Source organism: Candidatus Limnocylindria bacterium (assembly GCA_036523395.1).
GTDB lineage: Bacteria > Chloroflexota > Limnocylindria > P2-11E > P2-11E > CF-39.
On record DATDEH010000060.1, the window covers coordinates 1 to 56,955 of the forward strand.

The 56,955-nt window shown below is 68.2% G+C and carries 61 protein-coding genes (1 of these 61 only partly in view); 43 read left to right on the top strand and 18 right to left on the bottom strand.

Going from position 1 to position 56,955, the window contains the following annotated elements:
• The 3 genes from VI056_08170 to VI056_08180 form a co-directional block, all read left to right on the top strand.
• Positions 1-252, top strand: a 252-nt coding sequence (locus VI056_08170) for a hypothetical protein (GenBank protein HEY6203005.1), incomplete at its 5' end; no start/stop codon positions are given.
• Positions 249-1,196 (top strand): D-2-hydroxyacid dehydrogenase, encoded by a 948-nt coding sequence (locus VI056_08175; GenBank protein HEY6203006.1) that lies wholly within the window; start codon positions 249-251, stop codon positions 1,194-1,196. The genes VI056_08170 and VI056_08175, both read left to right, overlap by 4 nt.
• Positions 1,196-2,380 carry an aminotransferase class I/II-fold pyridoxal phosphate-dependent enzyme gene (locus VI056_08180; GenBank protein HEY6203007.1) on the top strand — a complete coding sequence of 395 codons (1,185 nt, stop codon included), beginning with the start codon at positions 1,196-1,198 and terminating at the stop codon, positions 2,378-2,380. The genes VI056_08175 and VI056_08180 overlap by 1 nt, the downstream gene beginning before the upstream one ends.
• A gap of 3 nt (positions 2,381-2,383) precedes the next feature.
• Here the strand turns inward: VI056_08180 and VI056_08185 are convergent, their stop codons facing one another.
• Genes VI056_08185 through VI056_08195 form a run of 3 tightly spaced genes read right to left on the bottom strand, consistent with a single transcriptional unit; the run spans position 2,384 to position 6,111 of the window.
• A complete protein-coding gene (locus tag VI056_08185) occupies positions 2,384-4,234 on the bottom strand; it encodes an endonuclease/exonuclease/phosphatase family protein (GenBank protein ID HEY6203008.1) in 1,851 nt (616 codons plus the stop codon).
• Between the two features lie 45 nt (positions 4,235-4,279).
• Positions 4,280-5,011, bottom strand: coding sequence for an MBL fold metallo-hydrolase (locus VI056_08190; protein ID HEY6203009.1), 732 nt, complete (start codon positions 5,009-5,011; stop codon positions 4,280-4,282).
• Positions 5,008-6,111: a C39 family peptidase gene (locus tag VI056_08195; GenBank protein ID HEY6203010.1), complete on the bottom strand. Its 1,104-nt coding sequence runs from the start codon at positions 6,109-6,111 to the stop codon at positions 5,008-5,010. Before VI056_08195 ends, VI056_08190 begins: the two co-directional genes overlap by 4 nt.
• 73 nt (positions 6,112-6,184) lie before the next feature.
• Here VI056_08195 and VI056_08200 point away from each other — a divergent pair, with 73 nt between their 5' ends.
• A complete protein-coding gene (locus VI056_08200; protein HEY6203011.1) occupies positions 6,185-7,135 on the top strand; it encodes a hypothetical protein in 951 nt (316 codons plus the stop codon).
• The gene (locus tag VI056_08205; protein ID HEY6203012.1) at positions 7,132-7,977 is read left to right on the top strand and encodes a CAP domain-containing protein; all 846 of its coding nucleotides are present in this window, start codon (positions 7,132-7,134) and stop codon (positions 7,975-7,977) included. Before VI056_08200 ends, VI056_08205 begins: the two co-directional genes overlap by 4 nt.
• Here VI056_08205 and VI056_08210 read toward each other — a convergent pair.
• Complete coding sequence (locus tag VI056_08210) at positions 7,974-8,213, bottom strand: hypothetical protein (protein HEY6203013.1); 240 nt, start codon at positions 8,211-8,213, stop codon at positions 7,974-7,976. The genes VI056_08205 and VI056_08210 overlap by 4 nt on opposite strands.
• A gap of 44 nt (positions 8,214-8,257) precedes the next feature.
• Here VI056_08210 and VI056_08215 point away from each other — a divergent pair, with 44 nt between their 5' ends.
• Genes VI056_08215 through VI056_08235 form a run of 5 tightly spaced genes read left to right on the top strand, consistent with a single transcriptional unit; the run spans position 8,258 to position 11,029 of the window.
• The gene (locus VI056_08215) at positions 8,258-9,547 is read left to right on the top strand and encodes a pitrilysin family protein (GenBank protein ID HEY6203014.1); all 1,290 of its coding nucleotides are present in this window, start codon (positions 8,258-8,260) and stop codon (positions 9,545-9,547) included.
• An 11-nt stretch (positions 9,548-9,558) separates the two neighbouring features.
• Positions 9,559-10,017 carry a nucleoside-diphosphate kinase gene (gene ndk / locus VI056_08220; protein HEY6203015.1) on the top strand — a complete coding sequence of 153 codons (459 nt, stop codon included), beginning with the start codon at positions 9,559-9,561 and terminating at the stop codon, positions 10,015-10,017.
• A 59-nt stretch (positions 10,018-10,076) separates the two neighbouring features.
• On the top strand, positions 10,077-10,511 hold the full coding sequence (locus VI056_08225; protein HEY6203016.1) for a pyridoxamine 5'-phosphate oxidase family protein: 435 nt from the start codon (positions 10,077-10,079) through the stop codon (positions 10,509-10,511).
• 26 nt (positions 10,512-10,537) lie between these two features.
• Entirely contained in the window at positions 10,538-10,765 is a 228-nt protein-coding gene (locus VI056_08230; protein ID HEY6203017.1) for a hypothetical protein, read from the top strand.
• A 54-nt stretch (positions 10,766-10,819) separates the two neighbouring features.
• Positions 10,820-11,029: a M23 family metallopeptidase gene (locus VI056_08235; GenBank protein ID HEY6203018.1), complete on the top strand. Its 210-nt coding sequence runs from the start codon at positions 10,820-10,822 to the stop codon at positions 11,027-11,029.
• An 18-nt stretch (positions 11,030-11,047) separates the two neighbouring features.
• On the opposite strand, the gene VI056_08240 is transcribed toward VI056_08235, so the two are convergent.
• The 3 genes from VI056_08240 to VI056_08250 are packed head-to-tail and all read right to left on the bottom strand — an operon-like array spanning position 11,048 to position 14,759.
• A complete protein-coding gene (locus VI056_08240; protein ID HEY6203019.1) occupies positions 11,048-12,400 on the bottom strand; it encodes a proton-conducting transporter membrane subunit in 1,353 nt (450 codons plus the stop codon).
• Positions 12,397-12,984 (bottom strand): hypothetical protein, encoded by a 588-nt coding sequence (locus VI056_08245; protein ID HEY6203020.1) that lies wholly within the window; start codon positions 12,982-12,984, stop codon positions 12,397-12,399. Before VI056_08245 ends, VI056_08240 begins: the two co-directional genes overlap by 4 nt.
• Entirely contained in the window at positions 12,984-14,759 is a 1,776-nt protein-coding gene (locus VI056_08250; protein HEY6203021.1) for a hypothetical protein, read from the bottom strand. The genes VI056_08245 and VI056_08250 overlap by 1 nt, the downstream gene beginning before the upstream one ends.
• Positions 14,760-14,792: 33 nt before the next feature.
• On the opposite strand from VI056_08250, the gene rpoN reads away from it, so the two are divergent.
• Positions 14,793-16,220: an RNA polymerase factor sigma-54 gene (gene rpoN, locus VI056_08255; GenBank protein ID HEY6203022.1), complete on the top strand. Its 1,428-nt coding sequence runs from the start codon at positions 14,793-14,795 to the stop codon at positions 16,218-16,220.
• An 11-nt stretch (positions 16,221-16,231) separates the two neighbouring features.
• Here rpoN and VI056_08260 read toward each other — a convergent pair whose 3' ends face one another.
• A complete protein-coding gene (locus tag VI056_08260) occupies positions 16,232-16,510 on the bottom strand; it encodes a hypothetical protein (protein HEY6203023.1) in 279 nt (92 codons plus the stop codon).
• A 132-nt stretch (positions 16,511-16,642) separates the two neighbouring features.
• On the opposite strand from VI056_08260, the gene VI056_08265 reads away from it, so the two are divergent.
• Positions 16,643-18,772, top strand: a complete 2,130-nt coding sequence (locus VI056_08265; GenBank protein HEY6203024.1) for a sodium-translocating pyrophosphatase — start codon at positions 16,643-16,645, stop codon at positions 18,770-18,772.
• A gap of 32 nt (positions 18,773-18,804) precedes the next feature.
• Positions 18,805-19,488: a hypothetical protein gene (locus VI056_08270; protein ID HEY6203025.1), complete on the top strand. Its 684-nt coding sequence runs from the start codon at positions 18,805-18,807 to the stop codon at positions 19,486-19,488.
• Here VI056_08270 and VI056_08275 read toward each other — a convergent pair.
• Complete coding sequence (locus tag VI056_08275) at positions 19,485-20,084, bottom strand: CHRD domain-containing protein (protein ID HEY6203026.1); 600 nt, start codon at positions 20,082-20,084, stop codon at positions 19,485-19,487. The two genes, VI056_08270 and VI056_08275, sit on opposite strands and share 4 nt — an antisense overlap.
• An 81-nt stretch (positions 20,085-20,165) precedes the next feature.
• On the opposite strand from VI056_08275, the gene pxpA reads away from it, so the two are divergent.
• Genes pxpA through VI056_08290 form a run of 3 tightly spaced genes read left to right on the top strand, consistent with a single transcriptional unit; the run spans position 20,166 to position 22,464 of the window.
• Positions 20,166-20,924 carry a 5-oxoprolinase subunit PxpA gene (gene pxpA / locus VI056_08280; protein HEY6203027.1) on the top strand — a complete coding sequence of 253 codons (759 nt, stop codon included), beginning with the start codon at positions 20,166-20,168 and terminating at the stop codon, positions 20,922-20,924.
• On the top strand, positions 20,921-21,562 hold the full coding sequence (pxpB, locus tag VI056_08285) for a 5-oxoprolinase subunit PxpB (protein ID HEY6203028.1): 642 nt from the start codon (positions 20,921-20,923) through the stop codon (positions 21,560-21,562). The genes pxpA and pxpB overlap by 4 nt, the downstream gene beginning before the upstream one ends.
• Positions 21,559-22,464, top strand: coding sequence for a biotin-dependent carboxyltransferase family protein (locus tag VI056_08290; GenBank protein HEY6203029.1), 906 nt, complete (start codon positions 21,559-21,561; stop codon positions 22,462-22,464). The genes pxpB and VI056_08290 overlap by 4 nt, the downstream gene beginning before the upstream one ends.
• On the opposite strand, the gene ribH is transcribed toward VI056_08290, so the two are convergent.
• Positions 22,383-22,919 carry a 6,7-dimethyl-8-ribityllumazine synthase gene (gene ribH, locus VI056_08295; GenBank protein HEY6203030.1) on the bottom strand — a complete coding sequence of 179 codons (537 nt, stop codon included), beginning with the start codon at positions 22,917-22,919 and terminating at the stop codon, positions 22,383-22,385. The two genes, VI056_08290 and ribH, sit on opposite strands and share 82 nt — an antisense overlap.
• A 60-nt stretch (positions 22,920-22,979) precedes the next feature.
• Between ribH and VI056_08300 the strand changes: the two genes are divergently transcribed.
• Positions 22,980-24,992 carry a hypothetical protein gene (locus VI056_08300; protein ID HEY6203031.1) on the top strand — a complete coding sequence of 671 codons (2,013 nt, stop codon included), beginning with the start codon at positions 22,980-22,982 and terminating at the stop codon, positions 24,990-24,992.
• 12 nt (positions 24,993-25,004) lie between these two features.
• Here VI056_08300 and VI056_08305 read toward each other — a convergent pair whose 3' ends face one another.
• The 4 genes from VI056_08305 to ribD all read right to left on the bottom strand — a co-directional run bounded on the left by VI056_08305 (position 25,005) and on the right by ribD (position 28,537).
• The gene (locus tag VI056_08305; protein ID HEY6203032.1) at positions 25,005-25,520 is read right to left on the bottom strand and encodes a hypothetical protein; all 516 of its coding nucleotides are present in this window, start codon (positions 25,518-25,520) and stop codon (positions 25,005-25,007) included.
• A 65-nt stretch (positions 25,521-25,585) separates the two neighbouring features.
• Positions 25,586-26,866 carry a bifunctional 3,4-dihydroxy-2-butanone-4-phosphate synthase/GTP cyclohydrolase II gene (locus VI056_08310; GenBank protein ID HEY6203033.1) on the bottom strand — a complete coding sequence of 427 codons (1,281 nt, stop codon included), beginning with the start codon at positions 26,864-26,866 and terminating at the stop codon, positions 25,586-25,588.
• A 14-nt stretch (positions 26,867-26,880) separates the two neighbouring features.
• The gene (locus tag VI056_08315) at positions 26,881-27,471 is read right to left on the bottom strand and encodes a riboflavin synthase (GenBank protein HEY6203034.1); all 591 of its coding nucleotides are present in this window, start codon (positions 27,469-27,471) and stop codon (positions 26,881-26,883) included.
• A gap of 1 nt (position 27,472) precedes the next feature.
• The gene (gene ribD / locus VI056_08320) at positions 27,473-28,537 is read right to left on the bottom strand and encodes a bifunctional diaminohydroxyphosphoribosylaminopyrimidine deaminase/5-amino-6-(5-phosphoribosylamino)uracil reductase RibD (GenBank protein ID HEY6203035.1); all 1,065 of its coding nucleotides are present in this window, start codon (positions 28,535-28,537) and stop codon (positions 27,473-27,475) included.
• A gap of 20 nt (positions 28,538-28,557) precedes the next feature.
• On the opposite strand from ribD, the gene VI056_08325 reads away from it, so the two are divergent.
• The 11 genes from VI056_08325 to VI056_08375 all read left to right on the top strand — a co-directional run bounded on the left by VI056_08325 (position 28,558) and on the right by VI056_08375 (position 38,785).
• Entirely contained in the window at positions 28,558-29,571 is a 1,014-nt protein-coding gene (locus VI056_08325; GenBank protein HEY6203036.1) for a GNAT family N-acetyltransferase, read from the top strand.
• Complete coding sequence (locus VI056_08330) at positions 29,568-30,848, top strand: Glu/Leu/Phe/Val dehydrogenase (protein ID HEY6203037.1); 1,281 nt, start codon at positions 29,568-29,570, stop codon at positions 30,846-30,848. Before VI056_08325 ends, VI056_08330 begins: the two co-directional genes overlap by 4 nt.
• Positions 30,849-30,851: 3 nt before the next feature.
• Entirely contained in the window at positions 30,852-31,223 is a 372-nt protein-coding gene (locus VI056_08335; protein HEY6203038.1) for an FKBP-type peptidyl-prolyl cis-trans isomerase, read from the top strand.
• Between the two features lie 104 nt (positions 31,224-31,327).
• Positions 31,328-32,080: an SIMPL domain-containing protein gene (locus VI056_08340; protein HEY6203039.1), complete on the top strand. Its 753-nt coding sequence runs from the start codon at positions 31,328-31,330 to the stop codon at positions 32,078-32,080.
• A gap of 51 nt (positions 32,081-32,131) precedes the next feature.
• Positions 32,132-33,154: an N-acetyl-gamma-glutamyl-phosphate reductase gene (gene argC, locus VI056_08345; protein HEY6203040.1), complete on the top strand. Its 1,023-nt coding sequence runs from the start codon at positions 32,132-32,134 to the stop codon at positions 33,152-33,154.
• Positions 33,151-34,341 (top strand): bifunctional glutamate N-acetyltransferase/amino-acid acetyltransferase ArgJ, encoded by a 1,191-nt coding sequence (gene argJ, locus VI056_08350; GenBank protein ID HEY6203041.1) that lies wholly within the window; start codon positions 33,151-33,153, stop codon positions 34,339-34,341. Before argC ends, argJ begins: the two co-directional genes overlap by 4 nt.
• On the top strand, positions 34,338-35,111 hold the full coding sequence (gene argB, locus VI056_08355; GenBank protein ID HEY6203042.1) for an acetylglutamate kinase: 774 nt from the start codon (positions 34,338-34,340) through the stop codon (positions 35,109-35,111). Before argJ ends, argB begins: the two co-directional genes overlap by 4 nt.
• Positions 35,108-35,590 (top strand): arginine repressor, encoded by a 483-nt coding sequence (locus VI056_08360; GenBank protein HEY6203043.1) that lies wholly within the window; start codon positions 35,108-35,110, stop codon positions 35,588-35,590. Before argB ends, VI056_08360 begins: the two co-directional genes overlap by 4 nt.
• The gene (locus tag VI056_08365) at positions 35,587-36,879 is read left to right on the top strand and encodes an argininosuccinate synthase (GenBank protein ID HEY6203044.1); all 1,293 of its coding nucleotides are present in this window, start codon (positions 35,587-35,589) and stop codon (positions 36,877-36,879) included. Before VI056_08360 ends, VI056_08365 begins: the two co-directional genes overlap by 4 nt.
• Complete coding sequence (gene argH, locus VI056_08370; GenBank protein HEY6203045.1) at positions 36,876-38,252, top strand: argininosuccinate lyase; 1,377 nt, start codon at positions 36,876-36,878, stop codon at positions 38,250-38,252. Before VI056_08365 ends, argH begins: the two co-directional genes overlap by 4 nt.
• Complete coding sequence (locus VI056_08375) at positions 38,249-38,785, top strand: N-acetyltransferase (protein HEY6203046.1); 537 nt, start codon at positions 38,249-38,251, stop codon at positions 38,783-38,785. The genes argH and VI056_08375 overlap by 4 nt, the downstream gene beginning before the upstream one ends.
• A gap of 2 nt (positions 38,786-38,787) precedes the next feature.
• Here the strand turns inward: VI056_08375 and VI056_08380 are convergent, their stop codons facing one another.
• Positions 38,788-39,870: a hypothetical protein gene (locus tag VI056_08380; GenBank protein HEY6203047.1), complete on the bottom strand. Its 1,083-nt coding sequence runs from the start codon at positions 39,868-39,870 to the stop codon at positions 38,788-38,790.
• 82 nt (positions 39,871-39,952) lie between these two features.
• Between VI056_08380 and VI056_08385 the strand changes: the two genes are divergently transcribed.
• The 9 genes from VI056_08385 (at position 39,953) to VI056_08425 (ending at position 48,449) form a co-directional block, all read left to right on the top strand.
• Positions 39,953-40,342: a nitroreductase/quinone reductase family protein gene (locus VI056_08385; protein HEY6203048.1), complete on the top strand. Its 390-nt coding sequence runs from the start codon at positions 39,953-39,955 to the stop codon at positions 40,340-40,342.
• A gap of 18 nt (positions 40,343-40,360) precedes the next feature.
• The gene (locus VI056_08390) at positions 40,361-40,732 is read left to right on the top strand and encodes a hypothetical protein (protein HEY6203049.1); all 372 of its coding nucleotides are present in this window, start codon (positions 40,361-40,363) and stop codon (positions 40,730-40,732) included.
• Positions 40,733-40,758: 26 nt separating this feature from the next.
• Entirely contained in the window at positions 40,759-42,324 is a 1,566-nt protein-coding gene (ggt, locus tag VI056_08395) for a gamma-glutamyltransferase (protein ID HEY6203050.1), read from the top strand.
• A gap of 3 nt (positions 42,325-42,327) precedes the next feature.
• Positions 42,328-44,433, top strand: a complete 2,106-nt coding sequence (locus tag VI056_08400; GenBank protein HEY6203051.1) for a penicillin-binding transpeptidase domain-containing protein — start codon at positions 42,328-42,330, stop codon at positions 44,431-44,433.
• Complete coding sequence (locus VI056_08405; GenBank protein HEY6203052.1) at positions 44,430-45,032, top strand: hypothetical protein; 603 nt, start codon at positions 44,430-44,432, stop codon at positions 45,030-45,032. Before VI056_08400 ends, VI056_08405 begins: the two co-directional genes overlap by 4 nt.
• Complete coding sequence (locus VI056_08410; protein ID HEY6203053.1) at positions 45,033-45,488, top strand: SRPBCC family protein; 456 nt, start codon at positions 45,033-45,035, stop codon at positions 45,486-45,488.
• A gap of 74 nt (positions 45,489-45,562) precedes the next feature.
• Positions 45,563-46,801: a pitrilysin family protein gene (locus VI056_08415; GenBank protein ID HEY6203054.1), complete on the top strand. Its 1,239-nt coding sequence runs from the start codon at positions 45,563-45,565 to the stop codon at positions 46,799-46,801.
• Positions 46,798-48,060, top strand: coding sequence for a pitrilysin family protein (locus VI056_08420; GenBank protein ID HEY6203055.1), 1,263 nt, complete (start codon positions 46,798-46,800; stop codon positions 48,058-48,060). Before VI056_08415 ends, VI056_08420 begins: the two co-directional genes overlap by 4 nt.
• Entirely contained in the window at positions 48,060-48,449 is a 390-nt protein-coding gene (locus VI056_08425; GenBank protein ID HEY6203056.1) for a DUF2255 family protein, read from the top strand. The genes VI056_08420 and VI056_08425 overlap by 1 nt, the downstream gene beginning before the upstream one ends.
• On the opposite strand, the gene VI056_08430 is transcribed toward VI056_08425, so the two are convergent.
• Entirely contained in the window at positions 48,446-49,285 is an 840-nt protein-coding gene (locus VI056_08430; GenBank protein ID HEY6203057.1) for an A/G-specific adenine glycosylase, read from the bottom strand. The genes VI056_08425 and VI056_08430 overlap by 4 nt on opposite strands.
• 109 nt (positions 49,286-49,394) lie before the next feature.
• Between VI056_08430 and greA the strand changes: the two genes are divergently transcribed.
• The 5 genes from greA to VI056_08455 are packed head-to-tail and all read left to right on the top strand — an operon-like array spanning position 49,395 to position 53,971.
• Positions 49,395-49,865 (top strand): transcription elongation factor GreA, encoded by a 471-nt coding sequence (gene greA / locus VI056_08435; GenBank protein HEY6203058.1) that lies wholly within the window; start codon positions 49,395-49,397, stop codon positions 49,863-49,865.
• Positions 49,862-51,493 (top strand): lysine--tRNA ligase, encoded by a 1,632-nt coding sequence (gene lysS / locus VI056_08440; protein ID HEY6203059.1) that lies wholly within the window; start codon positions 49,862-49,864, stop codon positions 51,491-51,493. Before greA ends, lysS begins: the two co-directional genes overlap by 4 nt.
• Positions 51,490-53,172 carry a glycoside hydrolase family 57 protein gene (locus VI056_08445; GenBank protein ID HEY6203060.1) on the top strand — a complete coding sequence of 561 codons (1,683 nt, stop codon included), beginning with the start codon at positions 51,490-51,492 and terminating at the stop codon, positions 53,170-53,172. Before lysS ends, VI056_08445 begins: the two co-directional genes overlap by 4 nt.
• A gap of 25 nt (positions 53,173-53,197) precedes the next feature.
• Complete coding sequence (locus VI056_08450) at positions 53,198-53,539, top strand: class I SAM-dependent methyltransferase (GenBank protein ID HEY6203061.1); 342 nt, start codon at positions 53,198-53,200, stop codon at positions 53,537-53,539.
• Positions 53,540-53,557: 18 nt separating this feature from the next.
• On the top strand, positions 53,558-53,971 hold the full coding sequence (locus VI056_08455; protein ID HEY6203062.1) for a hypothetical protein: 414 nt from the start codon (positions 53,558-53,560) through the stop codon (positions 53,969-53,971).
• On the opposite strand, the gene VI056_08460 is transcribed toward VI056_08455, so the two are convergent.
• Complete coding sequence (locus VI056_08460; protein HEY6203063.1) at positions 53,968-55,245, bottom strand: glycosyltransferase family 4 protein; 1,278 nt, start codon at positions 55,243-55,245, stop codon at positions 53,968-53,970. The two genes, VI056_08455 and VI056_08460, sit on opposite strands and share 4 nt — an antisense overlap.
• On the opposite strand from VI056_08460, the gene serS reads away from it, so the two are divergent.
• Positions 55,244-56,506, top strand: a complete 1,263-nt coding sequence (gene serS / locus VI056_08465) for a serine--tRNA ligase (GenBank protein ID HEY6203064.1) — start codon at positions 55,244-55,246, stop codon at positions 56,504-56,506. The genes VI056_08460 and serS overlap by 2 nt on opposite strands.
• Here the strand turns inward: serS and VI056_08470 are convergent.
• Positions 56,503-56,955, bottom strand: partial view of a hypothetical protein gene (locus VI056_08470; GenBank protein ID HEY6203065.1) — the 3' end only. The gene runs 714 nt beyond the window's last position; only the last 453 of its 1,167 coding nucleotides appear in the window; the start codon falls outside the window, past its right edge; its stop codon occupies positions 56,503-56,505. The two genes, serS and VI056_08470, sit on opposite strands and share 4 nt — an antisense overlap.

A 56,955-nucleotide genomic window follows, 5' to 3' on the forward strand; every position in this document is an offset into this window, starting at 1 on the left:
ACGGGATTCCACGCCGAGCTCGAGCGGCTCATCGGCGTCTACGACAACAAGAGCCTTGGGGGGATCTCGCCGTACCAGTTCTACATCTGCTGCTTCCGCGCGCGGATCACCGGCGGCGATGCGACACCGTCGGTCGAGACACCTGAGGTCGCGCTCACCGACCCTGCGTCGTTGCCGGAGGACATGTCGCTGCTACAGCGCACGATGCTGGCCGACTCGCTGAAGCGCGACGCGCCCGCGGTGTACCAGTGACCAAGATCGTGGTCTGGTCAGGCTTCGGCGGCATGGCCAACGAGCTTCCGAAGCTGCTAACGGAGGACGACGTCGCGGTCCCGAAGGATGAGTCGGAGCTCGCGACCGCGGCCGAAGCGGAGGTCGGCATCGGCACGAACAACGGCTCGCGCGTTCGAAAGCTCTTCGACGCGGCGCCCAAGCTGAAGTGGTACCACTCGGTCGGCGCGGGCGTCGAGGACCTCGTGGGCGTTCCGGAGTTCCGCGCGCGAGGCATCACGCTCACGAACAACAGCGGCTCGTACGACATCCAGATCGCCGAGCACGCGATGGCCTTCATTCTCGCCGGCGCGAAGCGGTTGCATGTCTACCGCGATCAACAGTCGCGACGCAACTGGAAGGACCACCGGCAGGACGAGATCCGCGGTGCGACGCTCGTGGTGTACGGCCTGGGCAGCATCGGGGCGGAGATCGCCCGGCTCGGGGCAGCGTTCGGCATGCGCGTCATCGGCGTGCGCCGCCGCGTCGAGCCGGCTCCCGGCGTCGAACGCATCGTGCCGCCGGAGATGCTCGCGGAGGTGGCAGCCGAGGCCGACTACCTCGCGGTGGCCGCGCCGCTTACCGCCGCGACGCGCGGCGCGGTGTCACGCGACGTCATCGGCGGGATGAAGAAGACCGCGTGGATCGTGAACATCGCGCGCGGTGCGATCGTGGACGAGGCCGCGCTCGTCGACGCATTGCAGCAAGGGAAGCTCGGCGGCGCGGGTATCGACGCGTTCAGCACCGAGCCGCTGCCCGTGGATCATCCACTGTGGGCGCTCGAGAACGTGATCATCAGCCCGCATTCGTCGAACTCGTCGCCTCACGTGCGCGAGCGCACCGTCGCGCTCTTCGTCGAGAACCTGCGGCGCTTCAAAGCGAACGAGCCGCTGCTCAACCGCGTCGACCTCGAGGCGGGGTACTGATGCGCACCGCGCGCGTGAAGCTCGCGGCGCGCACGGCGGGGTTCACCGAGTCCGTCATCCGCGAGATGACGCGGCTCAACGCCGTCCACGGCGGCATCAATCTCGCGCAGGGCTTCCCCAACTTCGCCGCGCCGCAGGCGCTCAAAGACGCCGCGAAGCGCGCGATCGACGCGGACATCAACCAGTACGCGATCACCTGGGGCGCCAAGTCCCTGCGCGACGCGCTGTCGCGGACCTACGCCGATCTTTATGGGATGGCCGTGGACCCCGAGACGATGCTCACCGTGACCTGCGGGGCGACCGAGGCGATGATCTCGACCCTTCTCGCGCTCGTCGATCCCGGCGACGAGGTCATCGTGCTCGAGCCGTTCTACGAGAACTACGGCCCAGACGCCGACATCGCCGGCGCGCGCCCGGTGTACGTCGCGCTGCGGCCGCCTGAGAACGTGTTCGATCGCGACGAGCTGCGCAAGGCGTTCGGTCCCCGCACGAAGGCGATCATCGTGAACACGCCGAACAATCCCACCGGCCGCGTGTTCACGCGCGACGAGCTCACCTTCATCGCATCGCTCTGCATCGAGCACGACGTCGTCGCCGTGACCGACGAGATCTACGAGCACATCCGCTACGAGGGCGAGCACTTCCCGATGGCGACGCTGCCCGGCATGGCCGAGCGCACGGTGACGATCTCGGGCGCGAGCAAGACGTTCTCGGTCACGGGCTGGCGCGTCGGCTGGATCGTCGCGCCGCCGGAGCTCACCGCGGGGATCCGCAAGGTGCACGACTTCGTGACCGTCGGGGCACCGGCACCGCTGCAGGAAGCGGTCGCGGCCGGCCTCGCGCTGGGTCGTCCGTACTATGCCTCGCTCAGCGCCGAATATCGCAAGCGCCGCGATCTCCTCGTGCCTGCGCTCGAATCGGCGGGGTTCGCTCCCCGCAAGCCGGAGGGCGCGTACTACGTCCTCTGCGACATCACGCCGTTCGGCTTCGACGACGACACCGAGTTCGCGCACTGGCTCGTGTCAGAGGTCGGCGTCGCCGGCGTGCCGGGCTCCTCCTTCTATTCGGAGCCTGCGCTTGGGAAACACCTCATCCGCTTTACGTTCTGCAAGACGCACGACGTGCTCGCCGCCGCGGCCGAGCGCCTGATGCGGACACGGGAGCTCGCGGCGAAGCGGCGCTAGCCGTCAGCGGAAGCGCACCCGCACGACGAGCGGGCGGTGGTCCGACGTCGTCACTTGAAGGATCTGCGCGCTCAACACCTCGATGTCCTTCGTCACGAAGATGTAGTCGAGCTGCTCCTCGCCGGGCGGATCGAACGGGCTCCCCGATGACGTGAAGGTCATCGCTGCCCCAAGTCCTTGACCGGCCAGCGCGTCGATCAGGCCAGCGGCGACCATCGTCGTCACCGCGGGTTTGCTGCGATCGTCGTTGTAGTCGCCGGCGTGGATCGCGCGCCCGCGGCCGTAGTTGGTCGCGAAGGCGGTGATGGCGGCGGCTTGCTCGCCCCGCTCTCGTATCTCCTGGCCGCGGTCGTACGGGGTCAGGTGCGTCGCGGTCACGAACACGTCGCCGGCCGGAGCGGCGATCAGCGCCCACGCGAAGCCACGAGGAATACCGCTCGCCGCGATGGGAAAGTGCACCGTGCCTGAGTTGGCGATGCGGTAGCGGCTGAAGATCGCGTTGCCGAAGTGCACGCCGTTCATCGCTCCGAACACGCTCTGGTATCCGCCGAACCGCCATCGCAGCCACGAGTAGCTGTCGACGCCGCCCGCCAGATCCCAGACGCGATTCACTTCCTGGAGCGTGATGACGTCGGGATTGCTCGCCGCGATCACATCGGCGACGCGCGGCAACGCGGGCAGGCCGTGCAGGTCGAAGCCCTGGTGGATGTTGTAGTCGAACACGGTGAGCTCGCCCGACGCCGGCGCGACCGCGACCTGCGCCGTGTTCGATGGCACGAAGCTCAGCAGAACGCCCACGAGACCGACAACGCCTGCCGCTATGGGTGACCTCCTTGTGCGTACCCTCGCCGCGCCCGATGCCCCGAGCGCCAGAAGGGCGACCGCGACCACCGCAACGGGCCACACGAACGTCGCGGTCCGGTTCGCGTAGTCGGCGTAGGCCGCGAAGGTGAAGACGAAGAAGAGCATCGCTCCTGCGTACGACGCAAGGTACGTGCGCCGCCCGCCCGATTCGCTGAGCGCGCCGGTGAGCACGACGACGAGGCCGGCCTGCGCGGGCACGACCGCGAACGTCGCGATGCCGCCGAGCGGCACGGCGAGCACGCAGAGCAGCGTCACCGCGCCTACGACCGCCATCGGCACCCGACCCGGGATCCACATGAGCGCGAGAGCGGCGGCGACGAGCGACAGCTCGATCACCAGACCCGCGATCGCAAGCTCCCAGCCGCCGAGCGCTTCGATGAACCCGATATTCGCCAGGAGCGTGAGCTGCAGGAACAGGAACGGACCGATCGCGATCGCGCCCCACGATGTGCCGGCCGGCGGGCAGTCAGCCTCCTGCGCCGCCACGCGGGTGACGAGGATGAACAGCGCCGCGAGCACGATGGCGGCGACCCAGCCTCCGGCACCGACGAGGTACGGCACGTCCAGGCCGTGCAGCGCGAGCTGTCCCGCGACCTGCGCGGCGATCCCGAGGACCGCCGCGAGCGCGACGAGTCTCGATGCGCCGTGTCGCGCGGCTTCGTTGACATACGCGGGGAGCCACCAGAGCCAGACGATCACGCCTGCGAACGCGAGGGCCGCGGTCGCCGCTTCGTCGCTCACGACCTGGCGCACGACGATGAGGACCCCGAGCAGCGCGGCCCACCGGTACACCGGACGCGGGCCGCCCGCGATGCGTGCTGCCACCCAGCCCAGGAGCCCGACCGACCAGACGGCGAGCGCGACGAGCCCGACGATCGTCGGAAGCTGATCCTCCGCGACGTTCCACACGACCATCGCGAAGAAGAAGCGGAGCGTCTGGATGCCGAGCCAGAAACCGATGGCGCCGGCGATTACGAGTGCGGTCTGCAAGCGCCGCGATTATCGGTACGCGCTGGCCTGGCCGCCAGCCGCGACTCAGATTTCGATCTCGGTGCCGTCGGCGGCGAGTGGCCACGCGAGCTTGTCGTGCCGCGCGAGTGTCTCCGCCCCGGCGTGCGTCAGCACGATCCGCCTGGCCCGCAGGTCGCTGCGATGTGCAAGCAAATCCGCGTGCGACAGGTGTTGCGGGATGCGCTTCTCAAAGGAGTACGCCTCGGCGATGAAGAGGTCGGCGGCGTCGGCAAGCCTGGGTAAGGCGCCGCACCACTCCGTATCGCCCGTGTACGCGACGACGCGGCCGTCGACGCGCGCACGGAGTCCGTGAGGCACCGTCTCGGGCAGGTGCGCGACCGGCATCGCGACGACCTCGAGCGGACCGATCCGCGTTGCCTTCTCGCCGAGCTCGACGTATGTGACGCCGAAGCGCTGCTCCGTTCGTGATGACGTCGGCAGCGCCGCCTCGAACACGGCCGTCATCCGTTCGCGCACGCCGGGTGGACCCGCGACGGCGAGCGGCCGCTCGCGCTTCGTGAACTGGCCGTCGAGGATCAGGTACGGAACACCGCCGCAGTGGTCACCGTGGAAGTGCGTGAGCAAAACGGCATCGATGGAGCCAGGGTCGACGCCGGCTCGCTTCAGCGCGACGAGCGATGTCGCGCCACAGTCGATGAGAGAACGGTAGCCATCGGCGTCGACGAGGATGCACGTCTGGAAGCGCCCGCCGCTGGCGAACGAGTCGCCGCTTCCGATGAAGCGGACGCGCGTCACTCGGTCGGGATCTGCTCGAACGGAGTGATGCGCAGCATCGCGAGATACAGCGCGTACGGATCCGGCGGAGCGACAACTCCGGACGACGGAACTGTGCTGACGTTGCTCAGCTGCTGCGCTGCCCGCTCGGCGTCCTGCTGCCGCCCGAGCGCGCGCAGCGCCTGCGGGTAGGAGTTGCGTAGACCGAAGACACCGCTCGCCGACCCCATCGAGAGACCCTTCTCGAACGCGGCGACCGCCTCCTCGAACATCCCGAACGAGTACGCGGCCTCGCCGTATGCGAGCCACGAGAAGTTCGTGTTCTGCGTCAGCGCTTCCTTTTTCGCGCGCTCGTACAGGTCGCGCCGCATGACCACGTCGCTCACCTGCGGACCCATGATCGCCCTCAGGAGCTCCTCGTCCTGAGGCCGGTAGATGACCATGTAGCGATAGCTGAACGACTGCCAGTTGCGTCCGAACCACTCGTATGGGAGCGACACCATGTTGCCGAGCATCGAGTCGTTCACGTACACGACGCTCGTCGCGTCGTCATAGCCGCGTACCGTGCGCCAGTGCGCGATGCGCGAGACCCAGGGATCCTGCATCCACTGCGTGACCATGGGAGCGAAGCCGTTCGCGACGAGTGCCTTGATCGTGTCGATCGTGCCGCCGTTGCGCCACGTCGAGCGAAGATCGAAGTTGTCCTTCACCCACGGGCCGACACCCTGCGGACCCATCCCGCGGCGCACGTCGGTCCCCCGCAGGGCGAGGCGCGCGGTCTCCTGGTTCGCGTCGACGCCGAGCGTCGAGAGCGCCATCACGACCGCGGCCGGTCCGCAGTTGTTGAGCGACTGCCACACGTGCTTCATCTCGGGGAACACCGCGCGCGCGGGAGCCGCGACCGGCGTGGGGAGGACCTCGTCGACGATCACCGGAACGGGGGCGCTCACCGCGACCATGGGCTCGGTAACGGTGACGCTCGCCGCGAGATCCTCGGTCGGTGTCGTATCAACGATGGCCGCGCTCTCCGCCGCTTCGACGGGCCGCAGGGCCACGCCCGCCGCGAGAACAACGGCGATGGTCAGGGCAGAGACGGCAGCGGAAGCACCCCGACCTCTCATATGTGTCCATAGGGTAGCCCTCCGGCCGGTCACCGACGAGTCCGGCCGCGTCCCAGACACGTACCATCCGGCGATGAGCCCGACCACGCTGGTCCGCGGCCGGCTGCGCGACCACCCGCTGTGGTCCCGCGCACTCGGCGCGCCCGAGATCGTGGGGCGCCTCATCCAACCGGTCATCGTTTCCGCGCGCGTCGAGGACCGCGAGCGCGTTCCTGATGTGCCGTTCCTCGAGCGCCTCTCCTTAACGGAGCTCGTGCGCGACGCGCGCGAAGCCTCCTCAGCGGGCCTCGCGGGTTTCCTCATCTTCGCCGCGTCGGATCGCAAGGACGAACACGCACTTCTTGCGAGCGAGCGCGACCAGATCGTCGCCCGAGCCATCCACGCGGTGAAAGATGCAGCGCCTGACCTCGCGGTCGCGACCGATGTTTGCGTCTGCGCGTATACGCCGCACGGCCAGTGCGTCCTCTTCGCGGACGGTCAGGCGAACGTCGCCGGAACCCTCGATCGGCTCGCCGAGATCGCCGCGGTGCATGCTGACGCCGGCGCCGACCTGCTCATACCTTCGGGGATGCTCGAGGGCAGCGTGCGCGCGCTTCGCGCGGCGGTCTCCTCCGCGGGACGGCCCGAGCTGCCGATCGCCGCGATGGTCAAGCTCCAGAGCGTTCTGTACGAAGCCCATCGCGTCGCGGTGGAGGCGGTCCCGGTGACCGAGCGCGCCGTGCCGCTGATCGCGGTCGACGATCGCGACGGAGCGCGCACGAGAGCCGCTCGCGAGGTCGCGGCGGGCGCGGACGCGATCGTCCTGAAACCAGGGCTCGTCACGCTCGACCTCGTGACGCGCGTGTCCGAGACCGTCGACCGACCGGTGATCTCGTTCTTCACGGCCGACGAGCACGCGTTCTTCGTCACGCCCGATGACTCGCAAGATCGCACGGACGCCGAGCGCGAGACCTTCGCTGCCGCGCGGCGCGCGGGGGCAGACCTGCTCGTCAGCTACGGCGCACTGAGCGCAGCGGCCGAGTGATCCGCGCCAGCACGTTCGACACGACGCTTCGGTCCCTCGCGATAGCCGTCGCCCTCGTGGTGCAGATCGTCGCCATCGCCGTGATCGGCGATGTGTTCCACGACGTGTTCGCATCCAAGCCATCTGTGGATGCCGCGGCAGCGCCGACGAGTGAGACCGTCGCACGTGTCGCACTGGCCGCACGGGGCGACCGCCTCATGACCATCAACCTCGCGCTGGATGTGGCCGCGGTCGATCTAGCGGCGACCGCGCCGGTACGTGACGCGGAGCTCGTCAGCGACGCCAGCGGCGCGCTACCTGAGCCCGTGGCGGATACCGCCGTCGCGCCGGCGGATGGGGCACCCGAAGCGGCGCCGCCGCTGGTCGCGGAGACGACGCCGCAGCCGCGGCCCGATCCGACGGCCGCGCCGCGACCGATAGCCGCGGCTCCGGCGATCACGACCTCCCCGACGACCGTCGAAGCCGAGCTACGGATGCTCTACCTGATGAACACGTCTCGGATGCAGGCGGGCCTTGTCCCGCTCGCGCTCGACACCGGCGTGTCCGATGTCGCGCGTAAGCACAGCGCCGCCGAGGCGCAGGTCCGCTACGTCTATCACGACGGCCCTGACGGCACGGCGCATTCGCGCTACGTGCCCGCGTGCGGGACCGGCTGGTACGGCGAGAACACCGGCAAGGTGTGGAGCGGCGGCGTGGAAGTTCTGCATCGAGAGTTCATGGCCGAGCCGTGGGAGCCGATCAACCACCGCACGAACATCATGGATCCGAACTTCCGTCGCGTCGGCATCGGCGCGGTCCAGGGACCGGACGCGGTCTACATCACGATGGCGTTCTGCCGCTAGGTCTTCTGACCTCGGCGCTGGGCGAGCTGCTGCGCGACATCGCCCCGCGTGATCCCTCCGGTGGGCTCCCACGCGTGCTGCTCCGCCCGCACATTCATGGCGCAAAACGCCCAGCGGCCATCCACGACCGTGATGTGGTCGCTCTCGAGTTGCGGGTCGCGGAGGTGCTCCGGGAGCACGCACAGGAAGTGGATGAGGGCATCGGAACGGCCAGTCAGAGCTGAGTCCCTCCTCACGCTCGCGTCACGGTTGACCTCTCGCAATGCTAGCGTTCGGCACGGTGGAGTACCTGAAGCGCACCCTACCGAACGGCGTGCGGATCCTCGTCTCGGAGATGCCGGAGACGCGCTCGGCGTCGCTGGCGGTGTTCGTCGGCGCGGGCTCGCGCATGGAGAGCCGCAAGGATGCAGGGACGAGCCATTTCCTCGAGCACATGGTGTTCAAAGGAACGGCGAAACGTCCGACCGCCGCCGACATCAGCATGGAGATCGAGAGCCGCGGCGGCGTCGTAAATGCCGCGACGGACAAAGAGGTCACCGTCTTCTGGACGCGCGTGCCGGCACGGCACTGGCGCATCGCGCTCGATGTCGTCGCGGACATGGTCCTCGCGCCGCTGCTGCGCGAGTCGGACGTCGAGTCTGAGAAGAAGGTCATCGTCGAAGAGCTTCGGATGTACCGCGATCAACCACAGGACCGCGTCCACACGCTTGTCGACGAGCTCCTGTATCCGAACCATCCGCTCGGCTGGGAGGTCGCGGGCCGCGAGCAGGTCGTGCTCGGAATGAAGGCCGACCAGATCCGCGACTTCATGGACCGCGGTTACGCGCCGAAGAAGATCGTCATCGCGCTCGCCGGCAAGGTGGACGCGAACGAGGTGTCGGATGCGATCGCGGAGCTGTTCGCGCCGATCGCCGACCGCAAGCCGCCGCGCCTCAAGCCCGCGCCAAAGCCCTCGAAGACGCGCGTGAAGCTCCTCGGCAAGCGGACGGAGCAGGCGCACGTGTGCATCGGCTGGCGCGGCGTCCCGCAGGTGCATTCTGACAAGTACACGCTCGACATGCTCAACGCGATCCTCGGTGAGGGCATGTCGAGCCGGCTCTTCCTGGAGCTTCGCGAGAAGCGCGCGCTCGCATACGACGTGCATTCGTTCTCGTCGAACTACCTCGACGCGGGCCACGAGGTCATCTACGCGGGCATCGCGCCCGATCGGATCGGCGAGGTGGTCGACGCCGCGCTCGCGCAGGTCGCGCGCCTCCGCGACGAGATCGTGCCGCCCGACGAGCTCGAACGTGTGCGCGACTTCAACAAGGGACGTCTCGAGTTGCGCCTCGAGGACACGCGGGGTGTGTCGAACTGGCTGGCGGGGCAGGAGCTGTTCCTCGACCGCGTGCGGACCGTCGAAGAGGTGTGCGACATCATCGACAGCGTCAGCGCCGAGGACATCCAACGAGCGGCGCAGCAGTACCTGCGACCTGACCTCGCATACGTCTCCGCGGTCGGCCCCCGCGCCGCGGTCGCCACGGTCCGCGCGCCTGAGGGCGCCGAGGTCGTGATGGAGATCGCCTCCTGAGCCCCGAGCAGATCGTCGAGCGCACCCTCGTCGTGCTGAAGCCCGATGCGGTGCAGCGCGGTATCTCGGGTGAGATCCTGACGCGCTTCGAGCGCCGCGGTCTGCGCATCGCGGCTCTCCGTTTGCTTCGCGTCGACCGCGCGATGGCCGAGAAGCATTACGCGGTCCACAAGGGGAAGTTCTTCTACGACGACCTCGTGAAGGTGATCAGCTCGTCGCCGGTGGTCGCGATGGTGCTCGAGGGGCCGAACGCGATCGCCGTTGTCCGCGCGATGGTCGGGGCGACCCGGCCCCACGAGGCCGCGCCGGGCACGATCCGTGGCGATTACGCGCTCGTCGGGCTGCGCAACCTCGTCCATGCGAGCGACGCGCCAGAGACCGCGAAAAGCGAGATCGCGCTGTGGTTCTCCGACGGCGTCGTCGACTACACGCGCGACGTGGAGCGCTGGATGACCGAGGACAAGGCCTGACTCCCAAGCGCGACCGCCCGAGTATCCCGAAGGGCTACATCACGCGTGGCCCGAAAGGCATGCTCGCGTGGACCGATGTCGAGAAGATCCTTCACAACGGCCGTTACTACTGGATCTCGACGACCGACGCCGATGGTCGCCCGCATCTCGTGCAGCAGTGGGCCGCCTGGGTCGACGATCACCTGTACTTCGAGGGCAGCGAGCGCACGCACTGGGCCCTGAACCTCGCACGAGATCCGCGCGTCGCGTTCGGGACACAGACCGGAACGCGAGCGCTCTTCGGACAGGGCACCGTCGAGGTGGTGCGTGGCGCGGCGCCAGCCGTCGCGAAGAAGATCGCTGGCCAGTACGCCAGGAAATACGGGCGGGCCTTCGATTACCGGCCTAAACCCGAGCAGTACGAGAAAGGTCACGTCTTCCGCGCTAAACCCTCGAAGATCATCGCCTTCGATGTGAAACACTTCACCGCGTCTGGGACCCGCTTCACGTTCTAGCGGCTGTGGGTAGGGGGTAGGGGAGCATGGCGACGTTACTTCGCGCGTCACTTCTGCTGCGTGTCGGCCATGGCGAAAGACAGCTCGTCGTACGCGAGCTTCGTTCCGACCAGCGTGTCATGCAGCGGATCAATCCCGGCACGCCGGTCGACGACAAGCCCTGGACCGAGATCGGGCGCTACAAGGATCTCGAGAAAGAGCGCGAGCGGCTGCGGGTCGATGGCTGGGAGATCGAGGAACCGAGCCTCCGCTAGCGACGCGCTCGTCCGTCGGGTGGACTTGCGTCCGGTGTATGAGCGCTCTCGATCATCGCGCATGCCGGCGGCCTCGTTTCCGTCTACGCGCATCTCGACGACACGTTCGCGCGTCCGCCGGTGCGTATCGGGGATGCGGTCCGGGCAGGTCAGGTGATCGGCTTCGTCGGACTCACCGGCATCACGACCGGCCCGCACCTTCACTTCGCCGTGCTGCGTGCCGGTCAGCCGATCGATCCGCTCCCGCTGCTTACCTCGCGTTAGCGCGGGGGACCCGCACGCCTAGAGCGGATGCAGCGCGCGAAGGAATTCGTCCGCGAACGCCGCGATGGGTTGCAGGAAGCCGTCCGGCTGCACGCCACCGATCAGTAGCGCCGCGAACACGAACCCGCCGACGATCCCGGCGATCGGTCGGCGCTCGATGCGCCAGCGGTCGGGTGCGGTGCGGAAGATCGCCATCGCCGCGCGCAGCTGCGCGACGAGAACGCCGAGGGTCGCGACGACGAGCGCGGTGCCCATCCAGCCCGAATACGAGTACGCGATGAGCTCGACAAAGAAGTGGCCTGGGAACGCAACGAGCGGCGGCGCGCCGATCATCGCGAAGCCTCCGACCACGAACGCGAGCGCGGCGAGCGGTGCGGTCGTCGCACTCGGGCGGTCCGCGCCGGCGCGACGCTCGAGCGTCCCGGCGGCGAGGAGCTGCTGTGTTGCGGCGAGGCCGGTCACGAGTGCGATCGCCATCGCGCCGATGATCCCGGGGCCGGACAGCGTCGCGATCCCCACGAGCGCCTGACCGAGGTTCGCGATCACTGAGTACACCGCCACGCGCCGCAGCTCGGTGGACCCGGTGGCGAGGAACGCCCCGCCGAGCGCGGACACGAGCCCGAGCGCGAGGAGCAGGTCCTGCACCTTTCCGATCTGCACGATCGCCGGGAGCAGACCGGATAGCACGAGGATCTGCGCGAACGCGATGAAGGTCGTCGGCACGAGCACGCCGAAGTAGAGCGCGAGCGCGGACGCGGGGACCTCCGACGCGAGTAGCGCGGCGTGCGTGTGGAACGGGATCGCCGCGAGCTTGAGCGCGAACGCGACGACGATGATCACGACGAGGAGCACGAACGTCGCGGGGGGCTGGTCGCGTCCGAGGCTCGCTGAGAGGGCCAGCGCCGCCATGCCCAGGCAGCCGCCGAGCGCCACGAAGCTGAAGTGGCGGTAGGCCGCCTCCGCGCTCCGGTTGCGGTGCACCTGGAAGGTGAACGAGCCGACCGGAACGAGCAGCCCGAGCAGCAGCGTGGCGTAGATCGCGATCGGTGTGGTGAGGACGAGTACCGCGATCACGACCGCGGCGACGACAAGGGCGGTCGGGAAGAAGTTGTACGCGGGCTCGTCGACCCATACCGCGAGCACCAGGAGGCAGAGCGTTCCCAGCATGACGACCGCGGCGAGGCGTGCCAGTTCCGACATGCGCCAGGGCAGCTCGAGCACCTCGCCCGATGCATCCGTCGGCATGAGCGCGACGACTGCGATCGCAGCCACGAGCGCCGCGAGCGTCACCGTCCCCACGACCGCAAGTCGCTTGCGGACGCCAAACGCGACGAGCGCCGCGACGCCGAGGAGCGAGACGACCTCGATCACGCCTCGCGCGCCGCCCTCTGGTTGACGATGAGGAATGCCCCTGCCAGCGCGACGACCACCTGGAGCCACGAGAACAGCAGCGTCAACGCGAGATGCGGGCCGGGTACGAGGCGCACCAGCAGCTGCGTCCCCGTGAGCATGAGCAGCGCACCGAGCGAACCGCGGACGGCTCCCCGCGCCGTCAGCAGGATCGCGATGCCCGAGGAGAGGAGCCAGAACGCGGCCACCTCGGTCGTCACGCCGCTCGGATCCGGGCCGAGGAGATTCGTGTTGATCTCATCGCCCGTCTCGGGACGCAGGAACACGAACGCTGCCGCCGTCGTCGCTGCGGCCACGACCGTCGCGATCCAGAGCCGCCATCCGGGATCTTCGCCGTACCGCCGATCGCGGGCCGCGACGAAGAGGATCGCCGAAGCCACGAGCGCGGCACAGGCCGAGACCACGACCTGTGCCACAGCGAGGCTGCCGTCGTCGATGAGATGCGCAGCGAGCGCGACGCCAAAGAACGCGATCGCCATGTAGCGCAGCTGGCGCGCGCTGTTCGCCGCGAGCGTTGTGACCGCGACGATCGCGAGCAACAGCATCAGCGCAGCGCCCAGACGAGGAGCGTGGCGATGAGCGTGAGCGCGAGCCAGACCCCGGCGCGTTCCTCGAAGGCCGCGAAGATACCGGATACGGTCGTCGCCGATCCGGCCAGCGCGCGGAATGACGAGGACGCGATGGGGACCGGATCGGCGGCGGAGACCACGGCTTCGAGCCGCGTGCTGAGCGGGGTCAGCTCGGGTAGGAGGGCGCGTACCGCGCGTGCCACGACGACCAGAAGTGTCGCGACGATCGCAACGACCGGTACCAGCGTCACAAGCTCGTCGAGGCTTCGCGTGTTGGGTCGGCCCATCGCGTCGGACATCGCATCGACGACCGGCAGCGTGAGCGCGAGAACGACCATGACCGTGCCGAGGAACGACGCGATCGATGCCGAGATGTCCAGGTCGGCGGGAACGGCTGCGATGCTGAGCCGTCTGCCTACATGCGCGAGCTCGAGCCCGACGACGGCACCGGCTGCGACGATGGCCAGGACCGCTGTGAGGAGATCTGACGTATCGAACGCGCCGACTGCGATCGTGAGCGCACCGGCGACGACCACGGTTGAGCTGGTCATCGCGGTGATGTACGAGCGGTGTGGCGGCATCCAGAACGCGTCCGTCACGGCCGCGAGCCCGCCGCCCGCCAGCACGACGAACGCGCCGGCGAGAGCCATCGGCGACCCGGTCGCGAGCGCGATCCAGAGCGCCGCGATGACGACGTCGTATCGCGATACGGCCCACTGCTCGGGCAGCGCCAACGAGACGGCTGCGGTGTACGCGATCGTCAGCAGCGAAGCGAGGAGGATGAGCTGGCTCCAGTGAATGAACGGGTAGACAAGGATGAGTACCAGCACCAGCAGCGAGATCACGATCCGCCGCCGCAGTGTGGGCTTGCCTCGCCGCAGGACGAAGCGCAGCGCGAGCGCGGCGACGACGACGGCGATGAGGGCCGGCGAGACGATCGCGGGAAGTCCGAGCGTCGCAAGATCGATGCGCGTCACACCGAGTAGGCGGCACAGCACGAGCGTCGCGCCAAGACCCGCGGGCATCGTGAGCAATCCGCGAAGACTCTCGCGCTCGCCGGTCTCCTCACTGCGATAGCCCCACGGGACGAACGGATAGAGACCCGCGAAGAGGGCCGCGCCGAGCGATGCCGCGAGGATCACGCCTGGCGTTGTCGCTTCCGGCGAGATCGTGTCGAAGCGGAACGATGCGCCCCCGAATCTCGATATGAGAAGCGCAGCGACGACGAAACCTTGAACACCGCCGGCGAGATAACCGGTGACGCGCGCGACCGCCGCCGCTGGCGAGACGAGCACCGCGATGAACGACGTGCTTGCCGCGAGCGCACCGAGAACGACGATGTCGGCGATCAGGTCGTCGGTGACGGCGAGTGTGATGAAGATGAGACCGTTCAAGAGGATCACCGGTCGCAAGAGCTGGTGCCGAGCACTCACACGTGTCGTGGCCACCAGAGCAGCCGCGACATAGAGGGCGCCGATCGCAAGGCCAATGGCAGCGAGACCATCCAGGCGATACGAGGCTTGGATGGTCGGTCCCCCCACCGCCGACCATTCCCACAGCGCCTGTCCACGCGCGCGTTCGGGATCGAGCGCGACGTACATAAGGAGTGGTGCAAGGCCCGCGATCGCGCAGCAGGCCACGGCCAACGGTATCCGCCAACGACGCGCTCGACGCGGCATGACAAATGCGAACGCGAGCGCGGAAAGTGACAGAGCCACAACGAAGAGGATCAGTTCGGCTCGCACGAGCACTGGGGTAAGGTAGCCGAAGTGGATATGCGTCTAATGCCTCAGCAGCAGCTGAAGGTGACTCCGAAACAGATCGCCGCGAATGCGATCCTGCAGCTGTCTTCACTCGAGCTCCAGGACGCGATCAATCAGGAGCTGGCGGAGAATCCCGCGCTCGATCTCGAGGAGCAACAGGTGTGCCCGCTCTGCGGGCAGCCGCTGCCAGGACGCGTTTGCCTGAACTGCTTTGGTCTCGCGAAGGCGCCACGGCAGAATGATCCTGAGACGGAGCCGCTCGAGGGCTCGAGTCTCATGCAGCGCGACGACGACGGCGACGAGTTCGATCCGGTCGTCCGCGCCGAATCAGAGCAGACGCTCGCCGAATGGCTGTCGTGGAACGTGCGCGTGCTCCTCCCAGCGCGCCTGCTCCCGATCGCCGAGTACCTCATCGGCAACATCACCGAGAACGGCTACCTTGACCCGGGCGTGACGATCGAGCAGGCGGCGGAGACGATGAAGGTCTCGGTCGCCGACGCGATGCGCGCGCTGCGCGCGATCCAGTCCGTCGAGCCGTGGGGCATCGGCGCACGCGACGTGCGCGAATGCATGCTCATTCAGATGGAGCACCTCGAGGAGGTCGGCGAGGAGGTACCACGGCACGCGCGAGAGATCATCACCGACCACTTCCGCGAGCTGGGCGAGCACAAGTTCGGCGACGTCGCACAGGCGCTTCACATCACTCGCGAAGAGGTCCAGGCCGCGTGGGACTACATAAAGGACAACCTCAACCCGCACCCGGCGCAGGGCTTCGCCGCCGGGCCGGACGGCACGAGCATCGGCGGGCGCGAGGTCGGGCTGCGTCCCGACGTGATCATCACGAAGGCGGAGAGCGGCCAGTACGAGGTCGAGGTGATCGAGTCGCGGCGCTTCCTGTTGCGCGTGAACCCCGTTTACCGCCAGCTCATCCTTCAGCTGCAGGCCGCGCGCAAGGAAGGCGCCGCGACGGTGCCGATGAACGATGACGACCGCCAGCACATCCGCGAGTACGTCACGCGGGCCAAGTTCTTCATCGACAACATCAACCAGCGCCGGCAGACGATCCTGCGGATCACCGAGGTCATCGTCGAGTGCCAGCTCGAATTCCTCGAGCACGGGATCCAATCACTGCGGCCGCTGACGCGTGCCGAAGTGGGGGAACGCATCGGGATGCACGAGTCGACGGTCAGTCGCGCCACCGCCGGCAAGTTCGTGCTCCTTCCCAGCGGTCAGGTCGTCCCGTTCGCGATGTTCTTCACCGCGTCGCTCGGGACCAAGGACGTGATCAAGGAGATCATCGACGCCGAGGACCGCGGGCGGCCGTTCTCCGATCAGGAGATCGTCGAGAAGCTCGCCGACAAGCACGGGATCAAGCTGGCGCGGCGGACGGTGGCGAAGTACCGCGAGGAGCTGCAGATCCTGCCGGCGCGGCTACGGAAGCACGTCTAGGCGGCGGCGACCTACTTGGCGGCAATCTTGAGCGAGCTGTTCCCCTTCGCCGGCGCTTCCCCGAGGGCCTTCTTGATCTCATCCACCGCCGACGCCTCGACGTGGTAGCCGAACGAGGTGCGGCGAACGCCCGGCAGCTCCTTGCCCCGCAGCGCGTCGCGCAGCGCGTGCTCGCGCCAGCCGATCCGCTGGGCGAGCTCGTTCGTGGTCAGCCAGTCGCGGTCCTTGCTCTTCTGCTTCTCGGACGCGTCGGCCTTGGGTGCGCTCTTCGAGGCCTTCTGTGGTGGCATGTCTCGAACGATACCCGGTTTGCGCGCCCCCGCCGTCCCGCCCTAAACTGCCGCCGAAGCGCTGCGGCCCCCTCCGTCGGGGCGGGCGCTTGCTTCTTGTAAATTCACTTTTCGGCGCAGCGGGAGGGCTCTTTGGACGCGCAACCCCTGCTTTGGATCGTTCCCATCTCCGGACTGGTCGCCGTGCTCGTGGCCGGTTACTTCGCGTACGACGTCCTTCGCTCGCCGATCGGGACGCCGGAGATGCAGAAGGTCGCCGGCGCGATCTATGTCGCGGCCGTCGCGTTCATCCAGCGGCAGTACCGCACGATCTTCCTGCTCGCGATCGGCGGGATGGTGCTGATCGGCATCGTCATTTACCGCTTCGAGTCGGCCCCTGAGACTGACCCGCTGGAGCTTGCCATCCGCACCTCGATCGCGTTCTTCGTTGGTGCGGTCTGCTCGATGGCCTCCGGCATCGTCGGCATGTTCGTCGCGGTGAAGTCGAACCTGCGGACCGCAGCGGCCGCGCAGCACAGCATCGGTGACGCATTGCGGATCGCGCTCCGCGGCGGCGCGGTGTCCGGGATACTCGTGGTCGGCCTCTCGCTCATCGGCGTGTTCGTCATGTTCATCGCCTACGGCGGATTCCAACGTCCGGACCTGGCCCCGTTCACGATCGTCGGCTTCGGCTTCGGCGCGTCGTTCGTCGCCCTCTTTGCGCAGCTTGGTGGCGGCATCTACACCAAGGCCGCCGACCTCGGTGCCGACCTCGTCGGCAAGGTCGAGGCCGGCATCCCTGAGGACGACCCGCGCAACGCCGCGGTGATCGCGGACCTGGTCGGCGACAACGTCGGCGACTGTGCGGGTCGTGGCGCGGACCTCTTCGAGTCGACCGCCGCGGAGAACATCGGCGCGATGATCCTGGGCGTCGCGATCTACGCAGTGACGCACAACGTCGCGTGGATCGTTTTCCCGCTGGTCGTCCGTGGCTTCGGCCTGATCGCCAGCGTCATCGGGATCTTCCTGGTCCGCGGGAACGAGAAACGTGATCCGATGGGCTCGCTGAACTCCGGCTACTACATCACCATCGCGCTCTCGATCGCCGGCATGTTCTTCGTCACGAACCAGATGCTCAACGAGAAGGGCGGGGCGCTGTACTTCTTCGGAGCGGGCGTCGTCGGCATCCTCACGAGCCTGGCCTTCGTCTACATCACGCAGTACTACACGTCGGGCAACTGGCGGCCGGTCAAGGAGATCGCCGAGGCGGCGAAGACCGGCCCAGCGACCACGATCATCTCGGGCGTCGCCGTCGGCTTCGAGACCACGGCATCATCGACGATCACGATCGCGATCGCGCTGTTCATCTCGCACTGGCTCGGCGATCAGTGGGGCCAGGTGACCGGCCTGCCACACGGTGGCATCTACGGGACGGCCGTCGCGACGATGGGAATGCTCATGAGCGCGGCGTTCATCCTCGCCATGGACACGTTCGGTCCGATCACGGACAACGCCGGCGGCGTCGCGTCGATGTCGCGCGCATCCGAGGAGACGCGCGAGCGCACCGACCGCCTGGACGCGGCGGGCAACACGACCAAGGCGCTGACGAAGGGTTACGCCGTCGCCTCCGCCGCCCTCGCCGCGTTCCTGCTGTTCTCCGCCTACCTCGACAAGGTGGCGCAGCTGACGGGCAAGCCCTTCAATTCCGTCGACCTCGCGAAGGTCGATGTGTTCCTCGGGGGCTTCCTCGGCGCGATGCTCGTGTACCTCTTCTCGTCCCTCGCGATCCGAGCGGTCGGCCGCGCCGGCGCCGCGATCATCGAAGAGGTGCGCACGCAGTTCCGTGAGCATCCGGGGATCATGGCCGGCACCGAGGAGCCGAACTACGCGCGCGTCGTGGACATCACCACCGCGTCGGCGCTGCGCAACATGATCGCGCCCGGTCTCCTCGCGGTCGGCGCTCCGATCGTCGTCGGCATCCTGCTCAAGGCGGAGGCCGAGGCCGCCCTGTTGATGGTCGGCACGATGGCCGGCGTCATCCTCGCCACCGTCCTGAACAACGGCGGTGGCGCATGGGACAACGCCAAGAAGTACATCGAGTCGGGGATGTTGAAGGACGACAAGGGCAAGGTGCTGGGCAAGGGAACGCCGGCGCACGCGGCGGCCGTCGTCGGCGACACCGTCGGCGATCCGTTCAAGGACACCGCGGGTCCGAGCCTCCACGTCCTCATCAAGCTGCTCGCGACGATCACCCTCGTCCTGGCGCCGCTCTTCATTCCGTAAGGTCGGATCGCCGCCGTTAGGCTCTGGAAGCGGTGGGCGCATTGCCTTCCCTTCCACGTGCGTGGTGGTCGACCGATCTTCCGGGCTACCGGGAGCATCCGACACCCTTTGCCACGTATTCGGCGTTTTCGTACGCGGAGCTGCCCACGATCGAACGGCCACTCGATGCGGGACTCAAGTGGCTGCTCGCTCAGCCGCAGGTCGAGGGCAACCTGGGCCTCGACCGGGGTGACCCCGTGCCCGAGCGGGCAGCGAATCGAGCGCAGCTCGCCGCGCTCATGAGCGGCACGACGATCGAGCTACCGCCCGCGTTCAAGACCTTCATCTCGGAGCCCGAACCGCGCCTCCGCGTGCGCTCCGCGACGCTCTGCTATCTCGACCTGGCGGAGTTCCCGGTCGAGGTCGCCGGCGGGGGATGGTTGACCCATTTCCTCTCGGACCAGCAGTGGGTCCTTCACTGGCTCATCTACGTCGGGGCAGACGGGTCCGAGGCAGTACTCGTCACGGAGACCCCGCTGGGATTCGAGGCCGACGAGCAGCGCTTCGCTCGTTTCGATCCGGCGAGGGATGACGCGTCAGTCTGCGCGGAGTCGTTCTCCGAGTTCCTCTATCGCTTCTGGATCGAGAACGAGATCTGGTTCAGCGCGCTGCGGAAAGGGCCCGAGCGATCCCCGCTCACGGATGAGCAGCGCCGGTACGCGGAGCACTACCACTAACGCGTCGCGACGAGCTGCCCTCGAATGACCCCGCCGCCGTGGGCTGCGGTGTGGACGTTCACGTAGTAGCTGCCGGGGTTCGTGACGAGGGCCTGCGCGATGAGCGGGTCGACGGTGACGTTGGCTTTCTGGATCCGCGCGCCGGTCCCGAACGCGATCGGAGCGGTCGCCACCAGACCCGTATCGATCTTGATCGGTCCGTTCACCGTCGCAGCGCCCTCGTGGATGTGCGCGAGGATGATCGAGGTGGACGCTGGGCAGCCGGTGATCGTGATGTCGAAGGTGCCCTTCGCGCGCACGATGTTGTAGTAGTAGGAGTCGGTGGTCGCCTCCAACTTGAAGGTAGCCGTGCCGGCGCATGTCGCCTCGGCGTCGGCTATCGCGGGAACCTCGTTGGACGACTTGAGCTCCGCAGAGTATGCGTAGAGGTCGGGGCCAGGCGTCACGACGGGCTGCGGCGACGCGGTGGGCGCGGGCGCGGTGCTCGCCGGCGCTGCGCTCGCTGCGACGGTCGGACTCGGAGCCGTGGCGGCGCCGCCGCAGGCTGATGCGACGAGCAGGGCGGCGAAGACGAATCGCGCGCGCGATCCGGTCATCACAAGGAGCATACGAGCCAGCGCCGGCTGCGGACCAACGCTCTGTCGCTGCATCCTCATCCGCCGCGCTAACCTCCCTGAGTGCTCCCATCGATCGATCTCAACAGCGACCTGGGCGAGGGCGCGGGGGCCGACGCCCAGCTCATGCCGCTCATAACCTCGGCGAACATCGCCTGCGGCGGGCACGCGGGCGACGAGTCGACGATGAGCGCGACCGTCGCGCTCGCGCGCCGCTACAGCGTCGCCGTGGGAGCGCATCCGGGGTATCCCGACCGCGAGAACTTCGGGCGTGTCCCGGTCGCGATGACGCAAGACGAGCTCAGCGAGGAGATCGCGCGTCAGCTCCGTGCGCTGCGACACGTCGATCCGGACCTGAGGATCTCTCACGTCAAAGCGCACGGCGCGCTGTACAACGAGGCCTGGCGTGACCAGGCGATCGCAAAGGCGATCATCGCAGGGGTGAAGAAGGTCTTCACGGCGCACACCGACGTCGCGCTGTTCGCCGCTCCGAAGTCGGCGCTGGCCGAGGCCGCCCGAGGCGCGGGTCTGCGCGTCGTGCGCGAGGGCTTCGCCGATCGCGCATATGAAAAGGACGGAACGCTGCGTTCGCGCATGCTCGCGGGCGCGCTGCACACCGATCCGAAGGTCGCGGCGAAGCAGGCGCTGTCCTTCGTGCGCGACGGCGGCGTTCAGGCGCACGACGGTTCGTTCATCAAGATGACCGTCGACACGCTCTGCATCCACGGCGATACGCCCGGCGCGCCCGCGATCGCGGCCGCGGTGCGCGAGGCGCTGGCCGGCGCGGGCGTGAAGGTGCGGGCGGCGATCATCTGGCAGTGAAGGCGCGCGTCGTCCCCTTCGGCGAGGGCGCGCTCCTCGTCGAGCTCGGACGCGGATTCCAGGAGGACATCGTGGGCTGGGCGCGCGGCATCGCGGAGTACTGGGACACGACCTTTCGGTATGGCCCCGCAGTCCCGGCGTACGCCTCCGTCGTGCTTCGCTTCGACCCGCTGCGCATCGCACCCACGCAAGCCGAAAAGTTCGCGGCAGAGCTCCTCGAGCGTCGCGAGTCCATGCTCGTCGCAGGCGACAAGCCGCGCCGCCTGATCGAGATCCCCACCACGTACGATGGCCCCGACCTCGCGGAGACGGCCGAACGCTCGCACCTCAGCGTCGAGGAGCTCGTCGCTCTACACGCGAAACGCGACTACACCGCGTATTTCCTCGGGTTCATGCCCGGTTTCGCGTACTGCGGACGGCTCGATCCGAAGATCGTCTCTTCGCGCCTCGAGCGTCCGCGGGAGCGCGTGCCCGCGGGCTCCGTCGCGATCGCTGACGGGCAGACCGGCGTGTACCCCTTCGCGTCGCCGGGCGGATGGCGTCTCATCGGGCGCACCGCGCGCGCGATGTTCGATCCGAGCGCCGCCGATCCGGTGCTCATCCGCGCGGGCGACGGCGTGCGCTTCGTCCCGCAGTGATCCGGATCACTGACGCGGGCCTGCGATCGACCGTGCAGGACCGCGGGCGCTTCGGCCACCTGCGCTCGGGCGTCCCGCCGGCCGGCGCGGCGGATCCATTCGCGCTCGCCGCCGCGAACGCACTCGCCGGCAACGCCGCGGACGCAGCGGGCATTGAGATCGTCGGCACCCTCTTCCGATTCACCTGCGACGATTCACGAGTCGTCGCGGTCGCCGGACGCGACGTCTCCTTGTCAACGCGATCGCGGCTTCCGGGTTGGAGCTCGGTCTTTGTCAGAGCTGGGCAGACGGTGACCGTGCACTCGGGAGAGCGCACGCGCTTCGCATACCTCGCGGTGAGCGGTGGCATCGCGACCGAACCGGTCCTGGGCTCGCGTTCGTCGTACCTGCCCGCGGGGATCGGCGCTGCCCTGCGCGCGGGTGACGCGCTACCGCTCGGCGATCCGGACGCGGCGGCCGAGGACGCCGCCCGCCGCATCGACCCTCCGGCGTATGACGAGCGGGTCCGCGCGATGGCCGGACCGCATGACGATCGCTTCGAGGAGGACGTGACCGCGCGGTTCTTCGGCGAGGCGTTCGTCGTCCAGCCCGCGAGCGACCGGCAGGGCGTGCGTCTTGGCGGCGTGCCGATCGCGCCGCGCGCCGGCGAGCTTTTGAGCTGCGGTGTCCTCGCTGGAGCGGTGCAGGTGCCGCGCGGTGGCGCGCCGATCGTGTTGCTGGCCGATCACGGAACGACTGGTGGTTACCCCGTGATCGCGACGGTCATCGCGGCCGACATCGGAAGGGTCGCGCAGCGGATGCCCGGCGAATCGCTCCGCTTCTATCGCGTCGAACGCGACGAGGCGCTCGACGCCTTGCGCGCCGAACGTCGCGCGCTCGATGGCGCGCGGGTGAGCGCCTGACGCAGCGCGACCATCTCGAGCGCGGCGTCCATCGACTCAACGCCCTTGTTCCCCTCGGCTCCGCCGGCGCGCTCGCGCGCCTGTTCGATCGAGTCGCAGGTCAGCACGCCGAATGGGATCGCGATCGGATAGGTGAGCGTGAGATCCATGAGACCTCTTGACACCGACTGCGCGATGTACTCGAAATGCGGCGTCTCACCCCGGATCAGGCAACCGATCGGGACGACGGCGTCGTAACGACCCGTGTCGGCGAGCAACGCGACCGCGGCGGGCAGCTCGAACGAACCCGCGACCTCGAAGAGATCGACCTTCGCGCCGGCATCGGCCGCGCGCTCGATCGCGCCGCGCTCCAAGGCGAGCGTGACCTCTTCATTCCAGCGTGCGCGAACGATCGCGACCCGCGCGCCGCGACTGGTGCCCGCGCCCTTACCGGCACGTGTCTTTCCGGTGGCCATCGGTCGCACTCTAATTGGGGGTCGCCGTCGCATCCCGCCTGCCTTACCGTTCAACTAGGAATGGACGACCCCCGGCTCGTTGCGCTCGGCCTTGTGCCGCCCCCGCCTGGACAGGAGGCCACGGAGGAGACTCCGGCCGCCCCCGCCACGCCACCGACCACTCCCGACTGGGCGCCCGCTGAGCAGTCGCAGTACATGCCTCAGCCGGACCAGTACATACCTAAGGCGGACCAGTACGTGCCGCAACCGGACCCGCAATCGAACCCGTTTTCGGAGGCAGCGAACACCATTCCGCAGTACCCGGATCCCTTCACGACCCCGCTGCCCCCGGCGCAGGCGCGACAGGCCCCGGCACCGCCGCCGCAGCCCGTCGTGCCGTCGATCTTCAACTCGCCGAACTCGCCGTTCTCGTTCGCGCCGCAGGCGCCCGCGCCCGAGGCCCCGACGACACCTGCGCCATCAGCGTGGACACCGAGTCAGTTCAACGCGGCGCCCAGCGCGTTCAATTCGCCGAACAGCCCTTTCAGCGTCGGCGCGGCCTCCACCTCGTCTACCGCTCCGTCGCCGGTTGCCATGCCCACGACCAAGGTCGACAAGAAGGCGATCAAGCGCGCCGAAGAAGAAGCGAAGAAGAACGCGAAGCTCGCTGAGGAGAACGCGGTCAAGGCGGCCAAGCTCGCCGAGATCGAAGCCAAGAAGAACGCGAAGCTCGCGGCGGCGCAGGCGATCGTCGACGAACGCGAAGCGAAGAAGGCCGCCAAGCTCGCGGCCGAACAGGCGAAGATCGAGGAACGAGAGGCGAAGAAGGCCGCGAAGCGCGACAAGCGCGGAGAGCAGGTCGCGGCTTCGACGGCGGTCTTCGCACCGCCTCCGGTCTTCACACCGCCGACGGTCTCAGCTCCGCCGCCCGCTCCCAAGCCGTTCGTCGCGCCGGCGCCGTTCACTCCGACCGTCATCGCTGCCCCGATCGTGCCGCTCAAGCCGCCGGCATATCTAGATCTCATGGCAGCGATCGGGAAGCACCCCAACGTCATCCGCAAGGACGTCCGCTTCGGCATGTTCGGTCGGGCGCGTCTCGAGCTCGCGCCGATCGGCGTCGCGCTCGTCGGGCTGCGCACCGGGACCGCCTACACCTGGAACGAGGTCAAGGACATACAGGGCAACCGCGGGCGCCTCCTGCTCAAGACAGAGGCCGACCGCGAGAAGGTCGTCAAGACGAAGGAAAGTACGACGACGCAGCCGTATGTCGAGAAGCTCACGCGTGCGCTGGTCATCTCGATCGACGGCGCGACGGAGCCCGGCCTAGCGCCTTACGTCGCGAAGGTGATGCAGGACATGAAGGCGCAGACCTTCAACTACCACGCGACGTCGTGGCTCGAGTACGAGAACGCGCTCGAGCGTGTGCGCGGTGAGTTCGCCGAGCACGATGACCCGTTCGTGCCCGCCGTCGCCGGCGCTTTGTTCGCGTTCATCTTCTTCGCCGGCCTGTTCATGCTCCCGGAGATCGTGAACCTCGCGTCGGACATCCGGCCACCAGCTGGATCCGGTGCGTTCGTCGTGCAGCCGCGCTACAGCTGGCTCGACCTCCGGAGCTTCGTGATGGCGGTCGGGCTGTCCGCACTGCTCACTCGCCTGGTCCTGAGGCTCGGGCTCGGATCGTCGGCGCTCGCGTGGGCGCGCGGCACCGTGCGGGGCTGGCACACGAGTGGTCCCCAGGTGCTGCGCATCGTGACGCGCGAGCTCGCTCGGATCCTGCTCAGTACATCCGTCGCGTTCGCCGCCCTCTTCCTGGGCTTCGCCGCATTCGCGCCAACTGTTGCGTCGACCCTCGTCATCGACAATGTCGGCCTCCACGAGGTCGTCCCGCTGCCGATCGTCGGGATCGACAAGAAGTGGTCCGAGGTCACCGACGTGCAGCGGAGCGAGGGCCCGGGCCGTCTCGAAGGCATCGGGGTCACGATCTTCTTCAGTGGTGGTCGCTGGATCACGACCGTCGACCATGACCTCTCGGGCGGCACAGACAATCAGCTCCTCAAGACCGCGACCAGCCTGTGGCAGAACGCGACGCGCTAGCCAGGCACACTCTCAGCACTCGAACACCGACCAGCAGATGTCGTTGCGTAACCGCTGGTCGTCGAGTACGAGCTGGCGAATAGGCTCCGGCAGCTGGGCGCGCTGCCACCGGCACTCAAGTCGCCCTGCGCTTTCGCTCGCTCCTCCCCCCGCGCCAACACGGGCGGCCTTGATCGCATAGGCGGCCGCACCGAGCTCGTGCGCGGCGACGTGTGCGACAGCGGCGGCCTGGCCAGCAGCGTACGCGGCATGCCGTGCTGCCCCACGCAGGTCTCTGGCAGCGGCGTTTGCATGGCCGGCCGCATCTCGAGCCTGGGTCATCGTGACCTCGCCGCGCACCCATGCGCGGACCTGCTCGATCGCCTGACGCGGTCGCGGGTCCTTAGGCTGACCCGACTCGAAGAGGGCAAGGACGTGCTCCGCGCACGATGCCGCCCACAGGGCGAGGAGTTGGTGATCCGCATCGGTGAGCGTCCCACCGCGGCGGATCGTTATGAAACGACGGTCGCGGTCCTTCGGGAGGATCACATCCAGCACTCCTTCCGCTCGCATCAGCCCACGTTCATCACGATGCCCGCGCGAGAGGGGCCTGGTTAGCTCGACTCGTCCGCGACCGCGCTCAACAGATGGCCCATCTTGTCGCGCTTGGTGTTGAGGTATGCGCGGTTCGTCGCGTTGGCCTTGATCTCGATCGGGATGCGCTCGACGATCTCGAAGCCGTAGAGGGACACGCCGGCCTTCTGCGGATTGTTCGTGAGGATGCGCGCGCGGCGCACGCCGAGGTCCATCAGGATCTGCACGCCGATCCCGTACTCGCGGTTGTCGGCCTTGAACCCGAGACGCTCGTTCGCCTCGACCGTGTCCAGACCCTGATCCTGTAGCGCGTAGGCGCGCAGCTTGTTCATGAGGCCGATGCCGCGTCCCTCCTGTCGCAGGTAGAGGAACACGCCGCGCCCCTCCTCCGCGATGCGCGCCAGCGCGGCGTCCATCTGCGCGCCGCAGTCGCAGCGCTGCGAACCGAGGAGATCGCCGGTGAGGCATTCGGAGTGCACGCGTACGAGCACCGGCATGCCATCGGCGACGTCACCCATCGTCAGCGCGACGTGCTCGGCTTCGGTGTTGCCGAAGCGCGCCTTAAAGCCGTGGACGGTGAACTCGCCGTACTTCGTCGGTAGCTTCGCGGAAGCGACGCGCTCGACCATCTGCTCGCGTGCCATGCGATACGCGATGAGCTCTTTGACCGTGATCATCTTCAGTCCGTGGCGCTTCGCGAACCGCTTCAGCTCCGGGAGGCGCGACATCGACCCGTCCGGGTTGGTGATCTCGCAGATCACGCCCACGGGCTGCAGCCCCGCGAGCCGGCAGAGGTCGACGGCGGCCTCCGTCTGGCCGGCACGCACGAGCACGCCGCCATCGCGCGCCCGCAAGGGGAACATGTGTCCGGGCTTCACAAGGTCCTTCGCCGTCGCGTTGGGGTCGGCGAGGACCCGGATCGTGCGGGCGCGGTCGGCCGCGCTGATGCCTGTCGTGATGCCGTCGCGTGCATCGACGGTCACGCTGAACGCGGTGCCCAGTCGGGCCTCGTTCCGCTGCACCATCTGCGGCAACTCGAGCTGCTCGAGCCGCTCGCCCGTCATCGGCACGCAGATGACGCCGCTCGCGTACTTCCGGATGAACGCGACCGCCTCGGGCGTGCACGCCTCGGCCGCCATCGTGAGGTCGCCCTCGTTCTCGCGGTCTTCGTCGTCGACGACGATGATCATCCGGCCCGCGGTGATCTCCGCGATGGCTTCGTTGACGGTGCCGAACGGCGGCTCGGGCGAGACGACGCGCGGATGGGGCGTGATCTTCTTGGAAGCGCGAGCCGTCTTCATATGACCAGTTTAGGTCACGACTTTCGGAGCAAACGCTCCACGTACTTCGCGACGATGTCGACCTCGATGTTGACGGCTTCGCCGATGCCGACGGCGCCCAGCGTCGTTCGTTCGGCGGTGTGGGGGATGAGCGCGATCTCGAAGTACGTCTTGCCGAGACCGGCGATCGTCAGGCTCACGCCGTCGATCGTGATGAAGCCCTTCATGACGATGTAGCGCGCCGTCGCCTTCGGCAGCGCGAAACGCAGCCGCGCGCCCTCGCCTTCCGAGCGTCGCGCTACGAGCTTCGTGGTCCCATCCACATGACCCTGCACGAGATGGCCGCCGAGCGCCGTCTCCGGCGTCGCGGCGCGCTCCAGGTTCACGCGGCTTCCCCGAAGCAGGCTGCCCAGAGTGGTACGCGCGAGCGTCTCGGGCACGATGTCCGACGCGAAGCCGCGGTCGTCGCGTTCGATCACCGTCAGGCACGCGCCCCCCACGTTGACGCTATCGTCGACCGACAGCCGGTCGAGCACGCGAGAGCACGCGATCTCGAGCCGCGAGCCCGACTTCGTCGGACCCACGTGGCGGACCGTGCCCATCTCTTCCACGATGCCGGTAAACACCCTAGAGATCTCCTTCGATGGCGATGTCCTCGCCGAAGCGACGCACGCGCACGTTCCTGAGCTCGGACGTGCCGGTGACGCCGGCGAACGCGGGCGGACCGTCGCCGCCCGCCAGCGGCGCCGTGATGATCATGAGGCGATCCGCGAGTCCTCCGCGCACCAACGCGCCAGCGACACGCGGGCCGGCCTCGGACAGGACGGTGTTGACTCCGTGCTCGCCCAGCCAGCGCATCGCCGCGCCGAGGTCGAGGCCGCCGTCCGAACGCGGGAGCGTCGTCAGCAGGACGCCCGCCTCGCGAAGCTTGTTCGTCCGCCGGGTGTCGGCATCGCGCGCGACGAAGAGCACGGTGTGCTGCGGGTCCTTGGCGCGCACCACCTTTGAGCTCGGGGGAGTCCGCGCCTCGGTGTCGACGATGACGCGCAGCGGGTCCCGGCCCTTGACCTCGCGCACGGTCAGCGCCGGGTCGTCGGCGAGGACCGTGCCGATGCCGACGAGCACCGCGTCGGAGCGGTCGCGTAGTCGATGCACTTCGCGCAGCGCTCGTTTTCCAACGAGGTAGCGGCGGCCGGGCGCCGTGACGCGGCCGTCGATCGTCGTCGCGAGCTTCACGAGAACGAACGGCCGTCCGCGCCGCACGCGGCTCACGAACCCCTCGTTCAGGCGCAGCGCCTCGGCTTCAAGGACGCCCTGCTCGACCTCGACGCCGGAGGCTTTGAGCTGCCGGAACCCTTTGCCGTCGGTGCGTGGGTCCACGTCGCGCATCGCAGCGACCACACGGCGCACGCCCGCCGTCACGATCGCATCGACGCACGGCGGCGTGCGTCCGTGATGCGCGCACGGCTCGAGCGTGGTGTACAGCGTCGCGCCGCGCGCCGCGTCGCCCGCTTTCGCGAGCGCGTTGACCTCGGCGTGCGGCTCGCCAGCGGCGTGGTGATAACCCTCGCCGACGATCTTGCCGCCGCGGACGACGACCGTGCCCACCATCGGGTTGGGGCTCGTGCGCCCCGCGGCGCGCGCCGCTAGACGCAGCGCACGCCGCATGTACCGGGTGTCTTCGTCGGTCATCGGTTGTAGTCTGCCCCCTCGTGGCCACCGATCTCGCTGCTGTTTCCAGGCGTCTGCCGCCGGATCTGCGCGTTCGCGTCGGCGAGGATGCCGACATCGAGCGCGTCGTGGAGTTCCAGAACCGCTGGGCGACACCGAGCAGCTGGATGTCTCCGGCGTCGGCGCGAAGGGCGCACGAGGTCAGCCCCGAGCCCGATCGCCTGACCCTGATCGTCGAAGACCGCGGCGGCGCGATCCAGGCGGTCGGGTCCACCGGCACCGGCGGCGTTTTCGCGTCGTCGGATGGCTCGTGGCGGGTCGGACTGCGCGTCGCGCCCGAGTGGCGGCGGCGCGGCGTCGCGCGATCACTGCTCGAGCAGCTCGACGACCACGCACGCACCAACACGGCCAAGCGGCTCGTCGCGGCGGTGCGTGGCGACGAGCCCGACGGCGCTCGTTTCGCCGAGGCGGTCGCCTTCCGGGCTTACCACGAGCGGATCGATGCGTACATCGACGTACCGTCGTTCGACGCCTCCGCCTTCGAAGATCCCGACGAGATCGCGCGCAGGGCAGGTCTCCGGCTGGCCTCGTATGCGGATCTGCTGAGAGAGCGCGCGGACGACATCGAAGCGTTCCAGCGCGAGCTCCTCCCGGTCATCTGGGCGATGGCGCGTGACGTCCCGGCCCCGACGCCGATGCCGGAGCAGCCGCCGCCGTTCGAGATCGCGAGGCGCATGTTCTTCGAGGGACCTGGCCAGGATCCACCGAGCACGATCTACGCGCTTCGCGACGGCCACCCGGTCGCGATGACGGCGACGGTGGTGAAGGAAAACGGCGCCGCGTACACGAATTTCACCGGCGTCGCGCGCGCCGAGCGCGGCAAAGGCATCGCGCTCGCGCTGAAGCTCCGCGCGCTGCGCGAACTCCGCGCGCGTGGCGTGAAGCTCTTCGGCACGACGAACGACGAGAAGAACGCGGCGATGCGGAGCATCAACCGCAAGCTCGGCTACAAGCCCGAGCCGCCGACCACCATGTACGAAAGGCGCTTCTCGTGACGCTGAGCACGCCAGCGCCCACCCATCCGGGTCGAGAGCTACGCGACTCGTCGCTGCGCCAGCTCGATAGCGCGGCGCGCGCGCTCAACCTCGATCCCGGCATGCACAAGTTCCTCCGCACGCCGGAACGAACGCTCATCGTGTCCGTCCCGGTGATGCTCGAGGAGGGACAGCTCGAGGTCTACACCGGCTACCGCGTCCAGCACTCGACCGGCCGCGGTCCCGGAAAGGGCGGCATCCGATTCCATCCGGGCGTCACGCTCGAAGAGGTCGAAGGCCTCGCAATGCTCATGACCTGGAAGTGCGCCGTCACGGACCTCCCGCTCGGGGGCGCGAAGGGCGGCGTCGCGGTCGATCCGCACAGGCTCACGCGCCGTCAGGTCGAGCGCCTCACGAAGCGATACACCGCCGCGATCATGCCGATCATCGGCCCGGAGCAAGACATCCCCGCGCCCGACGTGAACACCGATGAATCGACGATGGCGTGGATCGTCGACACGGTCACGATGATGACCGGCCACCATTCGCCCGAGGTCGTCACCGGCAAGCCCATCGAGCTCGGCGGATCGCGCGGGCGGACCGAGGCGACCGGACGCGGCGTCGCGTTCGTCACTCTGGAGGCCGTCAAGCGCGCCGGCCGCCGTCCCGACAACACGCGCGTCGCGGTCCAGGGCTTCGGCAATGTCGGCAGCGTCACCGCGAAGATCCTCGCCGCGGCCGGCTGCAAGATCGTCGCGGTCTCGGACGTAAGTGGTGGCTACGCGGCGCCGCAGGGGATCGACATCCCTGCGGCGATCGAGCACGTGCGTCGGCATCCGAAGCGGCTTCTCGAGGGACTCCCCGGTCTCTCCAAGATCAGCAACGCCGAGCTGCTCGCGATGGACGTCGATGTGCTCGTCCCGGCCGCGCTCGAGGGTCAGATCACGGCCGACAACGTCCACGAGGTCCGCGCGAAGATCATCGTCGAGGGCGCGAACGGGCCGACCACCGCCGACGCCGACCGCACGCTCGCGGACCGAGGCGTGACGATCATGCCCGACGTGCTCGCGAATGCAGGCGGTGTTGTCGTCTCGTACTTCGAGTGGGTGCAGAGCCGCGCGCAGTTCTACTGGGAGCTCGACGAGGTCGAGAAGCGCCTGGAGATCTACATGCGCCGTGCGAGCGATCTCGTGCTCGCGAAAGCGAAGGCATACGACTGCACGCCGCGCGAGGCCGCGTTCATCGTCGCGGTCGAACGCGTCGCGAGCGCGATCGAGAAGCGGGGGATCTTCCCCTAAGCCGTGGCCACGAAGCCGAGCGTCGACATCCCGGCGGGCCCGCCTCTCGCTGAGCTCGTGCGCGAGGACCTCGTCATCGGCACGGGTGCGGAGGCGACACGGGGCAAGACCGTCGAGGTCCATTACGTGGGCGTCGCCTGGTCGACGAAGAAGCAGTTCGATGCGTCGTGGGACCGGGGCGAGACCTTTGACTTCCCGCTCGGCGCGGGCCGTGTGATCCGCGGCTGGGATGACGGCGTCGCAGGCATGCGGGTGGGCGGACGCCGCCGTCTCACGATCCCGCCCGCGATGGGCTACGGCGCGCGCGGCGCGGGCGGCGCGATCGGCCCGAACGAGACGCTGGTGTTCATCGTCGACCTGCTCGCGGTCCGCTAGCCAGCAAGTACGAAGTCGTTCGTAGTAGTTGCGAACTCGGAATTTGACGTCGCGCCACCACGCGTAGCCCAGCCTGACGGTTGAATCCGTCAGGAGGTGGACCCGTGACAGCCCTTCGCGTCACCGCACTCATCGCTTCCATCTTGTGTCTGGCGATCCTCGTGACTCCCGCCGTGGCATCCGGTCCCGTCAATGCATCGGCAGCCGCGCCGGCCTCGGACGCTCCCACCGTTACCGCCGTGGGTATCGGCATCGCCCAGTCGCAGGCCGATCCTCTCGCGGTCGCACAGACGCTGTACGTCAACATTCAGACGACCGTGGATGGAGCGAGCGTGCAAGCCGCCGCTGACGACATGGTCGCGCGGCTCGACACGATCAAGGGTGCGCTCGTCAAGGTGGGCGTCCCGGCCGATGGCATCCGCATGGCCGGGTTCAATGTCAGCCCGATGTTCGCCGGAAAGCCCGCACCATTCCCCGCGGAGAAGAGTCCGACGCAGCCGCAGGTCAGCGCGCTCATGCTGAGCGGCAACCTCACGGCGGACGTTCCCTCGATCCGCCTGCTCGTGGCCGCGATGAACGCGGCGACGGCGAACGGCGCCACCAGCGTCAACGCCAATGGGGGCAAAGGCGGCGCTCCCTTTGGGAGCGTGCAGCCGTCAGCGGGCGAGCTCGCAAAGGCGACCGACGCGGCCGTGGCCAACGCGCGCACGAACGCTGAGGCCCTCGCTGCTGCGAGCGGCAGGCAGCTCGGCGGGATCCGTTCGGTCTCCTCGTCGCAGCTGCCGATGCTGGGGTGCTGTCCACCGAACTCCGGGTGGACCGTCCAGGTCATGGTGACCTTCGACTTCGCACCGTAGACGGCCCTGCCCAATTGCATAAATATGCGGCCGACCGCATAATATGCGGCGATGCCGGTGAAGGTCGCGATCGTCGGGGCGACGGGCTACGCGGGTGGGGAGCTGGCGCGGTTGCTGCTGCGCCACCCCGAGGCGCGGCTCGTCGCCGCCGTCGCCCGCGGCCGCCAGGGCGAGGCGCTGCGTGACGTCCAGCCGCACCTCCACGCCGCGCCGTCGTCGCTGGTCGTCGGTGGCGATCCCGGCGACGCCGAGGTCGTCTTCACAGCGCTGCCGGCGGGAGAGGCTGCGAAGCTCGCGCCGGCGTGGCTGGCGGAAGGCCGCGCGGTCATCGACATCGGTAGCGACTTCCGGCTCCGCGATCCCAAGGACTACGAGCGCTGGTACTCGTACACGCATCCCGCGCCGGAGCTGCTGAAGGAAGCGGTCTACGGACTCACGGAGCTGACCCGCAGCCGCCTCCGCGCTGCGCGCGTCGTCGCGAATCCCGGCTGCTATCCCACCGCAACGCTCCTGGCGCTGCTTCCGGCTCTCAAGGCGGATCTCGTCGAGGACGACCTCGTCGTCGATGCGAAGTCGGGCGTGTCCGGAGCCGGCCACAACGTCGACGATGCCTATCTCTTCGGAACGATCGACGAGAGCGTGCGGCCGTACGGCGTGCCGAAGCATCGGCACACACCCGAGATCGCGCAAGAGGTGCGCGGAATGTCGGGACGGGCGCCGCGCCTCACCTTCACGCCGCACCTCATCCCGATGACGCGTGGCCTCATCGCCACCTGCTACGCGACCCTGCGTGACGGCGTCGACGCGGCACGCGTCGCCGACGCGTATGCGACGGCGTACGCGGAGGAGCCATTCGTACGCGTCACGAGCTCGTACCCGGCGACGAAGGCAACGCTCGGGAGCAACTGGTGTCTGGTGCACGCCGTCGTGGACGCGCCGAACCGGCGTCTCGTCGCGTTCGGCGCGCTCGACAACCTCGTGAAGGGCGCCGCCGGATCGGCGATCCAGAACCTGAACGCGATGCGCGGTTTTCCCGAGACGATGGGTCTCGACGCGCTGCCGCTCTGGCCATGACCGACGGTCGCGGCGTCACATTCGCGCACGGCTTCCGCGCCGGAGCGGCGAAAGCGGGCGTGAAGCACGGACGGCCGGAGCGCCTGGACGTGGCGCTCATCGTGTCGGAGCGGCCGTGCGTCGCAGCGGCGGTCTTCACCACGAACCAGGTCATCGCCGCCCCCTGCGTCGTGACTCGCCGCCACGTCGAGCGTGGGCCACTGCGCGCCATCGTCGTGAACTCAGGCAACGCGAACGCGTGCACGGGGGAGCAGGGCGAGCGCGATGCGATCGCGATGGCGGAAGCCGCGGCGGCCGTCGTGGGCTGCTCCCCGTACGAGATCGCGGTCGCGAGCACCGGCGTGATCGGCTTCAAGCTGCCGGTCGAGCGGATCGCTGCGGTGCTTCCGGGCATCGAGCTCACTGAGGTCGGCTGGGATGACACCTCGCGCGCGATGATGACGACGGACACGCGCCCCAAGGTGACCGAGCGCGAGCTGAATCTCACGGCGGGCACGGTGCGCATCGGTGGGGTCGCGAAGGGCGCGGGGATGATCCATCCGAACATGGCCACGCTTCTCGCGTTCATCACGACGGATGCGGTCGTCGAGGCCAGCGACCTGCGGCGCATCGTCTCGCGCGCAGCGGACACGACGTTCAACGCGATCTCGGTCGATGGGGACACGAGCACCAACGACACCTTGCTCGTCCTGGCGAACGGCGCCTCAGGCGTCACGCCGAGGGGCGCGGACCTCGCGACGTTCGAGGAGGGCGTTCGCACCGTATGTGCGGATCTCGCGCGAATGATCGTCGCCGACGGCGAGGGCGCCACGAAGGTGTTCGAGGTCCGCGTTCGCGGAGCCGCTTCAGCAGCCGACGCGCGCCTCGCGGCTCGGACGATCACCAACTCGAACCTCGTGCGCACCGCAATCCACGGCGGCGACCCCAACTGGGGTCGGATACTGGCTGCCGCGGGCCGCTCCGGCGCGCGAGTGGACGACCGCAAGGCGAGCGTGCGCATCGGCGATCTCTTCGTCTATCGGAGTGGCGCGCCGCTCGTCGTCGCCGATGCCGACGTGCGTGCATTGTTCGCGGCAGACGCGATCGAGATCGAGGTGACGCTCGGTCTCGGCGAAGGTCAGGCCGTGGCGTGGGGCTGCGACCTGTCGGCGGAATACGTGCGCATCAACGCCGAGTACATGACGTGAGCGACGTCCTGGTGCTCAAGATCGGTGGCTCGATCATGGGTGATGAGGCCGCGGCCCTCGATGTCGTGGCGGCGCTCAACGACGCGGGTCATTCGCTCGTCGTCGTGCACGGTGGTGGTCCGCTCGCGACGGAATGGTCGGGACGGCTCGGTCTGGAGACTCGTTTCGTCCGCGGGCTGCGCGTCACCGACGCCGCGACACGCGACGTCGCTCTGGCCACCATGGCCGGACTCGCCAACTCGCGCGTCGTGGCGGCGCTGATCGCGCGCGAGGTGCCCGCGGTCGGACTGTCGGGGATCGACGGCGGAATGCTGCGCGCGGAGCGCGAGGACGCGGAGCTTGGTCTCGTCGGCCGGGTGAGCCTCGTCGACAGCGCGCTGCTCGAAGAGTTGCTCGCGGCGGGACGTGTGCCGGTCGTGGCGCCCGCGGCGCTGGATAAGAAGGACGGCGAGATCCTCAACGTGAACGGTGACGGCGTGGCTGGCGCGCTCGCCGCGAGCCTGGGCGCGCGGCTGCTGGTGTTCGTGACCGACGTCCCGGGTGTGCGCTCGAAGGATGGCAAGGTCATCACGTCGCTCGATGCCGCGCGCGCGAAGGCGCTCGTCGACGACGGCACGATCGAGGGCGGCATGGTGCCCAAGGTCGAGGCCTGCCTGATCGCCGCGAGCGCCGGGTGCCGGTGCGCGATCGTCGCAGCGCGCGGCGCCGACGCGATCGAGCGACTGCTCACCGGCGAGCAGGTTGGCACCGTCTTCGAGGCCGCGGCATGAGAGAGGCGCTCACGCGCAAGCATCACCGGCAGCAGGCACTGGTGCGCCTGGTCCGTCAGGGGCGCCTATCGACGCAGGAAGAGCTCGTGCGCGCGCTCAAGAACGCAGGGTTCCCGTCGACGCAGGCAACGGTGTCGCGCGACATCGTCGAGCTCGGCCTGGTGAAGGTCGCGCGCGATGGGGCACACATCTACGCGCCGCCCTCCGTCGTGAGCCAGGGCGGCACGGATCGCCTGCGCCGTTTCAGCGAGGACTATCCGGTCGAGGCGGCGGTCGCGGCGAACATGGTCGTCCTGCGCTCCTCGCCGGGCACAGCGAACGCGCTCGGCGCGGCGCTCGACGCGTCGGGGCTCACCGAGATCCTCGGTACGCTCGCTGGCGACGACACCGTCTTCGTCGCGACCTCGACCGAGCGGCATGCGCGTTCCCTGCTCACGCGTCTCACCGCGTTCGGCATCGCCCGAAGGGAGAAGTCATGACCGCGCCGGAGCACAGGGGGGAGACCTGCGTCCTCGCGTACTCAGGCGGCCTCGACACGAGCGTCGCGGTGGCGTGGCTGCGCGAGACGCACGGCTTCGAGGTCGTGACGTGCACCGGCGACCTCGGCTCGGTCCGCGACCTCGAGCAGATCCAGAAGAAGGCGATCGCGAGCGGCGCGCGCAAGGCGATCGTGCAGGACGCGCGCGACATCTTCGTGCGCTTCTTCGTGTGGCCGGCGCTGCAGGCCGGCGCGCTGTATGAGGAACGCTATCCGCTTGCGACCGCACTGGGTCGGCCGCTGCTGGCGAAGCTGCTCGTCGACGCGGCGCGTGAGGAGAACGCTCGCTTCGTCGCGCACGGGTGCACCGGCAAGGGGAACGACCAGGTGCGCTTCGACCTCGCCGTCGGAGCGCTTGCCCCGGACCTCAAGGTGATCGCGCCGATGCGAGGCGGTATGAACATGACACGCGACGAGGAGATCGAATACGCGCGCGAGCGCGGCATTCCTGTTGAGGCAACCAAGCAGAGCCCGTATAGCGTCGATGAGAACCTGTGGGGTCGCTCGATCGAGGCCGGAGTTCTCGAAGATCCGTGGGGCGCGCCGCCGCGCGACGTGTTCCAGTGGACCGTCGATGCCGACGAGGCGCCCGCGAAGCCGCGCGAGATCGTGATCGGATTCCGCGAGGGGCTGCCGATCAGCCTCGACGGCGACGAGACCCTGGGCATCGAGCTCGTCGAGCGTTTGAACAAGCTCGGTGGCAAGTACGGGGTGGGCCGCATCGACCAGATCGAGAACCGGCTCGTGGGCATCAAGTCGCGTGAGATCTACGAGGCGCCGGCGGCCGTCATCCTCCATCTTGCGCACCGCGCGCTCGAGGACATGGTGCTGACCAAAGAGACGCTGCGCTTCAAGGCGCAGGTCGCGCAGGAGTACGCCGACCTCGTCTACAACGGCCTGTGGTTCACGGCACATCATCAAGACCTCGCGGCGTACGTACGCAGCACGCAGCGCTTCGTGAGTGGCGAGATCCGCGTGCGCCTCCATCGCGGGGCGGCGACGATCGCCGGCCGCCGCTCACCGCACTCCCTCTATTCGACAGCGCTCGCGACGTATGGCAAGGGCGACCAGTTCGACCACAAGGCGTCCGAGGGCTTCATCACCGTCTTCGGTCTGCCGCTCCGCACGCAGGCGCGGATCCAGTCGCTCTGGGGTGAGGGGAGCGAGGCGATGCTCGATGTGCCGAAGAAGGCGCTCGAAGCCCCGCAGGCGAAGAAGAAGACCAGGTGAGCAAAGACCTGTGGAAGGGACGCTTCGAGGGCGCGCTCGATCCGAAGGTGCGCGACTTCACCGCGTCGCTCGAGCTCGATAAGCGTCTCGCGTCGCACGACGTGCGTGGCAGCATCGCGCACGCACGGATGCTCGGCCGCCAGAACGTGATCTCAAAGGACGAGGCGGCCACGCTCGTGCGGGAGCTGGAGCGCATCGCAGGGGAGCTCAAGAATGGCACGTTCGCGTGGCCGGCCGACGCTGAGGACGTGCACTCCGCGGTCGAGCGCGTGTTGACGGAGCGCGCGGGAGCCGTCGGCGGGAAGCTCCACACCGGCCGGAGTCGCAACGATCAGATCGCGCTGGACCTTCGTCTGCTCGTCGTCGAGCTTCTCGATGGTCTCGATGCCGCACTGGTGTCGTTCGCGCGGGTCCTGGTCGAGCGGGCGTCGGACGAGTCGGACACCGTGATGCCCGGCTACACACACCTGCAACGCGCGCAGCCGGTGTCGCTCGCGCATCACCTGCTCGCACATGTCGAAGCGCTACGACGCGACCGGATGCGGGTGAGCGAGGCTCGCGAGCGTGCGGCGACGTCGCCCCTCGGTGCCGGCGCGCTGGCCGGGGTGCCCTACGCGATCGATCCGCAGGCGGTCGCGCGCGAGATGGGTCTCGCGCGGACGTTCCGCAACAGCATCGATGCCGTGGCGGACCGCGACTTCGTCGCCGACTTCACGTACGTGTGCGCGCTTGTTGCCGTGCACGCATCACGCTTCGCCGAGGAGCTCGTCCTGTGGACCACCGCCGAGTTCGGCTTCGCCGAGTTCTCGGATCGGCACGCGACCGGGTCGAGCATCATGCCGCAGAAGAAGAACCCGGACGTCGCGGAGCTCGTGCGCGGCCGTGCGGGTCGCATCATCGGCGACCTCGTCGCGGTGCTCACCACGCTCAAGGGACTGCCTCTCGCGTACGACGGCGACCTGCAGGAGCAGCGCGTTCCCCTGTACGACGCGGCCGCGGTGATCCCGGCCCTCGAGACGCTTGCGCTCGTCGTGGGCGGCGTGCGCTTCGACCGCGAGGCGATGCGCCGCGCGACCGAGCGCGGAATGCTGACAGCGACGGATCTCGCCGACCACCTCGCGCGCCGCGGTGTGCCATTCCGCGAGGCGCACGAGATCGTCGGTCGCCTCGTGCGCGAACGACTCGCGCAAAAGAAGGACCTGGCCGACGTCACGCTCGGCGAGCTGCGCGCCGTCGATCCGCGTTTCGGCGAGAGCGCGGTCGACGAGGTCGACGTGTCGCGCTCGCTCGCATCGCGGTCGTCGCCCGGCGGAACCGCGCCCGAGCGCGTGCGAGCGGCGATCGAGGAAGCCCGCACCGCGCTCCTCGCATGAGCCCGCAGATCAGGCCGGCGCGCACCGACGATGTCGACGCGATGCGAAGGCTGATCGACGGATACGCGGCGCAGGACCTGATGCTGTCGCGATCGCCCGAGTTCCTCCTCGAGCACCTCGGCGATTACATCGTCGCTGACGACGCCGGCTTCGCCGGATGCTGCGCGCTCGCCGTGCTCACGCGTGATCTTGCCGAGATCCGATCGCTTGCGGTGAAGCCGGAAACGTCACGTCGCGGAGTGGGGAAGGCGCTCGTCGATGGCTGCGTCGAGCGGGCGAGGACGCTCGGCCTGCGCCGTGTGTTCGCGCTCACGCTCGTGCCGGAGTTCTTCGAGCGCTGCGGTTTCACGCTCATCAGCCTCGGCCGGCTTCCGGAGAAGAGCGCCGCGGAGTGCCCCGTGTGTCCGAAGCGTTTCGCGTGCGACGAGCAGGCGATGCTGATGGATCTTGACGGCACCAAGCCCGAGCCGCTCCGCCCTGGCGAGCCGTGGGGCTACACACGAATCTTTCTCGGGCAGGAGCCGGCCCGCTAGCGTCAGGGCTGCGGCTTCAGCATCTCCATCGTCGCGGCCCGGCCCGTCTCGCCTTCCACGACGTAGAGCACGTCGGCGATCGTGACGAGTGCCCCACCGCCGCGCGGCGACCGCAGCCGTGGACCGAAGTGCCAGTGGTCGAGCGTGAAGATGTGTATGTCGGGCGCGACGACCCAGAACCATCCCGCGGCCTCCGCCGCGCGCCCGCCGACGACCGGCTTACGCAGGTCCGGCAGCCGCGTCCACTCGTTGCGCACCGGGTCGTAGCACTCGAAGGCGCGCTCGCCCCCGTTCCCGCCAGCCGCGCAGACGCTTCCTCGATAGGTTCCGACGGCGAGGTGGTCGCGCGGAGTTGGCATCGCTGCAAGACCGGTGATGAGCTTGCCGTGGTCGTACACCCAGACCTCTTTGACCCAGTTTCCGTCCTGCCCGACGCCTCCGACGATGTACGCACGCTCGTCGATTACGGCGATGCCGCCGGCCGCGCGCGCCGCCGGCATCGGCGTATGTTCGATCCAGCGCGCGTCGTTCGCGCTTAGGCTGAAGACGCGATTGGTCGGTCGGCCGAACACGTATCCACCGAAAACGTAGACGCGGTCATCGACCGTCGCGGCCATCGCGTGATCGAGCGAGATCGGCAGGTCGGGCGCCGACGTCCGTAGGCCGGTGCTCAGGTCGTAGCGGTAGACGTGCAGTCCATCGTCCGCCGTCCCGGTCCCGCCGATGACGTAGGCGGCTCCATACAGCGTCGTTTCTGCGACGTCCCCGCGTGCGGGGTAGCTCGGGCCGAGCGTCGTCCAGCTCTGTGTCTGGAGGATTTCGGCATCTCCGCTTTCCGCGGATACACCGCCGACGGGCGCGACCACGTACGGGGCGGTCACGATGAACTGCGCCGTAGCCCGCGGCGTCGCCGTTGCCTGCGGCGTCGTCGTGGCCTTGTCCGCCAGTCGCGGCACGACCAAGGAAACGACAACTCCAATGACGACCACGGGCGCGAGGACGAGGCTGAGCGATCCTGCGCGCCACGGTCCCCGGTTCGCAACCGGCTCGGGCTCGTCCAGCTCGATGATCTGGGTGTCGCTCACAGCAGTGAGGTACAACCTACGCCCGGACGACGTTCCGCCAAGGGGAATGAGCCGCGCCTGCCTTGGCGTTAGCGTGTTGATCATGCCCGTACTGCTGACACCAAAGGGGGCGCGCGGCACGGGATTCCGGTATGTTCCGGCTGTTCGGCCGGCGCATGCGCATCCAGGGCAGGCCGCTTCTACTGCTGACGACCACCGGCGCGAAGAGGGCGTCAGTGATTCGCGACTCATCGTGGCATCGAACGCCGGCGCGGCCTCACATCCGGCGTGGTACGTGAACCTCGCGCGCCGTCCCGAGGGAGCGGCGATCGAAGTCGACGGCCGTCGCTTCGCGGTCAACGCCGACTCGCTGCACGGACCAGAACGCGACCGCGCGTGGAAGCGCATCGTCGCGCTCGCGCCTGGTTATGGCAAATATGAACGGGACACAGATCGAGAGATCCCGGTGGTACGAGTCACGCGTAGACCCTGAGGCAGCTAGCCTTCGCCGATGTCCCAACGCGCGAAGGCTCTGGTGGCCGGCATCGACGCGCTCATCATGGGTGCGTTCACGTTCAGCGAGAGCGGCGGGACGTTCGGGATCGGTATCCCGGACCTCGTGCTGTGGGGCTCGGTCGTCGCGGCCGCGGTCTGCGCGCTCGTTGTGTTCACGGACGGCGCGGCGGTTATCGCCTGGATCGCCATCGGTTACGTCCTCTTCGGTGCCCTGCTGACGAACGGCAGCCCGAACTGGCCGCTCGTGGCGCTGGCTCTCGCGCTGATGCCGCTCGTCCCGCGACCGAATGGTTCGCTGGGTCTCGGCGTGCTCATCGCATCAGGTGCGGCTGTCGTCGCACGCGTGCTCGTCGGTCTGCTCGTCTGAGGGACACGAGCGAATAGCATCTTCCGGTGACCACGCGACCGACGATCCGTTCGGTGAACGGGCTGGTGGCGACCGACAACCATCTCGCCACGGCCGCCGGCATCGCCGTCCTTCGTGATGGTGGCAGCGCCGTCGACGCCGCGGTCGCGGCCGCGGCTGTGTGCGCTGTGACCCAGCCGCATCGCACCGGGATCGGCGGCGACCTCTTCGCGCTGGTCTACGACGCCCGCACTCGAGAGGTGCAGGCGTACAACGGGTCGGGAGCGGCAGCGAAGTCGCTCGACCGCGAATCGTTCCCCGACGGCTTCCCAAAGGGTGGGCCGCGCGTCGCCACGGTGCCCGGCGTGCTCGCTGCGTTCTCCGACCTGATGGCCGACCACGGCCGCCTCGGTCTCGAGCGCGTGCTCGCGCCCGCCATCCAGTACGCGGAGGAAGGATTCCCGGTGAGCGACGGCCTCGCGGAGGGATTCGTCGACAGCGGCGCGCGTCTCGATGAGGAGTGCGCGCGCGTCTTCGGTCCGGTCGGTCGTTTCCCGCGCGCCGGCGAGATCCTGCAGCAGACCGAACTCGCGCAGACGCTGCGCGAGGTCGTGACGCACGGGACGGCCGCGTTCTACGGCGGCGATCTTGGCGAGCGTTTCGCCAAGGGACTCGCGACGATGGGCGGTCACATCACGCTCGACGACCTCGCGTCGCACGCGACGGATCGACCCGAGCCGATCGCCGTCACGTACCGTGGCCTGCGCATCTTCGGACAGCCGCCCGTGTCGCAGGGTCACATCCTCCTGGAAGAGCTCGCGATCGCCGAAGGCCTCGACATGAAGGAGTTCCCGTGGGGAAGCGCCGACCTCGTCCATCAGATGGTCGAGATCAAGAAGATGGCGTTCGCCGACCGCGATGCCTACGCGGGCGACCCGAAGCACATGGGTTTCGCGGCCGATCGGCTCCTTGACGGACCGTTCGTGGCGAGCCGTCTCCGCGCGATACCGGCCAAAGCGAGCGAGCGCGCCGAGGCGGGTGCGCTTGCCGTGCTCGCGACGGACACGACGTACATGGCGATCGTCGATCGCGATGGCAACGCGGTCTCGCTCATCGAGAGCGTCTTCAGCGAGTTCGGGTCGGCGTCGATGGTCCCGGGCACAGGCATCCTGCTGAATGACCGGCTGACCGGCTTCTCGCTCGACGCCGCATCGCCGAACGTGCTCGCTCCCGGCAAGCGGCCGATCCACACCCTGAACACGGTCATCGCGCTCGGCGGTGTCACGCCGCGCTTGGTGTTCGGCACGCCGGGCCGGCACGCTCAGGTGCAGACGAACTTCCAGCTCGCGGTCGCGCTCATCGACCACGAAATGGATGTCCAGCGCGCGATCGAAGAGCCGCGCTGGTATCACGAGTCCGGCCGCGCACTCAAGGTCGAGAACCGTTTCACGGAGCAAACGCGCAAGGGGCTCGCGGCGAAGGGTCACGAGATCGCGCTCGTCGGCGACTGGGCCGAGGTGACCGGCGGCGCGCAGGCCATCGCGATCGACGAGAACGGCGTATTCAGTGGTGGCGCGGATCCTCGCCGCGAGGGCAACGCGGCCGGCTACTAGCCGTTGCGTTCCCTTGTTGCGCTCCTCTACGCGGCGCTCGTGGTGGCCTCGGCGTGCGAGGCGCTGCCGCCATCTCCCGATCCGGTCGCGAAGGCGTACGCCGACGCCTGGACGAAGGGCCACTACCAGGAGATGTGGGATCTCCTCACCGACGAGTCGCGCGCGCGTGTCGGAACGGCGGGATTCGTCGACCGGCTGCCGCTCATCGCGCAGGAGATGACGCTGCGGTCGCTCGAGGCGACGACCGGACCATCGACACGGGAGAAGCTGCCAAACGGATCGCCCGATCCGCGCCGCGCGACGGTCACGCTCGACGTGACGTTCCACACCACGCGGGTCGGAGACTTCAAGCGAAGCACGACGCTCTCGCTCGTGCTGGTCGGAGAGAAGGACAAGGCCGCCTGGCGGATCGCGTGGACTCCCGAGGCGATCCTGCCGAAGCTGTCGGCGGGGCGCCTCGTGCGCATGATGCGCATCGGGACGTCGCGTGGCCGGATCATCGCGCGCGAGGGCACGGAGCTCGCGACCTTCATCGACGGCGCGACCGTTGGGGTCGTTCCCGGACAGGTGCGCTCCGAGGATGGGCTCGCAACGAGCCTCGCGCCGATCCTCGGGCTGCGGCCCGATGAGATCAAGGCGAAGCTCCACCAGTCGTGGGTGCGGCCCGACACGTACGTTCCGATCCGGAATCTTGCCGGCGCTTCGCTGACCGCTGCGCGTCCCGCGCTAGGCGTGATCGAGGGCGTGCAGCTGCAGGCGACCCGCGTCCGCAGCTACCCGACGGGGCTCGCGTCGCAGACGTTGGGGTATCTCGCAGAGGCGAGCGATGTGGAGGCTCAGAAGCGCGCCGCCCGCGGCGTGCAGGCGGGCGATCTGATCGGAAAGGCCAACAGCGGTCTCGAGGACACGCTCGACGAGGTGCTCGGTGGAACGTACGGCTGGCGGCTGACGATCATCGAGCCGAACGGTGATGTCGCCGAAGTGCTGGGCGAGAGCGTGCCGATCCCCGGGATGGACGTCGTGCTCTCGCTCGACCCCGCGCTCCAGCTCGCGGCCGAGAACGCGCTCGGGGACCGCAAGGGCGCTCTCGTCGCGGAGGATCCATGGACCGGCGAGATCCTCGCGATCGCGAGCCGGCCGACGTTCGATCTGAACGCGTTCGCGAACGGCGACGGGCTCAACATCGCGCGCTTCTCGGCCGACGCGCGCAAGCCGCTCTTCAACCGCGCGACGTTCGGTCAGTACCCGACCGGCTCGTCCTTCAAGCCGATCACGGCAGCGGCAGCGATGAAAGAGGGCCTCTACAAAGCTGGTGATCGCATCGACTGCCCGGCGCGCTGGACCGGCTACGGGGAGCAGTGGGCGCAGCTGAACCACGAGACCGGGAACCTCGGGCTCATCGATCTCCGCACCGCGCTTGCGCGGTCCTGCAACACGTTCTTCTACGAGCTCGGCAAGCGCCTGAACGACCGCAACGCCGATCTGCTTCCGAGCGCCGCGAAGAGCTTCGGTCTCGGGAAGGCAACGGACATCGACTACGTGCTCGAGGCCGAGGGGATCGTGCCGAGCCCCGCTTGGAAGTCGCAGTACTTCGCGAACCCGGCGGACAAGGTGTGGAACCCAGGTGACGCCACGAACCTGGCGATCGGGCAGGGCTTCCTGCTCGCGACGCCACTGCAGATGGCGAACTACGCCGCGGCGCTCGCGAATGACGGGATCGTGTGGAAGCCGCGTCTGGTGCTGGAGTTCCGCGACCGCGCCGGCACGCCACAGAAGAAGTTCGAACGCGCGGAGCTCGGGCACGCCGCAAGCATTCCCACCGACCTCACGCAGATCCGTGACGGGATGCGCTCCGTCGTCGCCGACACCGACGGCACCGTCTACTTCCCGTTCCGCGGCTTCCCGGTCTCGGTCGCCGGCAAGAGCGGCACGGCCCAGACCCCTACCGACCCTGACGGCTGGTTCATCGGCTTCGCGTCCTTTGAACAGCCATCGATCGCGTTCGCGGCCGTGTTCGAGGAGTTCCACGAGACGCCGGGCAACTTCGCGTCGCAGGTCGCGGGCGCCGCGGCGCGTTCCGTCGTGGGCGCGAAGTTCGGTGTGAAATGAATGAGGTAAGGGTCACGTACCCGCTCACGCTCACATTCAAGTTCCTGACCATCAGCTCGTACATCCGTGTCGTCGATGCGACCGGCCGGCTCGTGAGCTACGTCAAACAGCGAGCGTTCCGGCTTCGGGAAGACGTCACGATCTTTGCCAACGAGGAGCAGACGCAGCCCGTCTACCACATCAAGGCGAACAAGATCATCGACATCGGCGCGACCTACGCGATCACCAGCGCCGACGGAAGATCACTCGGTGCGGTGAAGCAACGTGGGATGCGCACGTTCTGGAAGGCGACGTACGACATCCTCGACGAGACCGGGAATGCCATCGGTCTCCTCCACGAGCAGAACGCCTGGGTGAAGGTCATCGATGGACTCATCGGCGAGATCCCGCTCATCGGCTTCGTGATCCAGCAGTGGATCAACCCGACGTACCTCATCGACGGCGCCGACGGCACGACGTGTCTGCGTTTGCGCAAGCGGCCGTCGTTGATCGAGCGCAGATTCACCCTTGAGCAGGACTCGCCACTACCGTCGCGCCTCGAACAGGTGGCGCTGCCAGCGGTGCTCATGGTCGTCCTGCTCGAGCGCGGCAGGGGCTAGCTGGGCGTCGTCGAGGTCAAGACCACCATCCGCGCGCCGGCGGGTCGGTGCTTCGATCTCGCGCGGAGCGTGTCGGCACATCTGTCATCGACGGAGCAGACCGGCGAGCGTGTGGTCTCGGACGTCGCGTCCGATCTCCTCGGACCGGGCGATGTTGTCACCTGGGAAGCCACGCACCGCGGGGTGCGCCAGAGATTGACATCGAAGATCACACAATTCGATCCACCGCGTTCGTTCGAGGACGAGCAGGTCGCCGGGCCGTTCAAGATCTTCTGGCACCGGCACGAATTCAGTACGACCGATGACGCCACCGTGATGACCGACCTCGTGCGCTACCGCGCTCCCCTAGGTCCTATCGGGTCGCTCGTCGAGCGCGTCTACCTCGACCGCTATCTCAGGTCGTTCCTCGAACGGCGCGCCGCGCGTCTGCGCTCGCTGGCCGAATCCGCGCCATGACCGTCTCCGCCTAAAATCGACCTATCCCGACAATCACTGACGCCCCGGCGACGCGTCGCCTCGACAACGGGCTGGTGCTCTACGCGCTCGAAGCGCGACACGCACCGGTCGTGTCGCTGTGGGTCTGGTACCACGTCGGCGGTCGCAACGAGGTCCCCGGGACCACCGGCATGTCGCATTTCCTCGAGCACATGCTCTTCAAGGGCACGACGAAGCATCCCAAGGGCGATCTCGACCGCCTGCTCGCGCGCTACGGCGCGCAGTGGAACGCCTTCACCAGCGAGGACGTGACCTGCTACTTCGAGACCGTGCCGAAGGCGCGGTACAAGACCGCGCTCGAGCTCGAGTCCGATCGGATGCGCAACGCGCTCATCTCGGTCGAGGAGACCGAGGCCGAGCGCACGGTGATCGTCAGCGAGCGCGAGGGCTACGAGAACGATCCGTCGTTCCTTCTCGGCGAAGAGCTTCAGGCCATCGCGTTCAGCCGCCACACCTATGGGCAGGGCGTCATCGGGAGCAAGGACGAGATCAAGCTCATGACGCGCGACGGCCTGTACGCCCACTACCGCCGCTTCTACGCGCCGAACAACGCGTATGTGGTCGTGACCGGTGACGACGAACCCGAGCGTCTCATCGAGGAAGCGGCCGCGGCGTTCGGTCCGCTCGATCCGTCCAGCGATCTCGGCGAGCCGCCGAAGGCGCCCGAGCCGGACCAGCACGGCGAGCGGCGCGTCGTCGTGCACCGCGCCGGCGGCACCCTTCCGATCGTGATGCTCGCGTTCCGCGCCCCGCGCGCGACCGACTCGCGCGCGGCGGCGATCTCCGCGCTGGCCGTGGCGCTCGCGGGCACGTCCACCGGGAGCGACGGCGCGTCCGGCCGTTCGTCTCGCCTGTATCGCGCACTCGTCGAGACCGGGCTCGCGGCGGACGTCGACGCGTCGTTCCAGCTGATGAAGGATCCGTACCTGTTCTTCGCCGATGCCACGCTGCGTCCTGGCATCAAGCACGCGGATGTCGAGCGCGTCCTGCTCGAGGAGCTCGCGAAGCTGTCCTCGGATCTTCTCGCCGAGGACGAGTTCGCGCGCGTGCGACGCCAGCTGCTCGCATCGACCGCGTTCAACACCGACACGATCACCTGGCGCGCGTATCGCTGCGGTCAGCTCCTCTCGACGGGCGCCGCGACCTCGATCAGCGAGTGGTACGACAAGCTCGCAGCGGTCACACGCGAGCAGATCCGCGACGCGGCGAGCGGCCTCTTCGTGGAGCGCTCGCGGAGCGTCGGCTGGTTCGTGCCCGAGGGCGACCTCTCATGAACAAGGTCCACCGCAGCGTGCTCCCGAACGGCCTGCGCATCGCGACGGTCCCGATCGCGGGCCTTCGCTCGACCTCGGTGTTCCTCGCCGTCGAGGCGGGGCAATGGTTCGAGCCTGCCGGCCGACCGGGCATCGCGCGTCTGGCGGCGCAGACGATGCTGCGCGGGACGAAGCGGCGCGACGGCGCGATCTGGGCAACGGCGCTCGACGCGCTCGGCGCGGTCGCCCGTCTCGACGTCGGGTCGCACGCCGCGGTGTTCAGCGCGCAGTGTCTCGGCGACGATCTCGGCGAACTGCTCGGACTCATCGCGGAGGCCGTGCGAACACCGGCGCTGGCGGATGCGGAGATCGAGTTCGTGCGCGGCCAGACGCTCGCGCATCTCGAGAAGGACGAGCGCGACACTCGCGCCGTTTCGGACCGCGTCTGGCGGGGGCTGGTGTACCCGACGGGGCATCCGTTCCATGCACCCGCGATCGGCGACACGGCCGTCGTGCGGTCGGCGACCGCCGAAGACATCCGCGCGTATCACAAGAGCGCGATCGCCCCGGACGGCGCCGTGCTCATCGTCGCAGGCGCGACGACCGCGGATGCGGTGAAGGACGCCGCAGGTCGAGCGTTCGGGGACTGGCCGAAACGAGCCAAGCCACAGAGTGCCAGCTATCCTCCGGTCGCGCTCGCGGCGACCAAACGCCGTGTCGAGGTCGTGCCGGACAAGACGCAGAGCGACGTGATCATCGGCTGGCCCGGCCTACCGCGTACCGATCCGCGCTTCACGGCCGCGCGCGTCACGAACATGGTCTACGCGGCCGACACGTTCGCGAGCCGCGCGGGCAACGTCATCCGCGACCAGCTCGGCCTGGCGTATTACGTGTTCAGCGGCATCGGCGCGAGCTGCGGGCAATCGCCGTGGATCGTGCGCATGGGTGTCAACCCGAAGAATGTGCATCGCGCGATCGAGGTCGCGCTCGACGAGCTGCGCAAGATCACGGTCGGCCAGATCGCCGACGACGACCTGGCGCTGGCGAAGGACAAGCTCGTCGGGGAGCTCGACGTCGCGCTCGAGAGTCCCGCCGGCGTTGCATCGATGGTGCTCGAGGCTGAGATGTTCGAGCTAGGCGAAGACCACTTCGAGCGCTATCCGCGCGAGCTCCGCGCGGTCACGAAGGAGCAGGTGATCGAGACCGCTCGCGCGTTCTTGCCGCCGGATCGCTACGCGCTCGCGGTCGCTGGTCCCGCGCTCCCCGAGGCGCTCGTTTGATGGCGACCTTCCCGCCCGCCGTACTGAAAAGCCTCGATGACACCAGCGTCGTCGAGATCGAGACGCGCTCGGCGAAGGGGACGAAGCACCTGATCCCGATCTGGATCGTGGTGGTCGACGGCGTTGCGTACGTTCGCTCGGTGCGCGGCCCCGCGGGTCGCTGGTACCGCGAGCTCCTCGCGAAGGGCGAGGGCGCGGTGCTGGTTGGCGGGAGGCGCGTCCCGGTGCGCGCGACGAAGGACAGCTCCGCTAAGGCGATCGAGGCTGTGAGCGCCGCGCTACGTAAGAAGTACGCGCGCAGCGGCCAGTCGCTCCAGTCGATGCTGCGCACCAACGTCTTGGACACGACCGTCCGTCTCGACCCGGTCGCGCGAACGCAGAAGCCCTAAAGAGGCAGTCGCACCGCGCGACCCTCGCGCTCGACCAGACCTTCGTCGACGAGCGCCGCGAGCAGATCGGGAACGCGCACGTCGTCGACGGCGCGCTGTATGGCAGTCGCGCTGATCGCGTCGTGGTCGCGCAGCAATGCGACGATGCGCCCGCGCACGCGCCGGTCGCTCGTCGCGAAGGTGGCCTGCCGGCGTGGCGCGGCGCGAACGATCCGTCCGCGCGAGCGGCAACCTTCCGCGATCGGGCAGACGTCGCAGCGTGGCGTTCGCGCGAGACACACTGTCGCGCCGAGATCCATGAGCGCGTGATGCCAGCGATCGGCGCGTCGTCGAGGAACGAGACGCTCGTCGATCGCGACGGCTTCGCGTTCCGTCGCGATCCGGCCGAGGAGCACTCGCCCCAGCACTCGGCGGATGTTCGTGTCGGCGAAGGCCACGCTTTCGCCGCGGCTGAAGCAGCTCACCGCGCCGGCCGTGTAGGTGCCGACTCCCGGGAGCGCATCCAGGCCGTCGCGCGTCTTTGGGAGCGAGCGGGGATGCAGCCGCGCGATGCGGTGGAGATCGCGTGCGCGGCGGTTGTACCCCAGACCCGACCACGCCCGGAGGACGTCGCCGAGCGTGGCGCGGGAGAGCGCGGAGAGGGTGGGAAAGCGCCGGAGAAAGGTCGCGTAGGCGGGGACCACGCGCGAGACCTGGGTCTGCTGGAGCATCACTTCAGAAACGAGCACGGCGTACGGATCGCGCGTGCGGCGCCACGGAAGGTCCCGCGCGCTCCGGTCGTACCACCGCTGCAGTCGCCGTCGGAGCGTCCCCGCCACGGCCCTGTCCGTGTACAATCTGTCGCCAGCATAGGTAGCCCGGAGTGCTGAGGGCCGCGAGGTCTTCAGTTCTTTTGTTTCTAGGGCGGTGGGTAGCGCGAGTCGCACCCGGGGTAACGGAGGCTCAATGAACAATCTCGAAAAGCCGGTATATGTCTCTGCCGATGGGCTGAGGAAGCTGCAGGCGGAGCTCGAAGAGCTGCGCACGACCAAGCGCACCGAGGTGGCCGAGCGCATCCATGCCGCCATGGAGTTCGGCGACTTCACCGAGAACTCCGAGCTCGAGCAGGCGAAGAACGACCAGGCCTTCCTCGAGGGCCGGATCATGACCCTCGAGCAGATGATCAAGAACGCTCAGATCATCGACGAGACCGAGAAGCACGATCTCGTCGAGGTCGGCAGCCACGTCACGGTCGAGGCCGACGGGCGCAAAGAGAAGTACACGATCGTCGGGTCGGCGGAAGCGTCGCCGCAAGAGGGCAAGATCAGCAACGAGTCGCCGGTCGGACGCGCGCTCCAGGGTCACCGCGCGGGTGAGACGGTCAAGGTCTCCGTGCCCGCGGGCACCATGGAAATGAAGATCCTGGCGGTCAGTTGAGCGTAAGGTCCAGCGCGAGCGTGACGGCCAAAGGGTCGGAGCAAGGTCACCAGGCGCGCTTCTGGGCGGACGAAGAGGCCGACCTCCTCGCCACCGATCGCCAGCACGTGATCCGCGACTCCAAGACGCCGTCGGGCGCTGTACCGATCTCGGGCCTGCGCGGTCCGATCATCACCGATGCGCTCTACCGGACGTTCAAGAAGCGCGGCCTGCGCATCCGCTACGTCTTCACGATCGACGACTACGACCCCATGGACTCGCAGTCGCTGAAGGAGAAGGCGGCGTGGGCCGAGCACATGGGCAAGCCGTTCGCGCACATCCCCTCGCCGGAGCCTTCAGCGGCGTCCGACTTCGCGCGCTATCACGCCTCGGCCTACCTCGACACGTTCGCCACGCTGGGGATCCGGCCCGAGGAGATCCACTGGATGCGCGACCTCTACGGAAAGGGCGAGCTCGATAGGCAGATCGACCTGGTCCTGCGGAACGCGGCGGTCATCCGCGAGATCTACGAGCGGGTCTCGCATGTCACGAAGGACGAGCGCTGGCTCCCCATCGGGGTGATCTGCGAGAGCTGCGGCCGTCTCGGAACGACCTTCGCGTATGACTACGACGGCAAGACCGTGGCGTACGAGTGCCGCAAGGACTACGTCGAGTGGGCGGAGGGCTGCGGTCACACAGGACGGCGTTCGCCATTCAAGGGCAACGCGAAGCTGTACTGGAACCTCCAGTGGTGCGCGATGTGGGACCACTTCGGCGTGACCTATGAGGAAGGCGGCAAGGACCTCCTCACCGCGGGCGGGTCACGCGACCGTGCCAACGAGATCTACCGCGAGGTGTGGAAGAAGGATCCGCCGATCGGCCTGGTGCACGAGTTCTTCACGACCGGCGGCAAGAAGATGTCCACCTCAAAGGGGTTGGGCGCGGCGGCCACGGACCTGGTCAAGGTCTATCCGCCCGAGCTCGTGCGGTTCCTGATGTTGCGCACGCATCCGAAACGCCATGTCGAGTTCGATCCGACCGGCCTGACGCTGTCGAAGCTCTTCGACGAGTACGACCGCTGCGCCGACGCGTTCCGCAACGAGCCGGACAGCGATCAGGCGAAGATCTGGGCGCTGTCACAGGTCGCAGAAGATCCGGATCCAGCCGGTTTCCGCATGCGCTTCGCCATCGTCGCCGACTGGGTCCAGATCCCAAGCGTGGATCCAGTGAGGGAGGCCGAGGAGCGCAAAGGGGCGCCGCTGAGCGCGGCGGAACGCAAGGACCTCGATCAGCGCATCGCGCTGGCGCGCGTCTGGCTCGAGCGGTGGGCGCCGGATGAGGCGCGCTTCAGTGTCCTGCGCGAGCTGCCCGAGATCACGCTGTCGGACGCGCAGCGTCGCTACCTCGTCGCGGTGAAGGAGCTGATCGGCAAGATCAAGGATCCCGAGGCGCTGCAGCAGGAGCTCTACGAAACGGCGAAACGCGTCGGCGTCGTCGGCGCGGATGGCAAGGTGTCGCGCGACGCCTTCAGCGCCATCTATCTGGCGTTCCTTGGAAAGCCCAGCGGGCCGAAGGCGGGCTGGCTGCTCACGACATTGCCGGACGACGTCGTGCGCAAGCGTCTTGACGAGGCGGCGAAAGCGCGATGAACGGAAAGCTGCCCGTCGCGATCATCTGGCACATGCACCAGCCGTACTACCGGCATCCGCAGACGAGCGAGTTCGTCCTGCCGTGGGTGCGCCTGCACGCCTCGAAGGACTACCTCCACATGGCGCGGCTGCTCCAGGAGTTCCCCGGCGTGAAGGCGCACCTGACCATGGTGCCGAGCCTCCGCGACCAGCTCGAGGACTACGCCCAGGGCGCAGACGACGAGGACACGCGCGTGACGATGCGGACGGTCGATGGCTCGCTGACCCCGGAGGAGAAGGAGCACATGCTGCGACGCTTCTTCTCCATCCACCACGGGAACGTGATCCATCGTCACGACGAGTACCGTCGCCTCCTCCAACTCGGCATGGCGACGCACGATCGCCCCGAGCTGCTTTCGGACGACTACTTCGTCGATCTGGCCCTGTGGTTCAACCTCGCCTGGATCGATCCCGACGACATCGCGAGCGATGCCAGGCTCGAGGAGCTGCGCCGCAAGGGGAAGCAGTACACGCGCGAGGACGTGCGCTACGTCATCGGACGGCAACGGATGATGGCCTCGGGCGTGCCGCATCTGTACCACCGGCTCGAGCACGATGGGCAGGTCGAGATCCTGACCACGCCGTACTACCACCCGATACTGCCGCTCATCATCGACAGCCGCAGCGCGCTGCGCGGCGACCCGAATGCGATCATCCCCGATCCGCCGTTCCAGTACCCGGACGATGCGGCCTTCCAGATCGAGGAAGCGATCGCGTCGCACGAGCGCTCCTTCGGCAAGAAGCCGCGCGGCATGTGGCCGTCCGAAGGTTCCGTTTCGCCGGAGGCCGCGAGCGCCATCTTCAAGTCGGGCCTCGACTGGTTCGCGTCCGACGAGGGCGTGCTCGCGCGCTCGGTGAATGTCGAGTTCAAGCGCGACGAGGTCGGTGGACTCCTCGAGCCACAGCTGCTCTACCGCCCGTACCGCATCCCGGGCGGCGGCACCGCGATCTTCCGCGACCGCGAGATCTCCGATCGCATCGGCTTCCTCTACGGCGACATGTCGCCGCACGACGCCGTCGGCGACATGATCTGGAAGCTCGAGCGCGCCCGCGAGCGGCTGCCGGACGCAGGCGGTCCGTACCTGGCGACGATCATCCTCGACGGCGAGAACGCTTGGGAGCAGTACCCGAACAACGGCAACGACTTCCTGCGCTACCTCTACGGGAAGCTGCAGACCGACGAGCGGTTCGAGACCGTGCGCGTCAGCGACTTCCTCGACAAGACACCCGCGAACGTCGAGCTCCCGAACCTGCACACCGGCTCATGGATCGACGCGACGCTCGGCGTGTGGATCGGCGAGCCCGCGCACGCGAAAGCGTGGAGCGCGCTCGAGCGCACGCGTCGCTTCGCGCAGGAGCAGTGGGGCGCGCTCCGCTACATGCCCAAGAGCGTGCGACAGCCGCTGATGGTCGCCGAGGGCAGCGACTGGTTCTGGTGGTACTCGAGCCGCAACTCGAGTCCCGAAGATGCGGTGTTCGACGCGCTCTTCCGCGCGAACCTCGAGGTCGTGTGGTGGTACGCCGGCGCCGAACCGCCGGAGGACATCCGCACCTCGCTCATGGATCCGAATCGCCTCGCGGCGGTCGTTGGCCGAGGGGGCACGATGCTCCCGGGTGCTCGCGAGCAGTACGGCGGCTAGCTCCTCCTATATCGTCGCGGTCGTCATGGCAACAAGCACGAGCGCGGTCGGCCGGCTCCTGCCCGCCATCTCGTCGCTGCTACGGCCCCCGCCGCAGCACGAGCTCCGAGAATACGGCGGGATCGGCCTGGTCCGCGGCAAGCGCGTGATCGATATCGGCTGCGGCGACGGTCGCATGGCGCTCGGGTGCGCGCCGCACGCGTCGGAGGTCGTTGGAGTCGATCCGGACCCCGACGCGATCCGTCTCGCGCGCGTCAAGGCGCGCGAGCTCGGTGTTGCGAACGCGCAGTTCAGGGTCGGCGTTGCGCAGGAGCTCCCCTTCGCGGACGGGCACTTCGATGTGGCGATCCTCTCGTGGACGCTCTGATGCGTCCCACGAGGGGGCATGGTCGATGCCCTGAAGGAAGCTCATCGGATCCTCCGACCGCGCGGCATCCTCGTCGACGCGCGCCCTGATTCGCGCGTCCTCGCCTACGCGGAGCACGAGGTCGGGAAGGGCAAATACCGGGCCGGCGGTGTGATCGCGACCGCGCGTGAGGAGCTGGTCAACGACCGCACGTCCGACCGAGCGGTCGCAACGGCAGTCGAAAACCTATGGTTCCGGTCGCGGCGCGCCGGTCGCTTCTGGCACCGCGTCCTGTTCGAAGACCGGCCGTCGATGCAGCGCTATCTCGGCGACCACGCGCGGTTCGTCCATCGCGTGCGCTGGATGGTCGATGCCCCGAAGCGACGAAAGTGGGAAGAAGACCCGTGGGCGATCAGGCGTGCCGTGCGCTACGAGCTCTTCGAGCGGATCTAGCTCGTCAGCGCGAACGCCGTCTCCCATGCGGATTCGTATCCCTCGAGAATGCGCGGCCACGCGAATCGCTTGGCCGTCGCGCGTCCTTCGGTCCGGATGGACCGTCCGAGCTCCGGGCGCTCGCGGAGCATCAGCTGGGACGTGAGAAGCTCGCGCGGATCGTCGCTCTGCACGACGATCGCGTTCCCGAACGGCACCGCGTAGTCCTCTCCGGTACGGCCGAGGTAGGCGATGCCGCCCGACGCCATCACCTCGAGCCCGACGAGGCCGAAGGGCTCCTTCTCCGAGTTCGCCAGCACGCCGTCGGCCGACGCGTAGAGCGTCCGCAGCGCCTTCTCGTCGATGAAGAAGTCGAGGAACACGACTTCCGCGCTGGTGTTCGCTATCGCCGTGGCGAGGTCGCGTGACGTCGCGGTCGGCGCGAGCGCGAGCCGCTCGACGTTGAGCCCGCGTCCGAAGATGCGATCGCCGACGATGTCGGCGTAGGGGCTGCGACTGCCACGCATCACGAAGCGCGGCCGCATCCCGGCGTCGCGCATCGTGGCGATCGCGTCGATCGCCCAGAGCCAGCGCTTGTCGACGTCGAACCTGGCGACCTTCACGAACGTGGGCCGGTCGCCGAATGCCTTGCGCATGCCGGTCACGTCGCTCGGCGGGAGCGGCTTCAGGTAGCGCTCCGCGATCCCATTCGGCAGAACGGCCGCCTCGACGTCGACCTTCGCGAGCTCCATGCGCATGTAGCGCGAGATCGTCGTGATCGACGCGGCACGGCGCAGCAACGGAAAGTCGATGCGGCCGAAGCCGTAGGTGTTGTTGGCGTTCCAGAACAGCGCAGCGGAGCGGTCGCTGCGCAGCGACAGCAGCGTGGAGGTGTTGATCGCCGCCGTGGCGGTCTGCCAGTCCTCGAACAGCACGACGCTGCGCTCACCGCGAGCCGCGGCCGCAGGGATGACCTCTCCCGCAAGATGCGGCGGCACCGTGCGCGAGAAGTCCAGGTATTTGCCCTCCTCGCCGTCATAGACGTCCTTTGGGTGGTAGCGACTGATCCACTGGCCCCAGCGCTCGAGCACCAGGCGTCCCTCGTCGCTCTCCTCTCGCGTCGGGAGCGACGGGTCGCCGACGAAGAGGTGATGCACGCGGTGTCCGCGGTCGAGCAGCGCTCCGGACAGGTCGATCATCCGCGTCGCGAGACCGCCAACGAACGAATAGCGGTCCGGACCTTCGAATGCGACGAGTACGACATGGAACATGAACGCCGATAATGACACGCTCATGAACCGCCTCCAGCGCGTCCGCGAGGACCCCCATGGCGTGCGCGCGATGCTCGCGGCCCGTCATTTCGACGCTCCGCTCGATCGGATCCTGGAGCTCGACAAGCAGAGCCGCGAGCTGCGCGCCAAGAAGGAGCTGCTCCAGGCGGAGCGGAACAAAGGAAGCAAGGGCGGGCCGCCGAGCGATGCGGTCAAGGCACGCATGCGCGAGGTGGGAGAGCAGATAAAGGACATCGACGCGAAGCTCGGCCCGCTCGAGAAGGAGCGCGACGAGCTGGCGCTTTGGATCCCGAACGACGTCGCGCCCGACGTGCCTCCGGGGAAAGATGAGCACGACAACCGCGTCGTGCGCGAGGACCCCAAGCGCGTTCTGGCCTTTCCCGCGAAGCCTCACTGGGAGCTCGGCGAGTCCCTGGGGATCCTCGACATCCCGCGCGGGGCGAAGCTCGCGGGTTCGCGTTTCTACAACCTGCGCGGCGCGGGCGCGGCGCTCCAGCGCGCGCTCATAACGTGGATGATCGACCTCAAGGTCGATGCCGGCTTCACAGAGATCTATCCGCCGTTCGTGACACGCAAAGAGACGCTCATCGCATCGGCGCACCTCCCGCACTTCGATGAGAACCTTTATCGGGACGACGACGATGACGTGTGGCTCATCCCGACGGCGGAGCCGCAGCTCGTCTCACAGCATCGCGATGAAACGATCCCGCTCGAGAAGCTGCCGCTGCGGTACGTGGCATACACCGCCTGCTTTCGCCGCGAGAAGATGAGCGCCGGTCGTGATGTGCGCGGCATCAAGCGTGGTCATCAATTCGACAAGGTCGAGATGGTGTGCTTCACGTTGCCCGAAGACTCGCCGAAGGAGCTCGATCGTCTCACGCAGCTCGCCGTCGAAGTCATCGAGAAGCTGGAGTTGCCCGTGCGCGTCGTCGAGCGCTGCGCCGGCGATCTCGGTTTCACCGCGATGAAGGGCTACGACGTCGAGACGTGGGGACCCGGTGTTGGAGAGTGGCTCGAGGTCTCGTCAACGAGTGACGGCGGCTCGCTCCAGGCGGACCGTGGTGAGATCAGGTTCAAGCGCGACGCGACCTCACGCCCTGAGCACCCGCACATCCTCAACGCATCGGGCGTCGCGCTGCCCCGCTTGATGATCTCGATCATGGAGAACTATCAGCAGCAGGATGGGTCGCTCGTGATCCCGAAGGCCGTACGGCCCTACATGCGCGGGCGCGAGTGCATCAAGCCAGGGGAATTCGCGCTCTAGGCCGGGTCGCAGGGCAGGGCGTTCCGGCGGCTCACGAGCGAGTTGTACTGGTTGACCATTGCTACGTAGTTGTCGTAGATCGCGCTCGGGATCCCACGTGGGTACTGCGATTCGATGGCGGTGATCTGCGCACCGAGGGAATTGAGCTGCGATTGGATCGACAGGACCTGCGTGATGCATGGATCCGGCGTCGGCGGCGGGAAGTTTGTGAAGCCGAGCGCGACCATCTCACGGTCGCTGAAGCGATTCGGGCAGCTCAGCACCGCGCCGAAGCTCACGCAGGTGACGGGGTCTGTCATCAGCCCGTACTTGTCGACGCCGTAGAGACCGGGACTTGCCTGTTTCGTCACCCAGTGCCCGGTGTCGTTGGCCTCAGGCCCGTGACAGCACCAGATGTGACCGAGCTCGTGAAGCGCGACCGCGACGTTGTTCTCGACGGTCCGACGACC

Bases quoted from the DNA above. Each gene is read 5' to 3' on its own strand.
- VI056_08180 (HEY6203007.1), top strand. From the start codon at position 1,196: ATGCGCACCGCGCGCGTGAAGCTCGCGGCGCGCACGGCGGGGTTCACC.
- VI056_08195 (HEY6203010.1), bottom strand. From the start codon at position 6,111: ATGAGAGGTCGGGGTGCTTCCGCTGCCGTCTCTGCCCTGACCATCGCC.
- VI056_08200 (HEY6203011.1), top strand. From the start codon at position 6,185: ATGAGCCCGACCACGCTGGTCCGCGGCCGGCTGCGCGACCACCCGCTG.
- VI056_08225 (HEY6203016.1), top strand. From the start codon at position 10,077: ATGCTCGCGTGGACCGATGTCGAGAAGATCCTTCACAACGGCCGTTAC.
- VI056_08230 (HEY6203017.1), top strand. From the start codon at position 10,538: ATGGCGACGTTACTTCGCGCGTCACTTCTGCTGCGTGTCGGCCATGGC.
- VI056_08245 (HEY6203020.1), bottom strand. From the start codon at position 12,984: ATGCTGTTGCTCGCGATCGTCGCGGTCACAACGCTCGCGGCGAACAGC.
- rpoN (HEY6203022.1), top strand. From the start codon at position 14,793: ATGCCTCAGCAGCAGCTGAAGGTGACTCCGAAACAGATCGCCGCGAAT.
- VI056_08260 (HEY6203023.1), bottom strand. From the start codon at position 16,510: ATGCCACCACAGAAGGCCTCGAAGAGCGCACCCAAGGCCGACGCGTCC.
- VI056_08275 (HEY6203026.1), bottom strand. From the start codon at position 20,084: ATGACCGGATCGCGCGCGCGATTCGTCTTCGCCGCCCTGCTCGTCGCA.
- ribH (HEY6203030.1), bottom strand. From the start codon at position 22,919: ATGGCCACCGGAAAGACACGTGCCGGTAAGGGCGCGGGCACCAGTCGC.
- VI056_08300 (HEY6203031.1), top strand. From the start codon at position 22,980: ATGGACGACCCCCGGCTCGTTGCGCTCGGCCTTGTGCCGCCCCCGCCT.
- VI056_08310 (HEY6203033.1), bottom strand. From the start codon at position 26,866: ATGAAGACGGCTCGCGCTTCCAAGAAGATCACGCCCCATCCGCGCGTC.
- ribD (HEY6203035.1), bottom strand. From the start codon at position 28,537: ATGACCGACGAAGACACCCGGTACATGCGGCGTGCGCTGCGTCTAGCG.
- argC (HEY6203040.1), top strand. From the start codon at position 32,132: ATGCCGGTGAAGGTCGCGATCGTCGGGGCGACGGGCTACGCGGGTGGG.
- argJ (HEY6203041.1), top strand. From the start codon at position 33,151: ATGACCGACGGTCGCGGCGTCACATTCGCGCACGGCTTCCGCGCCGGA.
- VI056_08360 (HEY6203043.1), top strand. From the start codon at position 35,108: ATGAGAGAGGCGCTCACGCGCAAGCATCACCGGCAGCAGGCACTGGTG.
- VI056_08365 (HEY6203044.1), top strand. From the start codon at position 35,587: ATGACCGCGCCGGAGCACAGGGGGGAGACCTGCGTCCTCGCGTACTCA.
- VI056_08375 (HEY6203046.1), top strand. From the start codon at position 38,249: ATGAGCCCGCAGATCAGGCCGGCGCGCACCGACGATGTCGACGCGATG.
- VI056_08385 (HEY6203048.1), top strand. From the start codon at position 39,953: ATGCCCGTACTGCTGACACCAAAGGGGGCGCGCGGCACGGGATTCCGG.
- VI056_08390 (HEY6203049.1), top strand. From the start codon at position 40,361: ATGTCCCAACGCGCGAAGGCTCTGGTGGCCGGCATCGACGCGCTCATC.
- VI056_08405 (HEY6203052.1), top strand. From the start codon at position 44,430: ATGAATGAGGTAAGGGTCACGTACCCGCTCACGCTCACATTCAAGTTC.
- VI056_08420 (HEY6203055.1), top strand. From the start codon at position 46,798: ATGAACAAGGTCCACCGCAGCGTGCTCCCGAACGGCCTGCGCATCGCG.
- VI056_08425 (HEY6203056.1), top strand. From the start codon at position 48,060: ATGGCGACCTTCCCGCCCGCCGTACTGAAAAGCCTCGATGACACCAGC.
- greA (HEY6203058.1), top strand. From the start codon at position 49,395: ATGAACAATCTCGAAAAGCCGGTATATGTCTCTGCCGATGGGCTGAGG.
- VI056_08445 (HEY6203060.1), top strand. From the start codon at position 51,490: ATGAACGGAAAGCTGCCCGTCGCGATCATCTGGCACATGCACCAGCCG.
- VI056_08450 (HEY6203061.1), top strand. From the start codon at position 53,198: ATGGCAACAAGCACGAGCGCGGTCGGCCGGCTCCTGCCCGCCATCTCG.
- VI056_08455 (HEY6203062.1), top strand. From the start codon at position 53,558: ATGGTCGATGCCCTGAAGGAAGCTCATCGGATCCTCCGACCGCGCGGC.
- serS (HEY6203064.1), top strand. From the start codon at position 55,244: ATGAACCGCCTCCAGCGCGTCCGCGAGGACCCCCATGGCGTGCGCGCG.
- VI056_08460 (HEY6203063.1), bottom strand. From the start codon at position 55,245: ATGAGCGTGTCATTATCGGCGTTCATGTTCCATGTCGTACTCGTCGCA.